Origin of the sequence: Phytoactinopolyspora halotolerans, from assembly GCF_010550675.1 — a bacterium.
Taxonomy (GTDB): domain Bacteria; phylum Actinomycetota; class Actinomycetes; order Jiangellales; family Jiangellaceae; genus Phytoactinopolyspora; species Phytoactinopolyspora halotolerans.
The window spans coordinates 434,981-492,651 of sequence record NZ_JAAGOA010000001.1 but is presented as its reverse complement, the minus strand read 5'-3'; the positions used below and the strand labels follow the sequence as shown (position 1 = coordinate 492,651).

Here is a 57,671-nt window from a genome sequence, read left to right as displayed (position 1 = left end):
TTCGGCCGCATCGACCGGCTGACCGCCGCGCCCTCCATCGACGACCACCCCGAACAGCATGGCGAGATGTTCTACATCGGCCGCCGGCACGTGATGGACGACGCCGGCGACCCCGTGGTGATCGATTGGCGGGCTGACGTCTCACGCGCCTTCTACCAAGCCACCCGGAAGGATCCGTGCGGGCTCACGCTGCGTCGCAGGTTCGGGTTCGCCGACGGTGAGCTGACGTCGTACGAAGACGAACACCTGCAGGACGCGGACGAGGCGGACAAGACCAGTCAGATCCTGACCGAAGAGATCGAACGTCCCCGCGTCGGACCGATGCGGGACATCGTCGCCACCATCCAGCCCGAGCAGGACGACGTCGTCCGCCTGGAGCTCGACCGGTCGGTGTGCGTCCAGGGAGCACCGGGCACCGGCAAGACGGCCGTCGGACTGCACCGAGCCGCTTACCTGCTGCACACCTACCGCAACCGGTTGTCCCGCAACGGCGTCCTGGTGATCGGGCCGAACCGTGCGTTCCTGCACTACATCGGCCAGGTGTTGCCGACTCTCGGCGAGGTCGACGTCCGGCAGCTGACGATCGCCGAACTGGTCGAGACGGTCCCGATCCGCGGTTCCGACGCGCCGGCGGCCGCCGCCCTCAAAGGCGACTCGCGGATGGCACAGGTGATCCACCGCGCCGTGTGGGCGAACGTCGGCGAACCCACCGAGACACTGCTTGTCCCGCGTGGCACCCGCACCTGGCGGGTTCCCGTGCATGAGGTGCGGGACGCGATCGAGGTGCTCCGGAAGCGCGGCGACGGTTACGCCACCGCGCGAGCACTGCTGCCACAGCGGCTAGCCCACCGGATCCTGCTGCGGATGGAGGCGTCGGGCGAGATCACCGACGATCGGGTCCAGAACGCGGTGGCCCGGTCGCGTCCGATGAAGACATACGTGGAGGCGTTGTGGCCGGCGCTCGACCCGGTCAAGGTCGTCATGCGGCTGCTCAGCGACCCCGAGCTGCTCGCGGTGGCCGCCGACGGCGTATTCAGCCCGGAAGAGCAGCGCCTGATCCGGTGGGCGAAAACTGCGCGCGGAGTCAAGTCGGCGCCCTGGACGGAGGCGGACGCGGTCCTCGTCGACGAGGCACGAAGCATCATCGAGCGGTTCAGCGGCGTCGGCCACGTGGTGCTCGACGAAGCCCAGGATCTCTCACCGATGCAGCTACGGGCCGTCGGCCGGCGCGCGGCCGGCTCCTCCGTGACCGTGCTCGGCGACATCGCGCAAGGCACGACGCCGTGGGCCACGCCAACCTGGTCCGATGCGTTGGAGCATCTGGGGCACCGAGACGCGCACCTGGAGGTACTGCGCAAGGGTTATCGAGTGCCGGCCGCCGTGGTGGAGTTCGCCTCCCGGCTGCTGCCGTCCGTCGCCGCCGGGGTCGAGCCTCCCGAACCGGTCCGTTCCAATCCCGGTCTGCTCGAGATCGTCTCGGCCGGGCGCGACTTCCACGATGAACTCTCGTCCCTCGTCCGCGAGGTCTCCGGCAGGGTCGGATCGGTCGGCGTGATCGTCGCGGACGACATGGCCGAGCACGTCGGACGCGCACTGCACGCGGCGGGTATCGCATTCGGACAGCTCGAGGACGATGCGCCGCTCACCCTGGTACCGGCCACGCTCGCCAAGGGTCTGGAGTACGACCACGTCATCGTCGCCGAGCCCGCCCGCATCGTCGACGCCGAGGCGCACGGTCTGCGCCGCCTGTACGTGGTGCTGACTCGAGCCGTGTCGTCACTGACCATCGTGCACGCGCAGCCGCTCCCGGAACCGCTGCGCTGACGCCGGCCGGCGAACGGCCACAACCTCGACAGCCGACCATCGACAGCAGGCAGCCGGCAGCCGATGGTCGACGCGACGCTCAGGCCGGTTCCTCGCCGTACAGGATGTCCTCCGCGTCCGCGATGTGGTACGCGTACCCCTGCTCGGCCAGGAACCGTTGCCGGTGCTGCGCGTACTCCTGATCTACCGTGTCCCGGGCCACCACCGAGTAGAAGCGCGCCGTACGGCCATCCGCCTTCGGCCGCAGCAGCCGCCCGAGCCGCTGCGCCTCCTCCTGCCGGGAACCGAACGTGCCGGACACCTGAACCGCGACACTCGCTTCCGGCAGGTCGATCGAGAAGTTGGCAACCTTGCTGACCACCAACACGTTGAGCTCGCCCGTCCGGAACGCGTCGAACAGCCGCTGCCGCTCACGCACCGTCGTCTCCCCCTTCACGACCGGGGCGCCGAGCCGTTCGGCCAGCTCGTCCAGCTGGTCGATGTACTGGCCGATGACCAGCGTGGGGTCACCCTCGTGCCGCTTCACCAGCTGCTCCACCACCCTGGTCTTGATCTCGGTGCTGGAGGCGAGCCGGTAGCGCTCGTCGGCCTCCGCGGTCGCGTAGGCGAGCCGCTCTCCGTCCGGCATCGTCACCCGCACCTCGACACAGTCAGCAGGCGCGATGTACCCCTGGTTCTCGATCTCCTTCCACGGCGCGTCGTACCGCTTCGGCCCGATCAGGGTGAAGACGTCGTCCTCCCGTCCGTCCTCGCGCACCAATGTCGCCGTCAGCCCGAGCCTCCGCCGCGCCTGCAGGTTCGCGGTCATCCGGAAGATCGGCGCGGGCAACAGATGCACCTCGTCGTAGACGATCAGACCCCAGTCGCGCGCCTCGAACAGCTCCAGATGGGTGTACGCACCCTTCCGGCGGTTGGTCATCACCTGGTACGTGGCGATGGTGATCGGACGGATCTCCTTCTTCGATCCGGAGTACTCGCCGATCTCGTCCTCGGTCAGGCTGGTGCGGCGGATCAGTTCATCGCGCCACTGCCGCGCCGCCACGGTGTTCGTCACCAGGATCAGCGTCGTCGCCTGGGCGTGGGCCATCGCGGCCGCACCGACCAGCGTCTTGCCGGCCCCGCAGGGCAGAACGACGACGCCGGAGCCTCCGTGCCAGAAACCTTCGGCGGCGTCGCGCTGATACGGCCGGAGCGACCAGCCGGTCTCGTCCAGGGCGATCTGGTGTGCTTCCCCGTCCACGTATCCGGCCAGGTCCTCCGCCGGCCAGCCCAGCTTCACCAGTACCTGTTTGAGGTTGCCGCGCTCGGACGGGTGGACCGTGACGGTGTCGTCGTCCACCCGGGCACCCACCAGCGGTTTCACCCGCTTCGAGCGCAGCACCTCCTCAAGCACGGGCCGGTCCGTGCTGTGCAGGACGAGGCCGAGCGCAGGGTGCGTCTCCAACCGGAGCCGCCCGTATCGGGCCATCGTCTCCGCGACGTCCACCAGCATCGCGTGCGGCACCGGATACCGCGAGTAGGTCATCAGAGTGTCGACCACCTGCTCGGCGTCGTGGCCGGCGGCCCGAGCGTTCCACAGGCCCAACGGGGTAAGTCGATATGTATGGACGTGCTCGGGAGCCCGCTCCAGCTCGGCGAATGGCGCGATCGCCCGTCGGCACGCTTCTGCCTGGTCATGGTCGACCTCGAGGAGCAGGGTCTTGTCGCTCTGCACGATCAGCGGTCCGTCAGTCACGTCCGCCATTGTCCTACCGAGCGGCGTCAAAACCACAATCCGCGAATGACGAGCGCCCGGCCCGGTAGCCGGCGGCGCCGCACCGACTATGTGTTGCGTGTGCCACTAATCTCTAGGTTCCGTCGGTTCGGTCCGGCAGAATGATCACACGATGTCTCCTTCCGACCGCCCGCCGCACACGTCGAGCGAACATCCCCGTTCGACGGAAGGCGAGCGGCCATCGGCGGGCTCAGGACGCGCTATCGGATACCGGCGTTTCCTGGGCCTTTCTGCTGTCGGTGCGCTGTTTCCCGGTGCCGGTCTGATCGCGGCCGGACGGCGGCGGCTCGGATGGGTCCTGCTCGGTGCGTTCCTGATCGGTGCCGGGGCCGCGGCGGTCTACCTGTACCGGGCCGGGAACACCGGCCTGGTCAAGCTCGGCACCGATACCGATCGGGTCAACGCGATCGGTTACGGCCTCATCGTGGTCGCCGCCGGGTGGCTCGTCATCGCGGCGGCCAGCTTGCGCGCGCTCGAGCCGAAAGGGTTGTCCGGGCCGCGCCGGCTGCTCGCCGCGCTCATGGTGACCATCGTCACCTCCACCGTGCTCATCCCGCTGGGGATCGGTTCGCACTACGCGTTCACCCAACGCGATTTCATCGAGAGTGTCTTTCCGGACGAAGAGCAGAACCAAGCGCAGGAGCAGGAGCACGACGGGGAGGTTCAGCATCCCGGCGGCAGCGACGCCGCGCCGGCGGGGGAAGAGCAGACCGACGACGATCCGTGGGCCGACCGGGGCAGGGTCAATGTACTGCTCCTCGGTTCCGATGCCGGAGCGGACCGCGACGGAGTGCGCACGGACACGATCATGGTCGCCAGCATCGACACGCAGAGCGGCGACACGGCGCTGTTCTCCCTCCCGCGCAACCTCCAGTACGCACCGTTCCCGGAGGGAGAACTGCGGGACGCCTACCCGAACGGATTCCACGGCGCACCCGCGTCGGAATACTGGCTCTCCTCGGTCTATCGCCACGTGCCGGATCAGTTCCCGGACTATTTCTCGGACTACGACGATCCCGGTGCCGCGGCCGTGAAACTCGTCGTCGGCGAGACACTGGGACTGGAGATCGACTATTACGCCATGGTGAACCTCGACGGGTTCCAGGCCATCGTCGACGCGCTCGGCGGCGTCGTCATCGACGTCCCGTATGACATCCCGATGGGCACGCAGGCCACGAATTGGGGCACGTGCACCCAGCCACGAGACTGGATCCGCGCGGGAGAACAGCAGCGGCTGGACGGCGACCAGGCGCTGTGGTTCGCCCGCGCCAGGTGTGGCCCGGCACCCATCAACGACGATTACGAGCGGATGCGGCGGCAGCGCTGCATGATCGGCGCGATCACTGCACAGGTCAACCCGTCGACGCTGCTCATGCGGTATCTGAACCTCGAACGCGCCGTCCGGGACAACTTCACCACTGACATCCCGCGGCAGCGGCTGGACGACTTCGCCGAGCTGGGCGAGCGCATCCAGGAGGCGGAGATCCGCAGTCTGCCGTTCACCGACGAACTCGTCGACTACACCAACCCGGACTACGAGCTCATCCGGGACTTCGTGCAAGAGTCGCTGGAGCCCTCCGGCGAGCCGTCGTCCGATTCCACCCACGAGGCCGTCACACATGGGGAGGACGACGACGGACACGGCGACGGCGCACCGGGCAGCACCGGCGACGAGCCGGACGAGAGCGACGGCGCGCAGTCCATCGACGTGGTGTGCTGAGACGCACCGGGCCACCGCGGCGTCAGGCGTCGACGGCAGCGACCCCGCTGATGCGATGGACGGCGAACGAACGGATCTCACTGCTGCGGTGGTCGAAGGCGGCGAGCCAGCCACCTTCGAGCCGTACCGGATCGACCACCCGTTCGCTGGTCGCACCATGATGGTCCACGTAGCCGATCCAGATGGTGGAGCCATCCTCCAAGGCACGACGGAGATCGGCGAGCGTCTGCGCCGAAGCGGTGCGGCCCAGCCTGCCGGGCACGACATCGGCCGGACGGACCGACGACGAGCGGTCTCCGGCCCGCAGAGCACGAACGGCCGCGCTCAGGACCGCATCCGTAGGCGTGGGGCGATCCGCCAGAGTCGGCTGCGGCGCGGGCCGCCCGAATGCCCGTCTGGGCTCGACACGAGAGACCACCACCGACCCGTCCGCGCTCTCCGGCGTCGGCGCGAATCCGAGCTGTCGCAGCCGTTCCAGCACCGTCACGCCGTCCAGCGAGGAAACGAGAACCGTCGGCGCCAGCCGCCGCAACCCCAGCGCCGACGCCTGCGGAGCGGCGACGATTTCGCTGAGCAAGGCATGGTCGTCGCTGCGGATGAACGACGACGCCGCGCCGACCCGAAGCACCCCATGTCGCCTCGCGACGTCGTCGACGAGGTACGTCAAGGGTTGCGGTACGGGAGTCCGGGAGACGGATTCCAGAAAGCGATGGATGTCATCGGCCGTGCGGCCGGCGTCCAATGCACGCCGGACGGACTCTTCGGTGAAGCGGTGCACGGTGGCACCGCCCCTGCTCTCCACATCCGAGAGCAGGTTCAGCTCGCGGGCCAGTTCGGACTGGAGCGGTCCCGGGACGACCGCGGTGAGGTCGGCCTGGAGAAGCAGGTGATCGAGTGGTTCCGGCAGCAGCCCGGCGAGCCTGGTACGGGCCTCGTCCGTGTCCTCGGCCAGCAGCGGACGCATGTGGCCGGCCAGCGCGCCCATCCCGGTGACGCCGAGAAGCTCCGCCTCGCGCATGGTCCAGCGCACGATGTCGTCCCGGAGCTGCCCACCACGCCGCGGCCGGCGCCAGCGGATCGCGGCTACGAGTCCCTCCACATCGACCGCTGCACCGGCGGGCAGGCCGGCGAGCACGTCCAGAGTGGTCCGCTTGACCTCGGGGGTGAGCGGACGATCGATCTCACCGCCCAGGGCGGGCACCGGTTTGTCACGCTCATCCCGGCTGCCGACCAGGCCGGCGGTACGGCTGGTCTCCAGCCATCCGCGCACCAAGGTCACCCACCGGTCGGCGACGCTCTCCCGCTGCCAGGCGTCATACTCCGGCGTGGGCGTCCAGGTAGCGTCCTCGCCCTCGCTGACCGCGATCAGTCCGGCTACGTACGCGACTTCGGCGACGAGGGCGGCGCCGGTCTCGTCCGTGTCCAGCAACTCCGGGAGTCGGCGCAGGTCGCGAACGGACAACCCTCCGGTCCGTAGCACCGGAGGCGGCCGCAGCGACCATGCGTCGAGCAACGTCTCCACCTGACGCACCACGTTGAACGCGCCGGCGGCCGCGGCCCGATCGACCCGATCCGGATCGCGTCCGGTCATCTCCGGCTGCGGCGGCTCGGTCCGGACCGACGGGTCGAGAACACCTCCGCGCAGATACACACCCACTTCCCGCGGGAGCACCACCGAGGTATCGTCGACAGGGATGAGCAGGCCCGCCGCGAGCAGGCGGTCGATCGGCGTCCGGGCGGTCGACCGATCGACGGCGCGTCGGGCGTCGTCGATCCGGCCCGTCGGCGGTCCCTCCGACAGCGCGCGAAGCGCCGACACCGCCTCCGGCCCGACGTCGTCGAGGAGCCCCTGCACGGTGTCCGCCGCTGCCAGGTGAGCGGCCGCCGTCTCGGCGTTGGATGCGTGGTCACCCGAGACTTGCAGGCCCAGGTCACGGACGATCGTCGCCAGCCGGGCGGGCGGAAGGCCGAGCAGCAGCTGGTGTGCCGACGGCCCGAGGCCGGCCGGATGCGGTCCGACGATCTCGGCCACCACCCGCACGAGGTGGATGGACTTCTGCGTGCCCCAGGTCAGAGCGCGCTCACGCAACGCCGCCAATGCCGAGTCCACTGCTGTCTTCGGCGCTGACAACAGCTCCCGTACCGCCTTGGGTGTCGCCGGATCCCCCAGCACGATCAACGCATCGACGACGCTCAGCGTGAACCGGTCAAGCCGGTCGAGCACGCGCACCGCCGAGGAACGGGTCGCCGCCCTGGAAGCGAGCTGGGCGATGTCGACCGGCACGGGTACAACCAGATCAGGGCGGATACGCAGCAGCGCCGCCAACTCTTCGTCAGTGCGGGCCCGGAGATCGTCAGCCAGGCTGCGTGGACCCGACCTCGTCCTGGTCATCAGATCTACAGTATGGGATTCGACGCGCGGCTGACGACTGGCACGGCAGGCACACCGGCGCCGAGCGAATCCTCAGCTGACGGAGCACAGAGCTCTGGCGTGGGAAAGGTCGGCGCCGCTACAACCGGCGCAAGCGATCCAGCACCTCACCGGTGCGGTCGGCCACCTCACGCCGGGCGCGCGCATCGGCCGCCAGCGTCTCGGGAGCGATCTTCGGCAGCGGTGTCTGCCCGGGCTTGCGCCGTGCGAGTGTGGCGGGTCGAGAAAAGCTCATGCCGCTCTCATCGGCAAACTGAGAGGTCATGTTCCCATGATCATGAATCGGCATCTAGAAAGCAATGGCCCGAACGGACGATTGGCATCGGCCATGATGTCACGGCCGAGGTTAACCATGCATGACAGCTCTGTGCGTCAATGTCACAATACGTGACCGGCACGCCGACATTTTCTGACGGTGAGTGACGCGAGCATCACCGCGCGGGCCACCGACGCCTGTTCACTCGCCGAAGCCCATCTCGCCACCCGAGACGGCGTTCGCGCGAAATGTCGCCGATGCCCGGGTGGGCCACATGGCTGTCACATCCGCCACGTACAGTGATCACATGAGCGGCGACGCGACGAGCGAGCGGAGTGGTCGGCGTAGCGAGGAACGAGCGCAGCCGCCCGCGCAGCAAGCGAGGAGCGGAGCGCGACCAGAAGACATGAGCGGAGCGCGACCAGAAGACACGAGCGTTGTCGTCGGGTTCGACCTGGATCTCACCCTCGTCGACTCCGCCGACGGCATCACGGCCTCGTTTCTGGAGGCGACGCGACAGGTCGGCGTAGCCGTCGATCCAGCCGAGTTGCGGCCGTTGATCGGCCTTCCGCTCCCGGACACCATGGCGCATTTCGTCCCGCCGGAGTCGATTCCGCGCGCGATCGAGATATATCGAGAGGTGTACCCGAATCTCGGTGTGCCGGCGTCCAAACCGCTGCCCGGTGCGTTCGAGGCAGTGGACGCCGTCACCCGTCGCGGCGGGCGGGCGATCGTCATCAGCGCCAAGATCGCCTCAGCGGTCCGGCAGGTCTTGGAACATGTCGGTATCGAGGTCGCCGACGTCGTCGGTGAACGATTCGCCGAGACGAAAGGCGACGCGCTACGCCAGTACGGCGCGGCGGCTCACGTCGGTGACCATCCCGGGGACATGATCGGTGCCCGCTCCGCCGGTGCGTGCGCCGTGGGCGTCACCACCGGTGGACACGACGCGGTCGCCTTGCGAGAAGCCGGCGCGGATGTCGTCTTCGCCGACCTGCTGGACTTCCCGTACTGGCTCGATGACTTCATCGCCGCCCAGTAATCGGCAGTCAATCGGCCGTTCTCGACGGTGCCGGAGCCGCACCGGGCAGCCGCTTCACGATTCCAGCGGAACCAACTCATACGAGAGCGTGTCAACCACGTGGTCCGGGGCCTCGCTCGACGGGCTGGGCAGCCGGACGTCGCTATGCCCGCCGCATCCGTGGTCATGACTGACCACCTTTCCGTCGAACGGGGTCCGCTCGTTCGTGCAGACGCTGAAACCCTGGCCGAGCGAACCGCTCAGCGCGACGGCGAAGCCGCACGTCCCGCACCGGCCAGGTGCCGCCTTGGCCGTCTCGGTGTGCGGGCCCGCGTCGCCCTCATACCATCGCTGTGCGGCGTCGTCCCGGCCTTCTCGGGACAGCACCCATTCCTTGCCCAGCCCGAGCTCCTCCAGCACGTCGATCACGTGCTGATCGGCGCTGGATGTGTAACCCGGGTCGAGGCGCGGATCGTCGTCGGAGACCGGCAGCAGGTCCCCCGGGCCGAGATCGTCCGGGGAGATACGGTCTTCCCACGGCACCCACGCAGGCGCGAGGACAGCGTCGGAACCGGGAAGGAGGACGCATTCGTTGACGGTCACCTGCTTGGAACGTGAGGCGCGCGTCAGCGTCACCGCCCAACGCCATCCGACGTAGCCCGGCAGCAGGCAGGCGAAGTGGTGGGTGACGACCCGGTCGCCTTCGGCCTCATGGCCGATATGATCACCGACCGCATCCTCACCACCTGTCTCGATGGCGCTCACGCGGGCGACATCGACGGCGCCGATGAGGACGGCGTCCGGCTTCGGGGAACGGTGACGACTAGCGACTCGACTCACGAGCGACAATTATCTCAGACATACGCCGTAACCGGTAACCGCGCTCCGACCAAAGATGCGATTGGATGGCCACGTGTCCGACGTCCCACCCCCGCCTCATCGGAGCACCGATGACGACGAGCATCGCCGCCGGCGACCAGGACCGGTGCCACCACCGCCCGATGCCGAACGTTCGACCCGGCCCGAGCTCGGCCGTCCCAGCACGGTCGATCCGGCCGGCTCGCGTGCCCGAAGGGTGGCCGGCACATCGGCGCGCGCGGCGAAGCGTGCGGCGTCCGGCACCGCCCGCGTCACTCGTGCGGGCGCCGGGCGGCTGCACCGTGCGGCCGAAGCCAAGGGTGCGGGCCAGACCGGGTTGTCGCGGCTGATCGAGCTCAATGCCTTCAGCGCGTTCGCCGACGGGCTGGTGATGGTCGCCCTGGCCGGAACGCTGTTCTTCTCCGTACCGTCCGACGACGCCCGCGGCAATCTCGCGCTGTACCTGGCCCTGACGATGGCTCCGTTCGCCGTGGTGGCCCCGCTGATCGGGCCGTTCCTGGACCGGTACGCGCATGGCCGGCGATGGGCGATGGGGGTCACGGCGGCGACGCGCGGCTTTCTCGCCTGGGTCGCGGCGGATGCCGTCCTGGACGAGGGGCTGTGGCTGTATCCGGCGGCGCTCGGGATCCTGGTCGGGCAGAAGGCGTACGCCGTCACCCGGGCGGCTGCCGTGCCGCGGCTGCTACCGGAGGGCATCACACTGGTCGCGGCGAATTCGCGGCTGCAACTCGCGGCGACATTCGGGACCGCCGTCGGCGCGCCGATCGGCCTCGCCCTGGCGCAGATCGGCGACGATTGGCCACTCCGGGCGGCATTCCTGGCCTACATCGGCACCACTGTCTTCGCCGTGTTGCTGACGAAGAAGGTGGATTCGGAGGCGGCCGCGGCGCGGGAGCAGCAGCTGAAGATGAAGAAGGCCGGCCGTCGGTTCCGCGTCGGCGGCAAGGTGGTGCGGGCGCTGCGCGGCAACGTCGGCCTCCGGTTCTTCTCCGGATTCTTGACGATGTTCTTCGCCTTCGCGCTGCGTGAGGAGCCGGTCGGCGGTCTGAACGGCATGGTGCTGCTCGGCGTGGTCGCCGCGGCAGCCTGGGTCGGCAGCGCCGGTGGGACGTCACTCGGCGCGCTGGCGCGCTCCCGCAGCCCGGACGCGACGATCATCACGCTTGGCATCGTGGCGACGGCGGTCGCGGTCACCACGGCGATCTGGTGGAACCTGATCACGGTGATGCTCGCCGGCCTGATGGCCGGCTTCGGGCAACAGCTCGGGCGGCTGTCGCTGGATGCGATCATTCAGCGCGACGTGCCCGACCGCACACGTTCCAACGCCTTTGCGCGCTCCGAGACGTCGCTCCAGCTCTCCTGGGTGCTGGGCGGCGGTGTGGGAATCATGTTGCCGTTGGTCCCGGCGCTGGGCATGGGGGTCACGGCGGCGTTCGTCGCGTTGACGCTGTTCTGGGCCGTGCAGGTCAAACCGCAGTCGGTACAGGAGCAGCACGGGCCGCCGTATCCTCCGCCGGCCACGCCACCGCAACCACAACCCCAACCACGCCAGGGTGACGACTGACCGCGTCTGTTCAGAGCTCGAGGTCGTCTGCCACGCGCCGCAGCACGGCCGCCACCTTGCGTGCGGACTTCTGGTCCGGATGGCGTCCACGGCGGTAACTGTTGGACAGACCGTCGAGCAGTTTGATGAGATCCTCGACGATCGTGACCATCTCGTCCGGCTTCTTCCGGACCGCTGCCGACACCGACGGTGGCGGGTCGAGCACGCGCACGGACAGCGCCTGCTCGCCACGCTTACCTGCGGCCACACCGAACTCCACCCGTTGCCCTGGCTTCAGCGCGCTCACTCCGCTCGGCAGCACCGAGGAGTGCACGAAGACGTCGCCGCCCTCGTCCTTGGAGAGAAAGCCGAAACCCTTCTCCGTGTCATACCACTTGACCTTGCCGGTTGGCACCGCAGACCTCGTTTGTCGTCGGATGTCGGACCATCACGACCCTGGTAGGGCCGACGTCATCCAGCCTATGGCCGTCGATGTGGTCGTTCCCACCAGGGCTGGAAGAACTGTGCGTGCCGTAGCGTCTTGTTCCGTGACCAAGATGGCTACAGCGGACACCACACTACCCGTCGTCCGGGCTGTCCGGTATGTGCAGCCGCTACGCGAAGGCGGTTCGTTACCGGGGCTGATCGAGACGGATGACCTGGGCACGTACGTGGTGAAATTCACCGGTGCCGGCCAGGGTACGTCTGCCCTCGTGGCGGAGATCGTCGTCGGCGAGCTCGCGCGCAGGCTGGACATCCGGGTGCCCGCGCTGGTTCTGGTCGACCTCGACGAGGCGATCGGCCGGCGCGAACCCGATCCGGACGTCCAGCAGCTGATGCTGGCGAGCACCGGTCTCAACCTGGGCGTCGACTTTCTTCCGCGGGCGCTGGGGTACGACGGCCGCGGTCGACGGCCGCCGTCCGACGTCGCCGCACCGGTTCTTTGGCTCGACGCCCTGACCGTGAACGTCGACCGCAGCTGGCGCAACCCGAACCTGCTGCTGTGGCACGGCGAGCTGTGGGCCATCGATCACGGAGCGTCACTGGTCTTCCACCACGGCTGGCCGGACGCAGAGGCGTTCGCGAAGCGCCCGTATCCGGTGGACGACCACGTTCTGGCGCCCTTCGCCGGCCAGGTCGCCGCGGCCCATGAACGGCTGGCGCCGCGCGTCACCGCGGAATTGCTGGCAGAGGTCATGGACCTGGTGCCGACCGGCTGGCTGCCGGAAGTGCCCGGCACCGCGGGTGCGGAAGCTGTCCGGGCCCGGTACGTGGACTACCTGACCTTGCGGTTGCGGAACGCATCGGCGTGGCTTCCCAGCGAGGAGTATCGGTGAACGGCCGCTATCCCTTCGAGTACGTGGTGCTGCGGGTGGTGCCGCGGCTGGAGCGAGGCGAGTTCATCAACGCCGGGGTCATCGTCTACTGCCAGCAACGGGATTATCTCGACGCGGCCGTGGAGGTCGACGCGGACCGGCTGGTCGCGCTGGATCCCGGCGCCGACGTCGACGAGATCACGGCAGCGGCGAACGCCTATGTCGCACCGTGCTGGTCCGATCTGGATGACCCCACGTCACCGGCCAGTCTCGGCGAGCGGTTCCGATGGCTGTCCGCACCGCGCAGCACCGTGATCCAGCCGGGTCCCGTCCACGCCGGCCTCACCCGGCGCCCCGCCGACGAACTCGTGCGCCTCTTCGCCCGGCTCGTTCGCTGATCGGCCGACGAGCATCGATCACTCCGACAACCCCGACCCGCGCTTCCACCCACGACAGACGACACGGTCTGCCGTTCCTTCGGCCGCTCGTCACACGACAGGACACATGGTCTGCTGGTAGTCCGGCGTCGGCTCACACAGCATGTCTCACAACCGGATCGTGTTCGTCGCCGTGTGAACGTCAGCCGGTCTACGCGGTTCGTGTGAGACGTCGTGCGGATCCTCGCCGCTTCTAGCCATGTGTGACCAGACGTGGAACACGTCGTGGTATGTCCGACTGCTCTCAGCGGCCCAAACGCCCACAGCAAGGCTCACGACCTCGCCCAGCGGCCTTGAGGCACACGACCCGACACACGGCGTCACCTCGGCGTTGCGGAGACGGCTCCCGGCCGATGCCGGGCCGCCGCCATGTGGAAGAAGACCGGTTGTGCGTATGGTCGTGCCAATGTGGGCTGGTCCTGAGCCGGTGTGCCGCGTGGGGCCTTGGGCCGGGACGACTCCCGAAGACGCGCGGGTACTGTCACAGGCGTGGACACCTTCTCGACCGCGGCCATCCGCACACGCGTGCTCGCCGCGTGGAGCGCGTCGCCGGCCCGATTCCGCGAAGACGCCAACGCGGAGGAGGAGCTGGTGCTCGGCGCGTATCGCGACCGGCTCGTCGTCGAGCTCGCGCAGAACGCCGCCGACGCGGCCACGCGCGCCGGCACGAGCGGGCGGCTGCTGTTACGGCTCGAGGGCCACACGTTGCTCGCCGCGAACACGGGAGCACCGCTCGACGCCGCCGGTGTCGAGGGCCTGTCCACGCTGCGCGCCTCGGCCAAGCCGGCCCCGGACCGCGAGTCCGGCGACGGCCGGGACCGCACCGTCGGACGGTTCGGCGTCGGATTCGCCGCCGTCCTGGCGGTCAGCGACGAGCCGACGGTGCACTCGCGCAGCGGCGGCGTCAGATGGTCCCGTGCCGAGGCGCGGGAACTCGCTTCCGCGGTGCCCGAGCTCGCCGGCGAACTCGACCGACGTGGGTCGGCCGTCCCGGTCCTCCGGTTGCCGTTTCCGGCCGCGGGGGCGGACGCTCCGGCGTTGCCCGACGGGTACGACACCGCCGTCGTCCTTCCGCTCCGCGACGAGCAGGCCGTCACCGTCACCCGCAGGCTGCTGGCCGCCGTCGACGACGCCCTGCTGCTCGTACTCCCCGCGCTGCGCGAGGTCATCGTCGACATCGACGGCGAGCGGCAAGCCCTGAACGCCAGCCCACCGCTGGCGGTCGATCCGGACGCCGGACTCTGGGAACGTCAGGTCGGTCCCCGCCGGTGGCGGCTGGCCCAGCTGAGCGGACGGGCGGACGCGTCACTGCTCGCGGACCGCCCGGTCGACGAACGTCTGCACCCGGCGTGGTCCGTCACCGTCGCGATCCCCGTCGACGAGGCACCGACGGACCCGCTCGGAATACCGCCGGCAGACGCCGGGAGCGACGCTGCGGACGTCATACACCCCGCGGCGCTTCCCGAGTCGGTGCCGAATGTCGCGCACGCGCCCACCCCCACCGATGACCGCATCGATCTTCCGGCCCTGGTGATCGCCGACTTCCCGCTGGACTCCACCCGGCGGCATGTGGCGCCAGGTCCGTACACCGACCACCTGGTCGACCAGGTGGCGGCGGCATACGCGCGGCTGACCGCATCGTTCGAGACGCCGGCGGCGCTCACCCTCGTGCCCGGGCCGTTCGGTGCCGGCGAGCTCGATGCGGCGTTGCACCGCGCCATCCAGCGATCCCTCGCCCGCACCGCGTTCGTCCCGTCCGCGCACGGACCACTGCGCCCTGTCGAGGTCGTGCTGGTGGATGGACTCGAGCGCGCCGGGAATCCGCAGGCTCTCGCTCCCTTCGTCGCCGGGCTCCCGGCGCCCGGGTGGGGACGCCGCGACGTGCTGAGCCGCCTCGGCGCCCGCACACTGCCGCTCGCGGACCTGATCGACGAGCTCAGCGCCGCACAACTGGCGCCCGAGCAATGGCGTGAACTCTATGCGGCGCTGGACGGCGCCGGTCTGGAGGCGCTCGGCGCACTGCCGGTCCCACTGGCCGACGGCAGAGTGGTGCGCGGTCCCCGCGGCGTCCTGCTCCCCGAGCAGGCGGACGCGGAGCTTCTCCGGCTCTTCGGCCTCCGGGTCGCCCACCCGGAGGCCGTCCACCCGCTGCTGCGCCGGCTCGGGGCGGTCGAGGCCGACCCGTCCGCCGTGCTGGCCGACCCGGCGGTGCGCAATGCCGTCGCGAACGCCGACGACGAATCGGCCGAGCGTTTGGCGGAGGCGGTGCTGGCGCTGGTCGCCGCGGCGGACGCATCCCATCAGGAGCTGCCGTGGCTGGCGGAGCTACCGCTGCCGGACGCGACCGGTTCGCTGGTGCCCGCGGGAGAGCTGTTCCTGCCTGGCACGGACATGGTCAACCTGCTCGACGTCGACCCCGCCGAGTACACGACCGACGCGGGCGTGCTGGAACAGCACGGTCCGGACGTTCTGAAATCCGTGGGTGTCCGCACTGGCTTCGCCGTGCTGCGGGACAGCGACGTGCCGCTCGACGACGACATCTGGCACGACCTCGACGACGAGGATCAGTGGGCCGCTACGGTCCTGGCCACCCTCCCGGAGACCGCGGTGCCACCGTTGCTGTCCGAGTTCATCGCCGTCAGGGATCTCGATCTGATACGCGCGGACGCCTGGACCACCGTCCTCGGCCGACTGGCTGAGTCCCCGGACACGCGTGCCGCCGTCGTCGACCCGGTCTTCGCCGTCCTGGCGGACGGCAGCCGGCGGGCGGTCGAGTCGTACACGGCATGGTGGCTGCGTACGCATGTGCGGCTCGACGGGTACCGTCTCGACGAGTTGTGCGCACCGGACGCCGCACCCATCACCCGGGCGTTGCTGCACCCGCTCCCACCGCGGGCCGCGTCGGCCGCGGATCACGAGTTCGTCACCGCGCTCGGTGTCGCCCGTTCGGTGCGCGACGTCGCGCTCGACACGCTTCTCGACCGGCTCGGCGACGAGTCCACGACGCTGACGTCGCATCAGCTGATGGAGATCTACGCCGAGCTCGACCTGCGTGCGTCCGAGACGTCCGTGCCCGACGCTTTCAGCGCCGCGGTATCGAAGGTCCGCGTGCCGGACGGCGTGGGCACCCGTCTGGTCGACGCCGCCGACGCCGTGGTCTGCTCCGGTCCGCACTGGCTTCAACTCGGCCTGCCCGCCGTCATCCCCGGTTCTCCGGCGCTTGCCGATCTCCTCGACGTGGACCTCGCCGAGGAGGCCTACGATGCCGTGCCGGTCGGCGACGGGGACCGGCTCGCGGTTCCGGACGTCGCCCGGGACGTCCTCGGCGAGGTGACGGACAGCTACGTCGAACACGATGAGCTCAGCGTCGCCGGGGTCCCGGTCGACTGGTGGCTGGACGGCGAGACGGTGCATGCGGCGACGCTGGACGGCTTGGCACGCGGGCTGGCCTGGGCCGCCGGAGCCTGGCACCGTCGTTGGGTGCTCGCGGAGGCGCTGGCAGAACCCGACGCTCTGCCGTCGTTGCTCGCCGACGAGGCGTTCAGCGATCGCTGAACGCCTCGTCGCCCGGGCAGACCATCGGTTCGCGTCAGCTGACCCCGAGCAGGTCCTCGATGGGCGAGATCGCGAAGTAGACGATGAAGAGCAGCATGACCACCCACATCAGCGGGTGGACGTCGCGGACCTTGCCACGGAAGAGCTTGATCAGCGCGTAGGAGACGAAACCGGCGCCGATGCCGACCGTGATCGAGTAGGTGAACGGCATCAGGATGATCGTCAGGAACGCCGGAATCGCCAGTTCCAGGTCGTCCCATGGCACGCCCCTGATCTGACTGATCATCAGGAAGCCCACCAGGACCAGGGCGGGCGCGGCCGCCTCGTTCGGCACCATCGCCACCAACGGCGACAGGAACGTCGCCAGCAGGAAACACACGCCGGTGACGATGCTGGCCAAGCCGGTGCGGGCGCCTTCGCCGACACCTGAGGCGGACTCGATGTAGGACGTGTTGCTGGACACGGCCGCCACTCCGCCTGCCATCGTCGCCACGCCGTCGACGAGCAGAATCTCATCGCTCCGTGGTGGATTCCCGGCGTCGTCGAGCAGACCACCCTCGTGTCCGACCGCGACCATCGTCCCCATCGTGTCGAAGAAGTCGGCCAGCATCAGCGTGAAGATCAACAGGAGCACGCTGACCAGGCCGACCGACTCCCACGATCCGAGCAGGCTGAACTGACCGAGCAGGGAGAAGTCCGGCACGTCGATCGGGTCGTCCGGCACCACCGGTGCGTTGAGGTTCCAGCCGCTCGGGTTGTCGGGGGTCGTGCCGAGATCCGCGACCGCCTCGACGATGACGGCGACGACCGACGTCCCGACGATCGTCCACAAGATGGCACCGCGGACGCCCCGTGTATAGAGGAAGAACAGGGCGAGAAGCCCGAGGGCGAAGACCGCGACCGGCAGCGTCGACAGGGATCCGCCGATCCCGAGTTCCACCGGCGGCGACGGCAACCCGGTTGTGGTCACGAACCCGGCATTGACGAGCCCGACGAGCGAGATGAACAGCCCGATTCCCACGCTGATCGCCGTCTTCAAAGCGCGCGGAACCGCGCTGAACACCGCCCTGCGCACTCTGAGCACCACCAGGATCACGATGATCGCGCCCTCGATCACGACCAGCCCCATCGCGTCCGCCCAGGACATCTGGCTGGCCACGCCGAAGGCCACGAAGGCGTTCAGGCCCAGGCCGGTCGCCACCGCCATCGGGAAGTTGGCGATCGCTCCCATGGCGATGGTCATGACGCCGGCCACCAGCGCGGTCGCGGCGGCGATCTTGGCCAGATCGGGCTCGCTGCCCCCACCGAGGAACTCACCGTTGACGTCCGGCACCAGGCCGATGATCAATGGGTTCAGCACGATGATGTATCCCATGGCGAAGAAGGTCACGAGACCTCCGCGCACCTCTCGCCCCATCGTCGAGCCGCGCTCGCTGATCCGGAAGAACCGGTCCAGTGCGGCATGCGTGGACCGCCATCGGGTTGCCGGCATCGTGGCTCCTCCTGTTTCCCCGGCATCCCGGTGCCGGAGGCTCGTCGTTCCGGTTCGCCGGACAAGCGTCTCAACCCACGTCCGCGGGCGATGCAGCCAGTCACCGGATACGCTCGGCAACCACCCGCGCATGGGCCGCGAGAGGGCGAAAGTCGATGATCGGTTAGGCCGCTACCGGACAATCCGGCTAACCTGTCGTTATATGGGGAACGGTCGGCGTCGACAGCAGGAGGCGCCTCACGTCCAGCCACTGGACGTCGACGGCGTACGCACCGTCGCGATCCTGACCATCTTGTGGGCGGTCGCCTTCGTTGCGCTCGCCTTCAACACCGACCGGCTCGATGAGGCCGGATACGGGTGGATGCTGTGGATGTGCCTGGCCGGGGTCGGTCTGGGCCTGCTGGGCCTGGAGTACACCCGCAAGCGCCGTGACGCGATCGCCGAGGCCGAGCTCGAGGCCCAGGAAGACGCCGACGACGAGCACGGTATCGAGGCCGACGACGGCAACACGAGCGAAGCGGGCGACGCGGAGCAAGCCGACCAGGACCGCACCGCTGCCCGGCGGACGGCGGCTGCGAAGACCGACGAGGACACGCCCGCCAGAGGGACCCGGCCAGCAGGCCGACGACGTTCGTCGCAACCGGACGCGACGCCGCCGGCATCCGCGAATCCACCTCCGGTCCCCGGATCCGAGCCGCCGTCGCGGGGTGCGGGCAGCGCGCCGAGCGGGCCCTCGACGCCGCCGCCCACGCGCCCTCCGTCCGGCTCCGGACCTGAATCGTCCCCGAACCGAGGGAGCGCAGGGGGTCTCGGCTCACCTCCGGCGTCGGCGGCACGTCCGCCGATGGGGACACCGACCGGGCCTTCAACGCCGACCGGACCCTCGCTGCCAAGCGGACCGTCGACACCCGCCGGTCCCGCGACGCCCGCCGGTCCGGCTATGCCGGCCGGACCATTGTCATCCACGTGGCCGCCGCCGCCCGCCGGACCCGCCACGCCGGCCACGCCCGCCGATCCTGCGACGACACCATCGCCGGCCGCCGGCCGTTCTTCCCGCCGTCGCCAATCCATGGGACCGGCACGGCCCGGACGCATCGATGTCGCCAAGGTGACCGACCTGCCCGTGACCGACGCGCCGGCGCGCGGGGATGCCGTGGCCGGCGATACCACCGGCCCGGCGGGCGACATCAGCCCGATGTGGTCGGAACTGCTCGACACGACGGGCAGCAACCGGCCCGTCCATGACGCCGAGGCGGACCCCGACGCGCCGTTGCTCGACGACACCACGCTGGGTGGTCGCCGGGCCAGGCGGTATGACATGCAGCAGGACATCGACGAGATCACCGAGGGCGGCGGGGGCATCTATCGGGGTCGCCGCGCACGTCGGCGCCCGGACAGCGCCTGAGGCCCTCCTCCCGCACCCAGGCGCGCTTTCTGCCATTTCGCACGCCCGCGACCACCGCATACTCGCGCATCGCACTCGCGCGTGGCGCCTCCTGCTGGATCACATCGCACAGGGTCACGCGCGGCCCACAGACCTCGACGACACGACCGGCCCGTCATGAGTGTCCCGCCGATACGCGGCTGGCAGTTAGCAAAGGTAATGAGTTATAGTAACGAACGTGCCGATAGAGAAGCCTGCCTCCTCGTCCACCTCGGGTACGCCCCTGGCGGCACAGCCGCGAACCCAGGCAAGCCTGGCCAGTTCGCTCCGGATGGCCATCGGCCGGCTGAACCGGCGGCTGCGCAACGAACGCGAGGATGACTCGCTCACCCTGAACCAGCTGTCGGCGCTCGGCGCACTGGAGCGGTTGGGCCCGACCCCGGTCGGCGAGCTCGCCGCACACGAGCGGGTGCGCCCGCCCTCGATGACCCGGATCATCTCCAACCTCGAGGAGCTGGGCCTGGTCGTCCGCGAGCCGCATCCGGTTGACCGCCGGCTCGCCGTCGTCCGTATCACCGAGGCTGGTCTCGGCAAGACCGCAGCCGACCGCAAGCGCCGCAACGCCTGGCTCGCCAACCAGCTGCGCACACTCACCCCCGAAGAACGCAAGCAACTTCGCGACGTCCTACCGATATTGGAGAAGCTGACCCGATCGTGAGATCCACCTTCCGCGCACTTCGCCATCGCGATTACCGCCTCTACTGGTCGAGCATGCTCGTCTCGAACATCGGGACGTGGATGCAGCAGATCGCCCAGCTGTGGCTCGTACTCGTGGTCCTCGAGGGTGGAGCACGGGCCACGGGCATCACGATGGGCCTCCAGTTCGTTCCGTTCTTGCTGGTGGCTCCGTTCGGCGGGCTGCTCGCGGACCGGCTGCCGAAGCGGTCGCTGCTGATCTTCACCAACGCGTTCATGGGCAGCATCGGCCTGGCGCTCGGCGTCCTCACGCTGACCGATGTCGCCCAGATCTGGCATGCCTACGTCCTGGCGTTCCTGCTCGGGGTGGGTAAGGCGCTGGACAACCCGGCGCGGCAGTCGTTCGTCTCCGAGCTGGTCGGCCAGGACGACCTGCCCAACGCCATCGCGTTGAACAGCACGTCGTTCAATGCGGCTCGACTGATCGGACCGGGTGTCGCCGGACTGCTCATCCACGCGATCGGCACCGGCTGGGTGTTCATGATCAATGGGTTGACGTTCGCGTCGCCGATCATCGCCCTGATCCTGCTGCGCTCCCGCCCAGCGGCGGGCGCGCAGCAGGGCACCGGTACCGTTCTGAGCCGGATGCTGGAGGGGGTCGGCGTCGTCCGTTCACGTCCCGATCTGCTGATGATCATGCTGGTGGCCTTCGGTCTCGGCACGTTCGGCATGAACTTCGAGATGACGATGGCGCTGATGGCCACCGAGGTCTACGACAAGGGCGCCGGAGAGTACGGTCTGCTCGGGTCGGTCCTTGCGGTCGGCACTCTGACCGGTGCGCTGATGTCCGCACGGCGCAAGTACCCGAGGCGCCGGCTGATCGTCGGCGGCGCCGCAGTCTTCGGTCTGGTCGAGATCGCGGCGGCGCTGATGCCCAGTTATGTCCTCTTCGCGATCGCGCTCGCGCCACTCGGATTCATCACGATGACGGTGCTGATCTCGGCCAACACCTACGTGCAGACAACGGTCCCGCAACAGGTTCGTGGTCGGGTACTGGCGCTCTACATGATGATCCTGATGGGCGGCAAACCGGTCGGCGCGCCCGTGGTCGGCTGGGTCGCGGACGTCTTCGGCGCTCCCTGGTCGTTCATCGGCGGAGGTGTCCTGACCATCGCCTTCGCACTGGTGGCTCTGGTGTTCATCGCACCGCGCAGCGGCATCGTGGTGCGCCCGCGGTTCCGCCCGCGCCCCGGTCTCGCCGTCATCGTCGACATGCAGAAGAAACACCGGCCCGAACTCGCCCCGCGACCGGAGGGCGGCGCAGGGCAGCAGGCGGCGTAGCGGAGCTCACCGGGGAGCGCCTACGCTCGCAAGCCCATCGACGCCAGTGAGGGGAGCGCGCACCGTGCGTCTGTTCGCCGCCATAGTCCCACCGGCCGAGGTCGTAGCCCATCTGGACCGCGCCCTGCGCCCGATCCGGGACGACGCGTTGAACTGGTCACGTGTCGCCGCCCTGCACATCACGCTCGCTTTTTACGGCGAGGTCGACGAGAACCACGCCGAGGCTCTGACAACTCGGCTGCGGCGCGCTGCACGACGCTGCCCACCGATGGAGCTCCGGCTGTCCGGTGCCGGCCGGTTCGGGCGCGCCGTGCTCTGGGTGGGCGTGCAAGGCGACACCGAACGGCTGCGAAGGCTCGCCGATTCCGCGGCCGCCGCCGGACGCAGGCTGGGGATCGGCCGCGAGTCCGGCCGGCCGTTCCGGCCACACATCACCGTGGCACGTACCCGGCACGACGACGATCTGCGGCCGTACGCCAACGGGCTCGCCGAATACCACGGCCCGACGTGGCGAGCGGATGAGCTGGTGCTGATCCGCTCCCGGCTACGGGCGGAACCGGACGGCCGCGCGCGCTATGAACGGGTCGCCGGATTCGACCTGGAAGCGCGGTGACACCCGGCTCGATCCGCCGTTTTCGGCCGACGCATACCGTCGATTCAGCGGCTGATACCTGCGAATGCAGGCAACCATCGTGAGTGCACTATTGAACCGGCGGTCATAGACTGCCGCCTGACTTCTACAACAGCGCCGAGATCACAACCGCGGCCACCATGATGGCGAGCACCGCCGCCACCACGCGCCGCGTCGTCCTCGGTCTCACATCGCCAGTCTAGTGCCCCGGGCATCTCCTCACAGCACCAGGCCAAGGCATGAGCTGCGCATTCGGGTGCACCTCCGGGAGGACGGCGCCGGAGTGCGGCGGAACGGGGCCGGGCGTCGCGGACGTCGCCGACGATCGGCGATCACCCTTCTATACCCATCGACAAGGTGAAAATGGGATAGTCACACGACGTGCGGTCTATTAAGAGATGGCCGAATGGATGATCCCGCCGACCGCGGGTCGAGGTTTAGGATCGATCTCAACGAACACGACGGGGGAGCAATAAACCTCCTCACGGAGGTTATCCGGGGTTTCGCCCGAGCCGCTGCCCGCCCGCGCGGCTCGGGCGTCTCTCCCGGCGTGTTCGTTGCGAGCTTCTCCCGCTCCGCTACGACCGGTCTCTCTGGTGAAGCGGGAGACTTCCACGTGAGAGGGCCCGGAGCCGAAGCGATTCGGTTCCGGGCCCTTCCGTCTCGAGCAGCGTGTTACGAGCCGAGCTGCTCCACGACCCAGTCGATGCACGCGGTGAGCGCCTCGACGTCACTCGGCTCCACCGCGGGGAACATGGCCACCCGCAGCTGGTTCCGACCCAGCTTCCGGTACGGCTCGACGTCGACGATCCCGTTGGCGCGCAGTGTCTTCGCTACCTCTGCCGCGTCGATCGAGTCGTCGAAGTCGACCGTCCCCACCACCAGCGACCGGGCTGCGGCGTCGGCCACATATGGCGACGTGTAGGACGTCTTCTCCGCCCAGGTGTACAGGCGCGTCGACGAGTCCGTGGTCCGCCCGACCGCGAAGTCCAGGCCCCCGTTGCCGTTCAACCAGTCCAACTGCTCGGCGAGCAGGAAGAGCGTCGCCACCGCGGGAGTGTTGTAGGTCTGGTTCTTGCGCGAGTTGTCGATCGCCGTCGGCAGATCGAGGAAGGTCGGCACGTAACGGTCGGTGGACGCGATCTCGTCCACGCGCGCCAGCGCTGCGGGCGACATCGCCGCGATCCACAGGCCGCCGTCCGAGGCCAGGTTCTTCTGCGGCGCGAAGTAGTACACGTCCGCCTGGGTGGGGTCGAGCGGTAGCCCTCCGGCGCCACTGGTGGCGTCGACCAGCACCAAGGCGTCGTCTGCGGCGCCCTCGACGCGGCGCACCGGCGCCATCACACCGGTGGAGGTCTCGTTGTGCGGCCACGCGTAGGCGTCGACGCCCTCCTCGGCCTGCGGGGAGGCCAGTGTCCCGGGCTCGACCTTGATGACGCTCGGCTCGTCCAGCCACGGAGCCGCCTTGGTCACGGCGGCGAACTTCGACGAGAACTCGCCGAACGACAAGTGCTGAGCCTTCTGCCGCACCAAGCCGAAGGCGGCCGCGTCCCAGAACGCGGTGGTGCCGCCGTTGCCGAGGATCACCTCGTATCCGTCCGGCAGGCCCAGCAACTGGGCGACGCCCTCACGCACACGCCCCACCAGGTTCTTCACCGGTGCCTGGCGGTGCGATGTGCCGAGGACCTCGCCTCCCTGGGCAGCCAGTGCGGCCAACGCCTCCGGCCGCACCTTGCTCGGCCCTGAGCCGAATCGGCCGTCGGCGGGCTTGAGATGGTCGGGAAGCTGCAATGCTGTGGTCATCCAATCCTCTCCGGTGTGTGTCCGGCTGGTGACGAGTACGTGACCACGCTGTCGCTACGCCATTGTGCCGCATCCAGTGACGTGCGGCACAATCGGGTCGGCGGAGCTGGACGTATCCAGCGCCACCGCGTCCCGCACACAGCCGCGGAGTGTCAGCTGGCGGCCCAGTCCGGATTCCAGCCGTCCACCGACTCCGGCGCGCGGCCGCCCGGGCCCGTGTAGACGGCCGACGGACGTACCAGCCTACCGGTCTTCTTCTGCTCCAGGACGTGCGCGCTCCACCCCGCCGTCCGTGCGCACGTGAACATCGAGGTGAACATCGGCGCCGGAACCTCAGCGAAATCGAGCACGATCGCCGCCCAGAACTCGACGTTGGTAGCCAGCACCCGGTCCGGTTTCCGGGCAGCCAGCTCCTCCAGGGCGGCCTTCTCGAACGCCTCGGCCACCTCGTATCGGGGCGCGCCCAGTTCGCGGGCGACGCGGCGCAGCGTACGCGCACGCGGATCCTCGGCTCGGTACACGCGGTGCCCGAATCCCATCAGGCGCTCACCGCCGTCCAGCACACGCTTGACGTATGCGCGCGCATCGCCCATCCGCTCGATCTCTTCGATCATGGCGAGCACGCGCGACGGAGCACCGCCGTGCAGCGGGCCGCTCATCGCCCCGACCGCCGCGGACAGCGAGGCGGCGGCGTCCGCGCCCGTCGACGCGACCACGCGCGCGGTGAAGGTCGAGGCATTCATCCCGTGTTCGGCAGCAGAGGTGAAGTACGCATCGACCGCCTTGACGTGCCGCGGATCCGGCTCGCCGCGCCAGCGGGTCATGAACCGCTCCACCATGGTGCCGGCCTTGTCGACCTGGCTCTCCGGGACCATCGGCCGGCCGATGCCACGGGCGGACTGGGCCACGAAGGACAGCGCCATGGCCGTCACCCGCGCCAGTTGATTGCGCGCGTCCTCCTCCGTGGTGTCGAGCAGCGGGTTCAAGCCCCAGACGGGCGCCAGCATGGCCAGGCCGCTCTGCACATCGACCCGTACGTCGCCGGAGTGCACCGGGATGGGGTACGGCTCGTCGGGCGGCAGGCCCGGCTCGAAACCTCCGTCCACCAGCAGGCCCCAGACCTTCTCGAACGGGACCCGCCCGACGAGGTCATCGATATCGACCCCCCGGTACCGGAGCGCGCTACCTTCCTTGTCCGGTTCAGCGATGTGGGTCTCGAACGCGATGACGCCCTCTAAGCCATGCTGGACCTCAGACATACACACTCCTTCGTGTCTGGCCCATGACGCAGAGTGCGCACGGGACGAAAAGCCGAAAGACAGAGATGTCTATCATGCGCATGCGATAGTGACGTGTTACAAGTTCTGATGTACTGAATGTGTGGTTTCCCACAGTTCACGCCGCACGCAACAACTCACCGCAAATCTTCCTGTGGCCCGTGCCGGCTTCCGGCCGCACGAGCAGGAATGGAACAGTAGACCTGTGAAGAACTCGCTGGCCCGCATGCGACGGCGGTACACCTCGACCCGGCTACTCGAGACCGATGTGGCCGCCGAACCGTTCACCCAGTTCCGTGCGTGGCTGCGCGACGCGGTCAGCGTCGGCCTCCCCGAGCCCAACGCCATGGTCCTGGCCACGTCCACTCCGGACGGCATCCCCAGCAGCCGGCACGTCTTGCTGAAGGAACTCGACGGTGAGGGTTTCGTCTTCTTCACCAACCACGGGTCGCAGAAAGCGGCCGAGATCGCGCAGAATCCGCACGTGTCGCTGTGTTTTCCGTGGTTTCCGATGGAGCGGCAGGTGGTGGTGGGCGGCACCGCGACAGCCATCTCCCGGGAGGAGAGCCTCGCCTACTGGGTGACCCGTCCTCGTGACTCGCAGATCGGCGCATGGGCAAGCCGTCAGTCGAGCGTCATCAGCTCGCGAGACGAGTTGGAGTCCGAGGCGGCGTCGGTGGCCGAGCGATTCGCGGAGGAGGTTCCACTGCCGGAGTTCTGGGGCGGCTTCCGCGTCGTGCCGCGGATGCTCGAGTTCTGGCAGGGCGGCGTGGGACGGCTCCACGATCGACTGCGGTATCGGCGAGTCGACGGAGCATGGGTGCTGGAGCGGCTAGCGCCGTAGCGGCTCGGCCGGCGGCTCGCGCGCTCCGCGGCGGCGGCGCTCCCGGCCCGGACATGGAACGGCCCGTGGGCCACTTCCGTACACGATGCACGGCTCAGGCGGACAAGTCCTGAGAGCCCACGGGCCGGGTGACTGCTCGAGATTTGCCAGCCGACCGGCCGGCGAACCAGGTTGTCACTAGGTCCTGCGACGAGCAGGCGGCTAGCGAGCAGCCACCTCACGAGTCCAATAGCTATTCATCTGCTGGACCACCTCCTTTCCCGTGTACTCACGAGGCTAGACGCCGACGGTGGTCGGGAGCAACGGTTTTTCCGCGGGCGAAATTCGCCGATCGACGCGCAGCCGCGTGCGTCTTACACCGGAGAGGTCCCGCGCGCTATGCGTCGACCGTGATCCACGTGGCGTAGGCACGCCCCACAACCTGGCCGTCCTCGGCGTAGACCGTCGTCGCCGTCCACGTCTTTCGCCCCTCGGCACCCAACATCTGGCCCATGACCACGCACTCTGCACCGACATCGGGTGTCGCGCGCACCTCAGCCGTCAGCCGTCCGAGCACCATCGGACGTCCCTCGATTGGCGCACTCCAACCGCCCGGGCAGTCGAGCGCCGCCCACACGAACCGTGCCGGTACGGCGCCGGACTCGTCCGTCACATCCGCGGAGGGAACCCACACGCACGCGGTACGGCCGTCCCCCAAGCGCCCGGGAAACAACCGCATCCCGTCTCCGGGCGCCCGGCTCGGTCCACAGACAAAGCACTCCGGAAACGGGTGCGCCCGCAATCCCGGGTACTCGGCCGCGGCCGCGCTCGCGTCGGACTGGCTGACCGCCGGCACGGCCGAGAGCGGCGCGTCGTCGCCCGGGACGGCCTCAGCCACCAGCTCACCGTCGTGCAACAGACGCACGCCGCCGTCGTCGGCCGGCGCGACGTCAAGCGTGACATCAAGCGGCGGCGGACGGCGCAGGGTCACGGTCACCACGGCGGCGTCGACGTGCTCGGCGAGAGACCCGGAAACGTAGCCACCGTTGCCGGACGACGAAGGCCCCCGGAACCGCGAGGCGATGGTCAGTGTCATAACGACGACGGTACCGGCTACGGTCTAGACCATGACACTGATCGCTGGCGCCACCCTGGTCACGCCCGAGGGCACCGTGGACAGCGGCTGGCTCGACGTCGTCGACGGCCGGATCGCCGCGTTGGGCGCCGGACCGCCGCCGCGCGCCGCGGATCATACGGTCACCGGATGGGTTGTACCCGGATTCGTCGACATTCACAGCCACGGTGGCGGCGGCGCGACAGTCGTCGGTGCCGAGCCGGAGAGCGTCCGGACCTTCGCCACGACCCATCGCCGGCACGGTACGACGACCCTGATGGCCAGCCTGGTCACCGGACTGCCGGACGAACTCGAGCATGATGTGCGCGCGCTCGCGGAACTGGTGGACGACGGTTTGATCGCCGGCGTCCATCTGGAAGGACCGTGGATCTCGGCCGAACGCAAGGGTGCGCACAGCGCCCACAAACTCGCCGACCCGTCGCCGGATGTCGTGGACCGGCTGCTCAAGGCGGGCCGGGGCCGGATCCGGATGGTCACGCTCGCGCCCGAACGTGACCACGGCCTTGACGCGATCCGCCGGATCGTCGACGCCGGAGCGATCGCCGCCGCCGGCCACACCGACGCCTCCTACGAGGTGATCGGCTCCGCCGTGGACGCCGGTGTCACCGTGGCGACACACCTGTTCAACGCGATGGCGCCGGTCCACCACCGCGACCCCGGCCCCATCGTGGCGCTGCTGGAGGACGAGCGCGTCACCTGCGAGCTCATCCTCGACGGGATCCACCTGCATCCGGCCATCGCGGCCCTCGCCGCCGGGTCAGCCGGCCGCGGTCGCGTCGCCCTGGTCACCGACGCCATGGCGGCGACCGACGTCGGCGACGGCGACTACGTGCTGGGCGACCGGGAAGTCCGCGTCACTGACGGCGTGGCTCGGCTGATCGATGGAGGCTCGATCGCGGGCAGCACGCTGACTATGGACGCCGCCTTTCGCTACGCCGTGCGGCAGGTCGGCCTCTCCGTGGAGGACGCTGCGTACGCGGCCGCGACCAAGCCGGCGCAACTGCTCGGGCTCGGCGATCGCACTGGGGCGCTCATCGAGGGCTACGACGCGGACCTCGTCCTGCTCGACGAGGATCTCACCGTCCAGGCCGTCATGTCCCACGGCACCTGGCTCCACACCACGCCCTAAATGATCATGTGAAGTGGGTTTTCTCGTGCCGCAACAGGTCTGCAGGCATGGTGGTGCACGAAGAAACCTACTTCACATGATCATTTAGGGCCGCGGCGTGTCCGGGTGGCGGTTAGGTGTCGGCCCAGGCTCGGACGACGTGTGCCGCCGCCTCCTCCGCGGTCCAGCCGTACGCCTCGGCTCGACGGCGCAGCCGCTTCCGGTCGCGCTTGCTCAGCACGACGTTGAGGGTGACCGTCTCCTCGTCCGGCTTGTTCTTCGCCCGTTTGCGTGTCTTCCTCGCCGCCTTGGCCACCGCCGCCGGCTCCACCGCGAGCGAAGAGAGGTGCGGTGCCGCCGGCAGCACCGTGCCGTCCCGGCGACGGGTGAGCGCCGGCCGGGGCGCGGGCATCGAGCCACTCATCAACGCGCCGCCTTTCCGAGCGAGCTTCCCGCGGCGGAGCGCGCCGCCGCGATGGTGTCGTGCAGGTACCGGACAAAGATCCGGGACACTTCGCGCGCCCCGGGAGACGGCCACCGTTGTACCGGCAGACACGCCCCCTGGGCCTGCATGATGGCGGAACGCTCCGGCAACACGGGGTCGAACACCAGCCCACGGTAGGCGTCGCTGAGCTCATCCAGCCGGTACCGGTGCTCGGCGGAACGCGATCGGTACCGGTTGACCACGATGCCGGCCGGCCGCAGCCGGAGATTGAACCCCTGCCGGACCACATCGACCGCCGCGAGCGCCTGCTGCGCACCGGTCACCGCGAACATGGTCGGCTCGGTCACCACGACCGCCACGTCGCTGGCCGCGAGAGCGTTCGTCGTCAGATGGGCCATGCTCGGCGGACAGTCGATCAGTACCAGATCGGCGTCGGTCAGACCGGAGAGCGCGAGCCGCAGCAGATGCTCGCCGCCGCCACCGTCGACCGGGTGGTTACGCCGCTCCAGCGCCGGCTCACTGGCCAGCACCCGCAGCCCGTCCCCCCAGCCACTGGCGACCAACGCGTCACGTAGCTTGCCACGGTAACCGTCGGCCAGGACATCGTTCGCGGTCACCTTGATCTCGCCCGCATCCAGCGCGAGCGTCGCATTACCCTGCGGATCGACATCCAGTACGACCGTGCTCAGCCCTTCCGCGCGGGCAGCGCCCGCCAGTCCGAGCGTGACGGAGGTCTTGCCCACCCCGCCCTTGACGCTGACCATACTGACGACCCGCACAGCGACGAGTCTGCCACGAAAGACCGGCCCGCCAGCATTCTCAGGCGAGATACAGTTGATGCTGAGTTGGGATCAGCGAATCTGTCGGATTCGCGTTGACGAATCCGGGTTGTCACAAGCAAGGAGAGCGGGCCGGTGAGCGACCTCATCGACACCACCGAGATGTACCTCAAGACGATCTTCGAGCTTGAGGAGGAGGGAGTGGTGCCCCTTCGTGCCAGAATCGCCGAACGGCTCCACCAGTCCGGCCCGACGGTCAGCCAGACCGTGGCCCGGATGGAGCGTGACGGATTACTCCATGTCGATGAGGATCGGCACCTGGAGCTCACGGACAAGGGCCGGCTGCTCGCCACCAGGGTCATGCGCAAGCACCGGCTGGTGGAGCGGCTACTGGTGGACGTCATCGGCTTGGACTGGGAACTCGTGCACAACGAGGCGTGCCGCTGGGAGCACGTGGTCTCCGAAGCAGTCGAACGGCGTCTGGTCAAGCTGCTTCACGAGCCCGCGTCCGACCCGTACGGCAATCCGATTCCAGGGCTGTCCGAGCTCGACACCGATGTCGAGGTGGAGGACTTCCGGGCCGGTGTGTCCACACTGCGGCACGCGAGTACGGCGGACGGCGTCGACGTGACCATCCGGCACATCGGCGAGCCTTTGCAGGTCGACGAGAAGCTCCTGGCGACGCTGCGCCGAGCCGAGGTGACCCCGGGTTCGGCCGTCCGCGCCGCCACAACCGACGCCGGTGTGGAACTGCACGGCAGCGAGACGGTGGAACTCACCACCGGCGACGCCAGCCACATCTTCGTCAGCACGTCCTGACCACAGCGACGTCGACGCGGAACGCAGCAGTCGCGAGATGGACAGCGGCTCGGATGATCTGATGCACAGCTGGACGGCGGTGGCCGGCCCGACGGAGGCGGCCACCGCCGTCGGGCGCGACCTGGTATCGCGCTGGTCCGAGCCGCACCGGCATTATCACGGTCTGCGCCACCTGCGGGCGGTCCTGGCGGCCATCGACATGCTCGCCGACGAGGCCCGCACACCGGACGACGTCCGACTGGCCGCATGGTTCCATGACGCCGTCTACGACGGCCGTCCCGGCGACGACGAGCACGCCAGCGCCGCACTGGCCGAGCGCCATCTGAGCACACTCGCGCTCGCCCGGCCCCGGATCGACGAGGTGGTGCGGCTCGTGCTGGTGACGATCGACCACGATCCCGCGCCGACGGACGCCAACGGAGCTGTGCTCTGCGATGCGGACCTGTCCGTCCTGGCCGGCACACCGGAGGAGTACCGCGAGTACACCGACGCCGTCCGTCGCGACTACAGCCACGTCGCGGATCCGGATTTCCGCGCCGGGCGGGCCGCCGTCGTGGATCGCCTACTCGGCCGAGACCGGCTCTTTCACACCGCTGCGGGGCACGCTCGGTGGGAAGAGGCCGCACGTCGCAACCTCGGCGCCGAACTCACCCGGTTGTGTTCCCCGCACCCACCCACGTGAGGCCTGCCGCTGAATTCCACAGCGTCCAGGCGCAGGACAGCGACAGCGACAGCGCTGGGGTCTCAGCCGTCGGTGAGCGACAGTGCGCGTCGCAAGCGTTGCTCGACCGGCGCGAACACCGCCAGCAGCACGACCATCACCGCAGCGGGTGCGATCAGCCAGAACGGACGCCACGCCCACCATTCGGCCGTCGGTTCCGGTTCGGGGGCGAATCCCGCGGCTTCGACCGCCAGGAACACCAGGAGAAACGCCGTCATGTGCCACAAGAAGACGGTGAGCAGGACACCGCCGGCCCCGATCACCACCCGCCACGGCACCGGCCGCCGCAGCCAGCGGTTGAGCGAGGGCGCCGACAACGTCGCCGCGCCCAACTGCGCCACCGCCAGTGCGCCGATGACGGCCGTGGTCGGAAGCATGTGACTGATGTGCTCGCTCGGGATCGCCACCATCGACAACGGGTAGACGTCGAGCCTGGTGCTGAAGACGAGCAACAGCAACCCCCCGGCCAGGCAGGCCCACCGCCGCCACACGGCGTCCAGGGCGCCATCCCGCCACAGGTAACCCAGCTGATGGACGAAGAGCCAGACTAGAGCCGTGTTGAGCGCGCCGAGCCAACCCTGGTCCACGCCGAACCGCCCCAGGTCCACGGCCGCCACCGCCACGCCGAGCAGCACGGCCACCACCGGACCGTGCCGACGATGCAGAGTCGCCGTCACCGGCACCAGCATCGTCACACCCACGTAGGCGCCCAGGAACCACAAGGGTGTGAAGACGATCGGCATCACCGCGAGCGCACCGTCGTAATCGTCCAGCATCAGCCAGGCGGCCACGTCCGCCACCACCCAGACGACCACGAACAGCAGCGTGGGCAGCAGGAGCCGGCTCAGTCGCTTGCGCAGGAAGAGCCGGGCGGCGGCGCCGAGCGGCCGGCGGTTCTCGGCGGGCGTGGTTCTGTTCCGAACCGAGTCCCAACCGGTCAGGTTGGCGAAGCCGCCGATGATGAAGAACAGCGGCATGACCTGGAAGACCCAGGTCAACAGCCACCCTCCGGGTACATCCTCGACCGGGTTGGGGTTGGTGAGGGTTCCGTCGTCGCGGTGTGTGACGGACAGCGCCCAATGCCAGACCACGACGACGCCGATCGCCGCGACCCGGAAGAAGTCGACGGCCCGGTCCCGCGACTCCGGCGTCGATGCGGCCCGCTCGTCGAGTTCGGCGAGCATCGTACGCATCCGCCCGGGGCCGCTCATACCCTAGTCTCTCCCTCGGCGCTCAGGAGCGGCCACGCGTGCCCTTGCGTCGGCGCAGGCCGGAGGCGTTCAGGCGGGCGACCAGTTCACGCCCGCTGATCGGTGTGGCACCGGCCCGGACCGCCGCGTCGTACAGCTCCTCCGGCAGGTCATAGTGGTCGCCGTCGAAGCTGCGGACGGAAAGCCCGAGTTCGGCGGCGAACGCGTGCAACTCGTCGTACGACTCGTCGGAGACCAGGTGCGACCAGAGCGTGCCGTGATTCGGCCAGACGGGCGGGTCGACGAGGATCACAGCGCCGACGCTACCGCGTCGTCGATCAGCATCCGCCACGACCGCACCAGCGCGCTGTCGACGTAGGCCTTCCACGAGCCGCCGGGCCGGGCGGCCGAGCCGATGTGGAACTTCCGCACACCGGCCCGCGCCAGCCACGGCACGTGGTCCGGCCGCAGCCCGCCGCCGGCCATCATCAGCTCTGCCACCTTAGGATCGTCCGACGCACGCCGACACAGCTCGTCCAGCCCGTCCGAAACCCCACGTGCAGACCCTGCGGTCAGCACCGTGTCGACGCCCGGCAAGCCGCGGACGGTGCTCCAGGCCAGATCGTGATCGAGCGCATGATCGATGGCGCGGTGGAACGTCCACGGTGCGTCGCTGAGCTCCTCGACCAGGGCCAGGGTCGCATCGACGTCGACCTCCACGGCCGGGTTGAGAAAGCCCAGCACGAACCCGTCCGCGCCGGCCGCGTAGAGCTGGTGAGCCGCGCCCATCAGGCGGGACAGCTCCGAACCGCTCGTCGCGAAGCCGCCGTTGGCCCGCAGCATGACCCGCAGCGGCAGGTCACACTCGTGCTTGAGGTCGCGGATGGTGCGCACGGCGGGCGTCAGGCCGTCCGCATCCATGTCCGTGACCACCTCCAGCCGGTCGGCCCCGCCTTCCACGGCGCCGGAGGCGTCGCCGGGACCGAGCGCGATGACTTCTAGGAGTGGCCGCATGGAAGAACAGTGTGCCACCCGGCGCCGGCGGTCTCGGACGCATCCGTGCCGGCCTCGCCCGCCCCGTCGCCTCGGCCCGCCCGTCGCCTCGGCGCGCGCGTGGCCCGCCCGCCCGTGCCCGGACACCGGAGAACCTGGCACTATCGAAAGGTGTGGCCGCACCGTGGATGCCCCGCGGCCGACGCGACGAGAGGGAGAGCGTGGACGTGACCATCGACGACGCGCTGTTCGCCGCGCGAGCGCTGGTGCTGCGTGACTTGAACGCGCGCAAGACCGACTCGCCGAACGCCGTCGACGTGCTGGACCAGGTCGTCGTCGAGCGGCGATGGTGGGTCGAGCAGTGGCCGGACGGTGCGGATTTCGTCGCCGGCCTGATAGCCCAGGACGTGCAGGAACGGATGCTCGACGGCGGCCTCGGACGCTGGCCGCGGTGCACCGCGTGTGACGACACGTCCGTTCACGAGTTGCGGATCGAACCCGAACTCGGACCGGACCCACATTGGGTCTGCGAGAAGGCCGGCATGACGGTCGCTGCTCTCGGTTCGCTCTGAGCCTGGGAATATCTCTGCGTACGGCATACGTTGAACAACGGCATCCCGAAGATCCCATGATCGTCAACCGTTCGGTCGCACCGTGCCCGGCCCGACGGTTGGTGGTCACCTCACCGTGTCGATGGAAGGCAGGCAGTGGAGGCCGAACTCCGACGTGGTCCCGTCACGTTCGCACCCAAGGATCCGGCCCGTAGCGGTCATCTGGTCTTTCACACCGAGGACGGCGCTGAAACCCTGGCCGAGCTCTCCCTCGCCGAGGCCGTGCCGGCGCTCTGCCAGGATCGCCTACCCGAGGCTCATCCGGCCGTGAGATTCTGGCGAACGGCGACCATAACCGCGCTCGAGCTGGTCGGCCGGCGACACATCGAGCCGGCGGCGGACGCCGGACACCACTCGTCGTCCTGGCGGCTCAGCCGATCCGAGGGCGACGTCACAGCCCGGATCGAAGCGCTGGAAGCGCAGGCGCCGGAGGGTGTGACGCATATCCGCGCCTACCTGGACGCGGTCGCCGACTATCTGGCGCTTCCCGACATGGACGCCGGCGTCAGGATCTCACTGCGGATCGAGCTGCCCGGCGGGCTGGAGTCTCTGGACGCCGCGCCCGCAGACGGCCGGTTCGTCGTCGCCGTACAGGTGCACTGTCTGGCCGACGAGGCCGTCGTCGTCGACGCGGCCGACCTCTGGGCGAGGCCGGACCGATTCGGACCGGGATCGCGTGCGGACGCCATGCTCTCGGTCCGTCGGGCGGCACAGGCCTGCCCGCCGTTGGAACGCCTGCTCCGGCAGCAGGTCCCGGACCGTCTCCCGCTGGACGACGACGAGGTCACCGATCTGCTGGGTGGCGGCGTCGAACGGCTCGCGGCGATCGGCGTGGGGGTGCGATGGCCGGAGGAGCTGTCCGGCCGGTTGAGCGTCGCCGCCGTGATCCCGACGTCAGGCCCGCTCACGCGGAGGCGCAGGCAGCGCACGAGCGACGACGAGCCGACGTTCGACAGCACCGAACTGCTGCACATGAGGTGGCGGATCTCCCTCGACCACGACGCCGGCGATGACGGCAGCGACGGCGAGCTCACCCGCTCCGAGCTGGACGAACTGGCCCGGACCCGGGGGCCGATCGCGCGGGTACGCGATCGCTGGGTGCTCGTCGATCCGCGGCTGGCCAGGAAGGCCGGCGACACCGAGCCCAAGGCGGTCGGTGCGCTCGACGCTCTCGGAGCGGCGCTGACGGGTACAGCCGAGATCGACGACGAGCTGGTCAGCGTGGTGCCCACCGGGTGGCTGCGGCAGTTGCGGGAACGGATCGCCGATCCGGAGGCGGCACATGAACGCATCGATGCGCCGGCCGCGCTCGCCGCCGATCTCCGTGACTACCAGTTGCGCGGATTGCGCTGGCTGCACCGGATGACCGCGCTCGGGCTGGGCGCCTGCCTCGCCGACGACATGGGTCTCGGCAAGACGATCACCCTGATCGCCCTGCACCTGCATCGGCAGAGCGACGAGTCGACGGCCGGTCCGACGCTGGTCGTCTGTCCGGCATCGCTCCTGGGCAACTGGGAGCGCGAGATCGAGCGGTTCGCGCCGGGCATTCCGGTACGCCGGTACCACGGCGCGGACCGCGATCTGGACACCGTCCTGCGTCAGGCCGATGGCGGCTTCGTCGTCACCACGTATGGCACGATGCGCGCCGATGTGTTCCACCATGCCGACGACGGTAGGGACGACGACAGCACCGATGCCGGCGACGAGCCGGTGCTGGGCGAGCAGCCGGCGCCGGACGAGCAGCCGGCGCCGCGAACTGATCCGGGTGCCGATGCCGTGCCCAGCGTCCCCACCCTGGCGACGGCCCCCTGGGGGATGGTCGTGGTGGACGAAGCCCAACACGTGAAGAACGCGCGCTCCAAAACCGCACGCGCGCTGCGCACGATCTCCGCCCCAGCACGTGTGGCCCTGACCGGCACGCCGGTGGAGAACAACCTCTCCGAGCTGTGGGCGATCCTGGACTGGACGAACCCAGGCCTGCTGGGCTCCCTCGGTGGATTCCGGGCGCGGTGGGCCGAGCCGATCGAGTCCGGCCGGGAACCACAGGCCACCGAGACCGCGCGCCGGCTCTCCCGCCTCGTGGCTCCGTTCCTGCTCCGTAGGCGCAAGTCCGACCCGGGCATCGCACCCGAGTTGCCACCCAAGACGCAGACCGACCGGCCGGTGGCTCTGACTACCGAGCAGGAGCGCCTGTACCGGTCGGTCGCGCAGGAGACGATGGAGAAGATCAGGGCCAGCAGCGGCATGGCTCGACGGGGCCTGATCCTGGCATTGCTGACCGCGCTGAAGCAGGTATGCAACCACCCGGCGCAGTACCTGAAGGAACCGCTCGGTGCGCCCGGACGATCCGGAAAGCTCACCCTGCTCGACGAGCTGGTGACCACGATCACCGCCGAGAACGACGCCGTATTGATCTTCACCCAGTACGTCGGAATGGCACGGCTGATCGAGGAACACTTCGTCGCGCGCGGCACGCCCATCCAGGTGCTGCACGGCGGAACCCCGGTGGACCAGCGGGAACGGATGGTCCGCCGGTTCCAGGAGAGCGAGCCAGGTGAAGCGCCGGTGTTCGTGTTGTCGCTGAAAGCGGCGGGGACGGGCCTGAACCTGACCCGCGCCGGGCATGTCGTCCACTACGACCGCTGGTGGAACCCGGCGGTGGAGGAGCAGGCCACCGACCGCGCCTACCGGATCGGGCAGACCCGTCCGGTGCAGGTACACCGGCTGATCGCCGAGGGAACCGTCGAGGACCGGATCGCCGCCATGTTGCGGACCAAGCGCGAGCTCGCCGATGCCGTACTCGGGTCCGGCGAGGCCGCGCTGAGCGAGCTGTCCGATGCCGAGCTCGCCGACCTCATCGCGCTGGACCCGCGACGATGAGATGCGACTTCAGTGCGCTATCGCCCACCTTTCTCGTATCCCATCCATAGGAGCAACGCCCGATGAGTGAGTTGGCCAAGGGTTTTCCGGCGTTCGCACCGCGGAAGCGCCGGACACGTCGTGCGCAGACGTGGTGGGGCAACGCCTGGATCGACGCGCTGGAGGAGTCGTCGCTCGACGGTGACGCACTGCGGCGCGGCCGTGCCTGGGCACACGGCGGGCACGTCGGGACCATCGCCGTCAGCCCGGGCCGAATCTCCGCCACGGTCTACGGCGACGACCACACGCCGTACGAGACGCTGGTCGCACTCGACCAGCTCAGCGACGCCGATTGGGATCGGCTGCTCGACCAGATCGCGGCCAAGGCCGGCCACGTCGCGGCGCTGCTCGAACGCGATATGCCGGAAGAGCTGGTCGACACCGCGGACGACGCCGGCGTGCGCCTGCTGCCAGGCATGGACGACCTGGAACCGCGGTGTACGTGCGACGACTGGGGTCACCCGTGCACACACGCCGCAGCACTGTGCTACCAGGCGTCGTGGCTGCTGGACACGGACCCGTTCCTGCTCCTGTTGATGCGTGGCTGTGGCGAGGAGGACCTGCTGGCCGACCTCCAGCGCAGAAACGCCGATCCGGCATCGATGGCGGATGCTCCCCGGCTCGATCCGGCGGCCATCGACCGCATCGTGTCCGACGCCGCGTCGCGCGCGACGGAGCTACTGACGCAGGCGTCCGCCGTCAGCAGAATCCGCTGAACTTAGTTTACAATCGATTGCATCTGCTTGCTCGTTATGGAATTGTCTTGCGTGATCATTTGGAGAACGCGCCTCAGGAGGGCACCATGACAACCATGGCGGTGATGCCTCGTGCCACGGATGACTGGACGGTCGACGACCTCGCCCAGCTTCCCGAAGACGACGGTCTGCGCTACGAACTCATCGACGGGACGCTGATCGTGAGCCCCGCGCCCAGACCGATCCATCAGAGAGCCTGCGCCAGGCTCTCGTTCTTGCTTCAGGCGTCCTGTCCGCCAGACCTCGAGGTCTTCTTCGCGCCTTTGGATTGGCAGCCGGACAACCGCAATTCACTCGAACCCGATCTACTCGTCGTCGCCGGTGAGGACGTAGGGGAAGAGAACATCTCCGCTCCGCTGAAGCTTGCCGTGGAGATTCTCTCGCCGAGCAGCCGCTTGCGCGACACCACCTTGAAGTACGCCAAGTACGCCGAGGGCGGCGTGGAGTCGTACTGGATCGTGGACCCTGGCGTGCCATCGATCGTGGCATACGATCTTCGCGACGGCACATACGTCCAGGCCGCAAGTGGTACCGGCTCCGACGACGTGTTACTCAAGCGCCCCCACCCAGTGACGGTCACGCCATCCGATCTCGTCACCCGCTGACGAGTGGGTGAGCGCGGCGGTTGCCACGCTCACCATGCACCCAGCATCGCTGTTATCGACTGGCCCTTATCGATGGGCTCGGAAGAAGGTGCGGATGTCGCCGGTCAGGAGATCGGGCGTCTCGAAGGCGGCGAAGTGTCCGCCGCGGTCGAACTCGGACCAGTGCACCACCGTGTTCATCGGATCGACCAGGTGGCGGATGCTGTTGTCCGCGGCGAAGACGGCGACGCCGCTCGGTGGAAGCGTCGGCATCTGCGCATGGTCGCCGTGCCCACCTTCCTCGCTTTCCTCGCCTTCCCCGCCCTCCGCGCCGCCGGAAGCCGCCGACGACTCCATGAACGCCCGGAACGCCTGCATGCCCTCGTAGGTCGCGTGCGCCGCGGACGCGCCCGTGCCGGTGAACCAGTAGATGCTGACGTTGGTCAGTAGCCGGTCACGGTCCACGGCGTCGTCCGGAAGCTCGGCGGCCGGATCGGTCCACTCGCGGAACTTCTCGACGATCCACGCCAGCTGCTGCACCGGCGAATCGTTCAAGCCATAGGCGATGGTCTGCGGTCTGGTGCTTTGCAGCTGCAGGTAGCCGAGGCCGTCCTTCTGGAACTGGTTGAACCGCTCGGCGCGGATCTTCTCGTCGGCGGAGAGGCCGTCCAGCTCGATCGGAGGCCCGAACGGGTACGGCACCGGACCGTTGACGTGCGTGGCCACCACCCGCTCCGGCTCCAGCATGGCCAGCATGCCGGTCACGCCGGCGCCCACGTCTCCGCCCTGGGCGGCGTAACGCTCGTATCCCAGCCGACGCATAACCTCAGCGAAGGCCTGCGCCACCCGGAACAGGTTGCCCCAGCCGGTCTCACGCACCGGCGTCGAGAACCCGTATCCCGGGATGGACGGAATCACCACGTGGAAGGCAGCAGCAGGGTCGCCGCCGTGCGAGCGCGGGTCGGTGAGCGGGCCGATCATCTCGGTGAACTCGACGACGGAGCTCGGCCAGCCGTGGGTGAGGATGAGGGGCAGCGCGTCCGGTTCGGGTGACCGAACATGCAGGAAGTGGATGTCCTGCCCGTCGACGGTGGTCACGAACTGGGGGAGTTCGTTGAGCGCGGCTTCCTGCGCGCGCCAGTCGAACTCGGTACGCCAGTACTCGGCCAGCTGCTTCAGGTAACCGGCCGGAACCCCGCGTTCCCAGCCGACTCCGGTGACCTCGGATGGCCACCGGGTGCGAGCCAGGCGATCGTTCAGATCGTCGACGTCGGCCTGCGGGATCTCGATGCGGAACGGACGGATGGCAGTGGTGTTCGTCATGCCCACCACGTTCGCAGCAATTGTGGCCAGTTACGGGACGCAATTGCTGGCACACTGAAACTCATGATGGAGACGTCGGCGCGACTCTTGCGCCTCCTCTCACTGCTGCAGATGCGCCGGGAATGGGCCAGCGCCGATCTCGCCGAGCGCCTCGGTGTCGCGGTCCGCACCGTCCGCCGAGACGTCGAGCGACTACGCGGCATCGGATACCCGATCGACGCGACACCCGGCGTCGCCGGAGGTTACCGGCTCGGTCCCGGCGCCTCGATGCCTCCGCTGCTCCTGGACGACGAAGAAGCCGTGGCGGTCGCCGTCGGGCTCCGTACGGCCGCCGGCGGGTCCATCACCGGCATCGAGGAGACGTCGGTCCGCGCGCTCGCCAAGCTCCAGCAAGTCCTGCCGAGCCGGCTGCGCCGCCGCGTCGAGACACTTCAGGCCTACACCGTTCCCGTGACCGCGGGCGGCGGCCCCACGACTGACCCGGATGTGCTCACGGCCATCGCCGCCGCCTGCCGCGACCACGAGCAGCTCCGGTTCGACTACCGTGATCACGACGGCACGGAGACCATCCGCAGGGTGGAGCCGCATCGCTTGGTGCACCGAGGCCGCCGCTGGTACCTGCTGGCCTGGGACGTCGAGCGTGGCGATTGGCGCACCTTCCGCGCCGACCGGATCACTCCGCGCATCCCGACCGGCCCCCGGTTCGTCCCACGCGAAATGCCAGACGCCGACGTGGCCGACCTCGTCTCCCGCGGCATCGACACAGCAACATGGGTGTACCGGGCCCGAATCCGCCTGCACGCGCCGGCGGACCACGCCCAGAGCCGCCTACCCGCCGCCGTCACGGTCGAACCGGTCGACGACGAGACCTGCATCATCACCGCCGGCTCTGACAACTGGCAGATGCTCGCGGTCTACCTCTCCATGCTCGATGCCGACTTCGACGTCCTGGATCCACCCGAATTCGCCGATCACCTCCGCCAGATCGCCGCCCGCCTTCTCCGCGCCGCGGACGCCACCGGGAAAGCCGGCGAGTCCGCGCCCACCTGACAGCTTCTCCAGGGCTCGAGGCACGCCTAGGCGACCAGCCGGGACAGGTGGGAGGCAGATGTGGAGTGAGACAAATGAGACGGAAGAGGCGGGGCGGGAAGTGGGAAGGGAGAGGTGGGGAGGGAGAGATTCCCGTCCAGACACCTATGACCCAGCCCACTCCACCCGGGGGTAGGCGCGGGCGTCGGCCTGTGAGGAGCTCTGCGACGAGCTGGCCGCGGGCGAGGACGGGAGTCTCTCCCTCCCCACCGGCCAACCGCGCCACAAAACGACGGTGCCCCAGCCTCTCGGCCAGGGCACCGTCGTCGTGCGTATCGAACGAAGAAGCGTGGACTAGAAGTCCATGCCGCCCATACCACCGGTCGGGTCTCCGCCAGCCGGAGCAGCCTGCTTCTCCGGCTTGTCGGCGACGACCGCCTCAGTGGTGAGGAACAGACCGGCGATCGACGCGGCGTTCTGCAGCGCCGAACGGGTCACCTTGGCCGGGTCGATGACGCCGGCGTCCACCAGGTTCTCGTACTCACCGGTCGCAGCGTTCAGGCCGTGGCCGTCGGGCAGACCCTTGACCTTCTCGACCACAACGCCGCCCTCGAGGCCGGAGTTGACCGCGATCTGCTTGAGCGGAGCCTCGACGGCGAGCTTGACGATGTTGGCGCCGGTCGCCTCGTCACCCTCCAGCTCCAGCTTCTCGAACGCCTTCACCGCGGCCTGCAGCAGCGCGACGCCACCACCGGCGACGATGCCCTCCTCGACGGCCGCCTTCGCGTTCCGAACGGCGTCCTCGATGCGGTGCTTGCGCTCCTTGAGCTCGACCTCGGTGGCGGCACCGGCCTTGATGACCGCAACGCCACCGGCCAGCTTGGCCAGCCGCTCCTGCAGCTTCTCCCGGTCGTAGTCGCTGTCCGAGTTCTCGATCTCGGTGCGGATCTGGCTGACCCGGCCGGCGATCTGGTCGGCGTCGCCGGCACCCTCGACGATCGTGGTCTCGTCCTTGGTGACGACCACCTTGCGGGCCTGACCCAGCAGGTCGATGGTGGCGTTCTCCAGCTTGAGGCCGACGGTCTCGCTGATGACCTGGCCACCGGTCAGGATCGCGATGTCCTGGAGCATGGCCTTGCGGCGGTCACCGAAGCCAGGCGCCTTGACGGCGACGGACTTGAAGGTGCCGCGGATCTTGTTGACGACCAGCGTGGCCAGCGCCTCGCCCTCGACGTCCTCGGAGATGATCAGCAGCGGCTTGTTGCTCTGCATGACCTTCTCCAGCAGCGGGAGCAGGTCCTTGACGTTCGAGATCTTGGATTCGACGAGCAGGATGTACGCGTCCTCGAGGACGGCCTCCTGGCGCTCGGGGTCGGTCACGAAGTAACCCGAGGTGTAGCCCTTGTCGAAGCGCATACCCTCGGTGAGCTCCAGCTCGAGCCCGAAGGTGTTGCTCTCCTCGACGGTGATGACACCTTCCTTGCCGACCTTGTCCATGGCCTCGGCGATCAGCTCACCGATCTGAGCGTCACCGGCGGAGATAGACGCGGTGGCCGCGATCTGGTCCTTGGTCTCGATCTCCTTGGCCGAGGCGAGCAGCTGCTCGGAGACGGCCTCGACCGCCTGCTCGATGCCGCGCTTCAGCGCGATCGGGCTGGCGCTGGCGGCCACGTTCCGCAGACCCTCACGGACAAGCGCCTGGGCGAGCACCGTGGCCGTGGTGGTGCCGTCACCGGCCACGTCGTCGGTCTTCTTCGCGACCTCCTTGACGAGCTCGGCCCCGATCTTCTCCCAGGGGTCTTCGAGCTCGATCTCCTTCGCGATGGACACACCGTCGTTGGTGATGGTCGGCGCGCCCCACTTCTTCTCGAGCACGACGTTGCGGCCCTTGGGGCCGAGCGTAACCCTGACGGCATCGGCAAGTGCGTTCATGCCGCGCTCAAGGCCACGCCGTGCCTCCTCATCGAAGGCAATCATCTTTGGCATGGGGTTGGTCCTCCCGGTTGCGGGTGGATGGCCCGGTACGACGCCCGCGACGGACGGCCACGGACAGCCCGGCTCCCTTCACCGAACCTCCGAGGCCTCGCCGACCCGGCTTCCTGTCACTCTCACCTTAAGAGTGCTAATGCCGTTTTTAGCACTCTCAACCCGAGAGTGCAAGCTGCCCGCTGAGCGGCCCTCCGAACCGCCTGACTCCGCGCGCCCGGTGATTTCAAAGGCATAAAAGCTGCCCCCGGGGCCATCGCGATCGTGGTCGGAATGCGTACTCTCGTCGGGTGAGGATTACCGCGCTGAGGCCGACCACACCTCGAAGACAACTCTCCCGGTGGGGAGCCGCATGGCGGCTCAGCCTCGTCGTATTAGGCCTGGCGGCGCTGATGCACGGAACGCTGCGCGACTCGGACGATTTTTTCCCCTTCGGCTCCATGGCCCAGTACGCGAGCGCGCACGATCTCAACGGGACGACCCGCTCGACCTACATCCTGGCAGACACCGAGGGCGGGGAACGGGGCGTGCGAGTGCCGCTGAATGCCACCGGCACCGGCATCGGACGTGCCGAGGTGGAGGGCCAACTCGGCGACTTCCTCGAAGATCCGTCGCTGATGCAGATCATCGCGGATGCCTACCGCGAGATCCATCCCGACCGGGACCAATACACGCGTCTGTACCTGATGCGCGACGTCTACCAATTACGGGACGGCTACGTCGTGGGCGAGCCGGAGACGACGCTGCTCGCCGAGTGGGAGGTTGAACGGTGACCCGGCAGTCCGACCCGGAGCAGGAGAACGCTCGCACAACAGAGACGGCCGCGACAGGCTCGATCGGGGCGAGCGACCCCGCGGCCGGCCCCGGTACATCGTCGTCGAATGGGGACGGCTCCGCGTACGCCGGCACGTCCGGCTTCGGCGGCACGGTCTCCCGAGCGGGTTCCGCTGTCCGCCGATGGTGGTTACCGGAGATCCCGTTCGCCCGGGTGGCGATCATGCGCGCGGTGATCTATCTCTTCCTGCTGTACGACATCTTCTATCTGCGCAACGATGTCATCCCGCACGGCCATTCACCCGAGCTCTACGAACCGTTGTGGATCGGCCGGGTACTTCCGCTTCCCGAACCCTCGGTGGGCCTGGCACAGACGTTGCAGGTGCTGATCGTCGTCGGTTCACTCGTCGCCGCCACCGGGCGGCTGCCGCGGTTGGCCGGCTGGACGGTGGCGATCTGCTACTTCGAGTGGCTGATCCTGAGCATGTCCTTCGGCAAGGTCGACCATGACCATCTGGCCCTGATCATCGCGGTGTTCGCACTGCCCACCATCGGCCGGGCCCGGCTCACCGACGACGGCGCCAGCCCGGCTGCCGGATGGGCGTTCCGGTGCATCCAGGTCTCGGTGATCTTCACCTACTTCGGCTCCGCGCTGGCCAAGTGGGTGCGCAACGGCGCACCGTTCGCCTGGGCCAACGGCGCTGTGCTCACCTGGGCGTTCATCCGCCGCGCGACCGACCTGGCCCGCTGGTCCCTGGACTATCCGTGGTTGCTGCGGATCGCGCAATGGGTGATGCTGACCGCCGAGTTCCTCTCCCCGATCGTGCTGTTCGTGAAGGGCAAGCTCCTCTACCTGGGCGCCGGCTTCTTCCTCACCTTTCACCTGGTGACCTACTTGACGCTGGGCATCCATTTCCTGCCGACGGTGGTCTGCTGGCTCGCCTTCTTCCCGACCGAGAAGCTGTTGCCCGACCGCTTCCGGCGTGCATCCGCGCCGCAACCAGCTGAGGCCACCGCCTGACCCGTCGGCATGTCCCGCGGAGCGTGGCCAGCGGCGCCCGGTCCGCGGGGGCGCTAGCGTCGTCGCGTACAGAGCTGCCGTTCAGCCCTGCAACCCGTTTCGGCACCGTCTCCGTGGACGGGGTGAGAAGGTCATCCCATAGCGGCGCAAGGAGGCGGGTGTGCTGAAGATAGATGAGGCCTCGTATCGGGAGTTCGTCGTCGCACGACGGCGATCCCTGCTGCGGACCGCCTTCCTGCTGTGCGGCGACTGGCATCTGGCCGAGGATTTGGTGCAGGACGCGTTGGCCAAGCTGTACGTGGCCTGGCGGCGGGTGAAGCGGCGTGACGACGTCGACGCATATGCACGCAAGGTGCTCGTCAACGCCTACATCGACAACCGCCGACGGCCGTGGCGGCGCGAGCATGCCGCCGACGTGACGGACAGCGTTGCCGGTGGCACCATGCCCGAGCGCCTCACCGGCGCGTCCGCAGGCGCGCCGGGGCGCTATTCGTCCAACGATCCTGCCGAGCTCAGCGATCCGGCGATGCGCCGGCGGTTGCTGGATGTCCTCGCCGAGGTTCCACCGCGCCAGCGTGCCGTTCTGGTCCTCCGGTTCTGGGAAGACCTCTCGGTCGATCAGGTAGCCGACCTGCTCAATTGCAGCGCCGGCACCGTCAAGAGCCAGACGTCTCGCGGGCTGGACCGGCTGCGCGAGCTCCTAGGCACCACGTCGCTCGCCGAGATGAAGGAGCAACTGTGAACGACAGAAACCTTCGCGCCCTGTTCGAGGACGCACTCACCGATGAACCGGACGGTCATGCCCCCGTCGACGACGACATCGCGCGCGGCCGGGCGTTGCGAACGCGCCGGATCCGCCGCCGGACCGGCGGGATCGGCGTCGGGGCGGCCGCGCTGGTCGCAGCGACGCTGGCGGTGCCGGCGTCGCCACTCTCGTTGACCAACGACGACGGCGGCAACCCCACACAACCGGCCACGACGCCGCCTGAAGGGCTATCGGACTCCGCGACCGACCGCGAGGCTCTCCAGCGCGAAATGGGGGAAGCCGTGAAGGACGCCTTAGCCGATGACGTTCAGATCAATGAACAGTACGGCATCAACTTCGAGAACTTCGGGTACCCCAGCGTCAGTCTCGAGCTCCAGCGTGGTGACGATGCGGACCGTACGGTCGTGATGGACATCTCGCTGGCGCCGGCGCGGCCGGACCTCGATCAGTTCCAACCGTGCAGCGACCCACCGTCAGATGCCTGGCAAGATGCCGAGAACTGCGAAGAAGGCCAAGACGAGGATGGCCGCTGGAGAATCATGAAGACCGGAAGCACAGACTATCGAGACGTGACCATCGTCGAGGACGATGCGACATCAGTCATCGTGGAATGGAACGATAACAGCGACGCTGGTGAATCCCCATACGGGATACTGTCCGAGGAGCAGGCCGCTGCGATCGCCGATGCAGTGTTCGCGGTGGGCAATCAACACGACACTGCTGAACTCATGGCTGGATTCGACCTGGTGGGAACGCTCGAAGCCTGGCCGGACATGCGTGCCGCACTGGAACAGGCGCTGGATCTCGGCCCACTGACACCGGTGGCCCCGGACGACGCGCCCGACGGCGCTGCCTACGACCCAGAGGCCGGTGCCACCGCCTATGTCGACGAGCAATGGCAGACTGGAACCATCGCCGCCCGCTACGCCACTGAGGGCGGTCTCACGGTGGACGTGGCGCTCTGGCAGGTGGCCCGACTATACGATGACGCGTGCGGCTCCGGCCTGAGCGAATGTGGCGGAATGCCGGGCTACAATGATCTCAACGAAGCTGACGGTGGCGAACTGGTCAAAGGCGGACGCATGTTCACTCCCGTCTCCGGCCTCGACATCACGCTGGATACAGGGCGAGCACCCGAAGACGGCTCCAATGACGAGGCGTCCAACGAGCTAAACGAAAAGCACACGCTCGCCGTAGACGAGCTCTCCAAGCTGATCCGGTTTCAGGGCGGATACCGCAACCAATCAGACGACAGTGATCACCTTTATGAATAGGGACAGCTCGACATCTTAGCCCGTGATCGTGTGCGGGGTTGGGTCGCTGCGGCGTCCCAACCCCGCACACGTTTTGTGCGTATCGGGTCACTGTGTGCCTGGCGAGGGATCCGGGAGGCGCTTGATGTCGAACATGGACCGGAGGGCACGACGGGCGGCGTGCGGGCCGCACATGCCGTGGTGTCGAACAGGTATGCAGCGACCATGCCCGGGCTTGCGACGGCGTCAGTCCGTCCAGGTGCGGCCAGTGGTGCTCTCCCGTACGATCAGCTCCGGATTCATGGTGATGGTGCGGTGCACATGCGGCACCCTGGTGATCTCCTCGAATAAGAGCTTCGCGGCCGCTCGGCCCATGTCGACACCCGGCTGCCCGATGGTGGAGATCGGAATCACGTGGTCCGCGGCGAAATGGTTGTTGTCGTACCCGATGACGGCGATGTCGCCCGGTACCTCGATCCCGGAGTAGATCATGGTCTGGATGGCGCCGGACGCCAGCGCGTCGGCGGCGGAGACCAGCCCGTCCGGCCGCTCGTCGGGTGGGCGATTCGCGATGCCACGACCGACGGCGAGACCGGCGGCGACGGTGAGCCGATCCGTCTCCAACAGCTCTAAGGTCACCCGCCCCTGTTCCTCCTCGACAGCCCGCCGGGCACCGGTGAGCCTGGAGGCGACGGCGGACAGCGACAGCGGTCCGCCGGCGAACAGCAAGCGCTGCCGGCCCAACTCGATGAGGTGGCGGGTGGCGGTGTATCCGCCGAGCTCCTCATCGACGACGACGCCGCAGCTCTCCCCGTCGACCCCTGGCCAGTTCACATGGACAACCGGCATCTGCCGACGCCGGATCTGCTCGGCCCGGGTCAGCGGCGCATCCAGCGGCGCGAGCAGGATGCCCGACACCCGGGATTCCTCGAACAACTCCAGGTAACTGTCCTGCTTCGCCAGGTCGACGTCACTGTTGGCCAGGAGCAGCCGCACGCCGGACTCGTCCGCCAGCTCCTCGACTCCGCGCGCGATGTCGACGAAGTACGAGTTGGCGAGGTCGACGATGACGAAGCCGATGGTGTTCGCGTGCCCCACGGCGAGCGACCGGGCCACCTGGTTGGGCACGAAGCCCAGCTCGTCGATCGCGTCCTGGACCTTCCGGAGCGTGCGCTCCGCCACGACGCCAGGGTTGTTGATGACGTTGGAGACCGTTCCCAGGGACACCCCGGCACGCCGCGCCACGTCTGCCATGACCGGCGCTCGACGCTTGTTCACCGACGGGGCCGTCTCCCCCGTCGAGCGGCGCGATGGTGTGTCTGTCGACATGGTGCCAGAACCATACCTAACGTCGGGGCTTGCGGTGAGGCAGCTATGAGTCTACTTTTGAAGCGCTTCAAAAATACGTCGTGCGTCACATTCAAGGAGGAATGATGAGATCTTCCAGCATGACCCGCAGCGGCGCGGTGGCCGCCGCCCTCGGCCTCGGCTTGGTGACCACTGCGGCCTGTGGCGGCGGAGGCGACGACGGCGACGGTGCCGGCGCCTCGGACCTGAGCATGCTGATCCATGTCGAGAACAACGAGATCCCCGGCACGCTGACCACACTCTCCGAGAATCAGTGCGCCACGGAGAATGAGGCCGCACCGCTTTCCGTTGAGACCGTGCCGCAGACCAACCTCGACCAGCAACTCCAGCTGCTCGCCGGCCAAGGCGGCCTGCCCACCCTGTATGCGGCCGGCAACGCCCCCGATCTGACCAAGACGCTCGCCGACTCCGGCCACGTGCTCGATTTCCAGGAGGCGCTCACCGAGCTCGACGTCATCGAGCACATCGAACCGGCCGCCATCTCCACCATCGAAGGGCTCTACGGCGGGTTCAATGTACTGCCGTTCGAGTACAACATCGAGGGCATCTGGTACAACGAGGCTCTCTTCGACCAGCACGGCGTCGACGTCCCGCAGACCTGGGACGAGCTGGTCGCCGCCGCGCAGACGTTCGCCGACGCCGGCATCACACCGTTCTCCGCCAGCGGCGACCAGGGGTGGCCCATCACCCGGCTCATCGGCAACTACCTCTTCCGGAGCCTCGGTCCGGATGCTCTGCAGCGCGTCGCCGACGGCGAGGCCTCGCTCACCGACCCCGAATACGTCGAAGCCGCCCAGGCAGTCGCCGACCTCGGCGCCGCCGGATTCTTCGGACAGGGCGTCGGCTCGATCGACATGGACACCTCCACCAACGAGTTCCTCAACGGCAACGCCGCCATGTACTACATGGGCAGCTGGGCGCTGAGCGATTTCAACGACGACGAGCGCAACGACATCGGCGTCGAGAACATCGGCTTCATGCCGTTCCCGGACGTCCAAGGTGGGGCCGGCGACCGCACCCAGCTCGCCGCCAACGTCGGCCTGCCGGTCACCATGAACGCGCAAGCCTACGGCGACGCCACCGGCGCCTGGCTGGCCTGCATCACGGAGAACTACGGGAGCGCCGCCCTGGACGAGTACAACCGGGTCTCCGGTTTCGCCGTCAACGACCCCGTCGACGACGTGCCGCAGCTTACCCAGGAGGTGCAGGAACAGGTCAGCTCCACCGACCAGACCGTGCTCTGGTTCGAGGCGCTCTTCTCGACAGAGGCGACCAACACCAGCCAGCGCAACGCCGCACCGCTGGTGACCGGCAGCATCTCGGCCGAAGAGTTCATGAGCATGGTCCAGGCGGATCTGGACTGACCCGCCCTGGCAGGAGCGGGCCGCACGCACGCCCGCCAGGCCCAAGGCCCGCCCGCCGCCGCTGAAGAGGGAAGACAGATGGAACAGGTACTCGGCGACCGCAAGTCCGTCGCCATCCTCGTCGGACCAGCGCTGATCGTCTACTCGCTGGTGATGCTGGTTCCGGTGTTCTGGTCGCTCGGATACACGCTGTTCGAAGGCAACGCGGTCACCGGATTCCGTTACGTCGGCTTCGCCAACTTCGCCGACCTGATCGGTGATTCCAAGGTGCACGACGCGCTGTGGTTCACCATCCGCTACGCGCTGGTGATCACCGTCGGCCAGGTGCTCCTCGGATACGGCCTGGCGCTGTTGTACGTGTTCGTATTGCGACGCTACTCCAGCCTGGTGCGGACCCTGGTGTTCTTCCCCATCGTCCTGCCCACCGTGGCGGTCGCCTTGCTGTTCCAGCAGCTGTTCGCGGTCGCGCCGCAGAACGGCGTGGTGAACTCGCTGATCAACGTCTTCGGCGCCGATTCGATCGACTGGTTCGGCGACGGCGGCACCGCGTTCATCGTGATCGCGATCATGGACATCTGGCGGTCGATGGGCTTCTACGGGGTCCTGCTCTACGCGGGACTGGTGGAGATCCCGGAGGACGTGCTGGAGTCGGCCCGCATCGACGGCTCCGGCGGCTGGCGGATGCTGCGGCACATCGTGCTGCCGTTGTCCCTGCCGGTGCTGGTCTCCGCGATCATCTTCAGCATCAACGGGACGCTCAAGGTGTTCGACAGCATCCTGGCGCTCACCAACGGCGGGCCCGGCACATCGACCAGCCCGCTGACCATCTACATGTTCCAGACCTCGTTCACCTACGGCGAGTACGGCTACGGCAGCTCGGTGGCGCTGCTGCTGACCATCATCTGCCTCATGGTCACCGTGGTGATCTTCCGCGCCTCGCGTCGCGATCTGACGAAGGGATGACCGAGATGACCTCGACAGATCTCAGCACGTCGCAGGCGCCCAGCGGGCTGGCGACCCGGCCGGCCTCCCGGCGTCAGACGCGCACCCGCCGGCTACGCCGGTGGCGACGGCTCCCCGGGCATCTGCTCGTCGCACTGCTGTTGGTGGTGGTGACCTATCCGCTGGTGTGGCTGCTGCTCGGTTCGTTCAAGACCCAGACCGAGTTCCTCGAAGAGTCCGTGTTCTCACTGCCGTCGCAATTCAACTTCGACAACTACGTCGAAGCATGGACTACCGGCAACTTCTCCCAGTACGTGCTGAACAGCATCATCGCGGTCGGCCCGTCGCTGTTTCTGATGATGTTGCTCGGCACCGCGGCCGGCTTCGCGCTGGAGGTGTTGGTATGGAAGGGCCGTGCCGGCGTCCTGCTCCTCTTCCTCGCCGGGATCATGGTGCCGATGCAGATGATCCTGCTTCCGCTGTTCACCATCTACTTCCAGACCGGGCTGACCGGGACCCTGTGGCCGCTCGTCATCACCTACACGGCTACCGGTCTGCCATTGACCGTCTTCCTGATGGCGACCTACTTCCGGGCGGTGCCCCGGGAAGTGTTCGAGGCATCCACCCTGGACGGCGCCGGGTTGGTGCGCGCCTTCTTCCAGATCGGCCTGCCGATGATGCGCAATGCGATCTTCACGGTGGGGCTCGTCCAGTTCTTCTTCTTCTGGAACGACCTGCTGATCGCCCTGACGTTCACCAACTCGGGCGAGCTGCGGACGCTCCAGGTGGGCCTGCTGAACTTCAGCGGCCAGTTCGGGACCACACAGTACGGGCCGCTGTTCGCGGCGATCTGCCTGAACGTCTTCGGGATGCTCGTGCTGTATCTGGTCCTGAACAAACAAGTCCAGAAGGGTCTGACGGCGGGAGCCGTGAAAGGGTGACAGTGACAGCAGGACCGATCATCAGCCGCGATATCCGTTTTGAACACCTGGTGCGGGCGCTTGGCGTAGGAACCGCACAACCACGGCTCTCCTGGCAGGTGACCGCCCCGCCCCCGTGGCGACAGGACGGCTACGAGATCGAGCTGCGCCGTGCCGGACAGGTCGAGTCCTCCGGACGGGTGCACTCAGCCGAGCAGATTCTGGTGCCATGGCCCGGCCGTCCGTTGGTGTCCCGGGAGATCGTCGACGCCCGCGTCCGCGTGTTCGGCACGGACGGCTCCGCCTCACCGTGGAGCGGCTGGTCCAGTGTCGAAGCCGGGCTGCTGGACCCTGGCGACTGGTCCGCCTCACCCGTCGGCGCGTCCTGGCCGGAGACACCGGACACCGACCGCCGACCCTACCTGGTCCGGCACGAATTCGAGCTGCCGTGCCAGACCGACGACGTGACGCGGGCGCGGCTGTACGTCACCGCACACGGTGTGTTCGAGGCGGAGATCAACGGCCGCCGTGTCGGGGACGACGCGCTCGCACCAGGCTGGACCACCTACCACCGCCGGCTGCGCTATTACACCTACGACGTCACGTCGCTGCTGCGGACCGGGGCGAACGCCATCGGCGCGTGGCTGGCCGACGGCTGGTACCGGGGACGCTTGGGGTTCAACGGTGGCTACCGCGACCTGTACGGTACCGACTTGTCCCTGTTGGCGCAGCTGGAGATCACGCTGGCCGACGGAACACGCCAGGTGGTGGCTACGGACGACAGCTGGCAGGCGTCGACGGGCCCGATCGTGCTCAGCGGCCTCTACGACGGCGAGGCGTACGACGCGCGTGACGAACAGCCCGGCTGGTCGGAGCCCGGGTTCGACGACTCGGCATGGTCGGCCGTCGTGGAGAACAAGCGTGACCCGGCCACGCTTGTCGCACCGGAACAGCCGCCGGTGCGGTGCACTCAGGAGATCGCGCCCGTGGAATGCCGCCGCACCGAAGACGGAACGCTACTGCTGGATTTCGGTCAGAACCTGGTCGGCCGGCTGCGCATCACCGTCGACGGGGCGGCGGGACAAGTGGTGACGCTGCGGCATGCCGAGGTGTTGCAGGACGGGCGGCTCTACACCCGTCCGCTACGGCTGGCGGCATCGGTGGACACGCTCGTCCTCGACGGATCGGGTCCACGGACGTGGGAACCTCGGTTCACATTGCACGGATTCCGCTACGCGGAGATCGAAGGCTGGCCGGGAGAGCTCCGCGAAGGCGACGTCGTCGCCCGGGTGTACCACACAGACATGGTCCGCACGGGCTGGTTCGAGTGTTCGAACCCGCTGCTCAACCGGCTACACGACAACGTGGTGTGGAGCATGCGCGGCAACTTCGTGGACATCCCGACCGACTGCCCGCAACGCGACGAGCGGCTGGGCTGGACCGGGGACATCCAGGTGTTCGCTCCGACGGCATCGTTCCTGTACGACTGCGCGGGCATGCTCGCCTCGTGGCTGACCGATCTCGCTCACGAACAGCTCGACGACGGCACCGTGCCGTGGTTCGTCCCGACCATCCCGGGTGGGCCGAACTGGACACCGATCCGGCCTGGCGCGGTGTGGGGCGACGCCGCCGTGCTCACACCGTGGACGCTCTACCGGCGTTATGCGGATGCGTCGGTGTTGCGTCGGCAGTACGACAGCGCGACAGCATGGGTCGACCTGGTGGTGCGTATCGCCGGGCCGAGCCGGCTGTGGAACACCGGGTTCCAGCTGGGCGACTGGCTCGACCCGGCCGCCCCGCCCGATGCCCCGGCCGCCGCCCGGACGGACAGGTACCTGGTGGCCACCGCCTACCTGGCGTGGACCGCGCGGCATCTGGCACACACCGCCGAGGTGCTGGGCAAGCACGCCGACGCCACGCGCTACGCCACGATCGCGGACGAGGTGAAGACGGCCTTCGTCGCCGAGTACGTGGCTGGGGATGGTCGCATGCGCAGCGATGCGCCGACCGCGTACGCGCTGGGCATCGTCTTCGAACTGCTCGACGGCGACACCCGCGAGGCCGCCGGGGACCGTCTGGCGGAGCTGGTGCAGGAGTCGGGACACCGCATCGCCACGGGTTTCGCCGGCACACCACTGGTCTGCGACGCGCTCACCCTCACCGGCCACGTGGACACCGCCTACCGGCTGCTCTTGGCGGAAGAGTGTCCGTCGTGGCTGTACATGGTGCGGCAGGGGGGCACCACCATCTGGGAACGCTGGGACAGCATGCTCGAAGACGGCACAGTCAACCCCGGTGAGATGACATCGTTCAATCATTACGCGCTAGGTGCCGTCGCCGACTGGATGCATCGGCGAATCGGGGGGATCGAACCGATCGAACCCGGATACCGGCGGGTGCGGTTCGCGCCGCTTCCGGGCGGGGGCCTGACCTTCGCCGAAGGGCGATACGAGTCCGGGTACGGAACCATCGCCGCGCGGTGGCGGCTCGACGGTGACACGCTCCGGCTCACGGTACGGCTGCCGACCGGGACGACAGGCGTCGTCGAGCTTCCCGGGCGAAAGCCCATCGACGTCGGCCCAGGTGAGCACACGTTCACCGGCAGCCCTGCGTGAGGGAGGGGGCTATTCCGCGAGCTCGGCCGCGGTGAGCACGACGACGGCGGCCGTCCAGGACAGCGGGGCCAGCTGCGCGGGCGTACCGTCGGCGAGCACCTTCTCCGGGAGGGTGCCTCGGGCCGTGCGGTGCTCATCGAGCCATGTCAGCGTCTCCCGCGCCGCCTGCTCGTCACCCGTCGCGGCCATCGTCAGGCCATACATCGCCGTGTGCGGAGTCCAGCTGACGCCGTCGTCGCGCCAGCCCGCGCCCGGCGAGATCCCACCGGCGGGACGGTGCATCCGCTCGACGGCGGTGTGCCACGCCGCAAGCACCTCGGGCTCGGCTGTGTTCGAGATCGGCGGGAGGAGGAAGGCGAGCGACGCGTCTGGTTCCGAACCACCCGGATACCGCGGGTAGCCGTCGGGCCCGAACGTCGTGTGGATCGCGTCGCGGAGCCGGTCCGCACCGGCCGCGGCCCGGGCACGGGCGGCTTCGTTCCCTGACCACCCGTAGAGGTCGACGGCGGACTCCAGCCCGGCCAGCAGCGGCCCGACGGTGCCCAGCGTCAGCTCATCCTCGTCCAGCTCCCAGAAGTCCGACGACGGGGGTGGCAGCGAACGCTCGTTGTCGATCAGTCCGAGAATGGCTTCGGCCGACGCATCGATCATCGGGCGCACAGCGTCCAGGAACTCCGCCCGTCGGTGCTCGGGCATCTCGTGCGCGACCTGCGCGGACGCCCAAAGCATCCAGCCTGTGCCGTCCAGCTGTATGCCGCGGTCGTCCGGGACGCCGCCGGAGCCGTCGTTGAGGTAGCGAGCGTGGAACAGCCCGTCGTCGCCCTGCACCCGCTGCAGGTAGAGCAACACATCCGTCGCGTCGGCCGTGTGACCGACGCTGGCCAGGGCGGCGGCCACCATCGCCGCGTCCCGCGGCCAGACATGTCGCCAGCCCGGCGACAGCCCGGCCGGGGCGGCACCGTTGTCGAACGTCAGCGTGTTGAGGTCGAGCAGAGCCGTTTCGAGGAGATCGGCGTACTCGGGCCCGATGTCCGGCACCTCGGCGGCCTCCAGCCAGGAGCGTTGCTCCGCTGCCAGCTGTTCGGCGTCGGCGGCATCCGCCAGCACCCGGGTTCCCGGCACGAAAGCGGCGTCCGATCCGGCATCGAGCGGCACCCGCTCGCCACCCGTGGTAATCCCCACCGCTTCGACGTTCAGCGGGATATCGGCGTCTCCCCCGCGGGTCATGGCGACGATCACCGCGACCACCGCCACGATCCCCGCGGCGCCGCCGAGGTACGCCAATGCCTTTGCCGGTGCCGACCGTCGTCCAGCCGAGCCGACTTCGCGGCTTCGGAGCATCCGCTACTCCCGTGGCCCCAGAGGCGGCAGCCGACGGATGCCGAACCGCTTCTTCAGCGCGCGTCGGGCGGCATGGACGCCGCTCATGCCGTGCACGCCGGGCGCAGGCGGCGTCGCAGAGGAACACAGATACACACCGGGCACCGGGGTGGCCCACGGATCCCAGCGCAGCGTCGGCCGGGCCAGCAACTGCCAGGTGGTCAACGCGCCCGCGGCGAAATCGCCTCCGATGTAGTTCGCGTTGTGGTGTGACATCTCCGCCGCCGGGATGGTGCGCCGTTCCACGACGACGTCGCCGAAGCCGGGTGCGAACCGTTCGATCTGCGCCTGGACGGCGTCACCGAGGTCGACCGTCGAACCGGCCGGAGCGTGCGTGTATGTCCACAACGGCCGCAGCCCGTTCACCTCACGCGCCGGATCGGTCAGCACGGGGTCCGAGACGAGCACCAGTGGCCGCTCGGCGTGCTTGCCGGCCGCCACGGCGCCCTCGGCGCGCACCATCTCCGCCCGATCGCCGCAGACATGCACGGTGCTGGCGCGCCCGACCTCCGGATGTGTCCACGGCACCGGTCCGGAGAGGACGAAGTCCACCTTGCAGACGCCGTCGCCGTAGCGATACCGCTCCAGCGCACGGCGGTAACGCACGGGCAGCCGATCATCCATGATCCGCAGCAGCGCCCGTGGCGTGGTGTCGAACAGGTACGTCCGGGCTTCCGGGAGCTCGTCGAACGATGTGATCTCCGAACTGGTCGTCACCAGCGCGCCGTGCGCCTTGAGGTCATCGACCATCGCGTCCGTGATCGCTTGGCTTCCGCCGACCGGGAGCGCCCAGCCGGGCGTGTGCGCGAGTGCGGCCAGCATCATGGCCGTGCCGGCCACGGGAAGGCTGGGCAACGGCGAGATGGAGTGCGCGCCCACGCCCGTCAGCAGCGCCGGAGCCCGATCTTCGGTCCATCGCAGGTCCCACAACCGGGTGCCCTGCTCCAGGACGGCCAGTCCGAACTGGACCGCGGAGAGCGGGTCGCGCGGCAGCGAGCGCCGGTCGCCGACGGCGGCATCGACCACCCCCGGCACGTGCGACACCAGCGGCCCCAGCAGTCGCCGCCAGGCAGGGCCGTCGGCGCCGAGACCGTCCACGGTGCGGTCGAGATCTCGGTAGGCGATACCCGCGCGCCCGCCGTCGAGCGGCTGCGCGTAGGAGACCTCGGGGTATCGAAGCTCGACACCTCGGGCGCGCAGATCGAACGCGCGGAAGAACGGAGAGGCCGCGGCCAGCGGATGCACGGCCGAGCACACGTCGTGGATCAGCCCCGGGGCCAAGCCGAGATCGAGGGTTCGTGCCCCACCGCCAAGAGTCGGTTGGGCCTCGAACACCTGGACGTCCAGGCCCGCGCGGGCCATGATGACCGTGGCCGCCAGGCCGTTGGGCCCGGACCCCACGACTACGGCATCACAACGCTCGGATGCGCTCACCCGCGCTCACTCCCGCGCCGGCCACCCGTCATGTGTTCGCCTTCCGTTCACATCTGCGACACCGCCATCGTATGCGCCCCCGCACGAGCTGCGGACAACCGGGCGACGCCTCGGGACCACCGACGACCGCGCGAGTCGAACCGGCGCGCATGGCCGTCCGATTTATCCGAATTTTGTGCTAATTGTCGCTTCTATACAGTTACTTTCCGCAGTCCAGCGGCGTCAGGCGTCACGGCCGCGAGCACGTTAAGCTCTGACTCATGCATCGGAAGGCGCGGCGCGGCCGCCGCAGGGCCCCTAAGCGTAGCCCCTTCGCCGTGATTGCGGGAGGGCTCGGCGAGCTCATGCTGACGGGGGGCGCCATCGTGCTGCTCTTCGTCGTCTACACCCTATGGGGTACAGGCATTCAGACGGCGGCGGCCCAAAACGATCTTCGCAACCAATTCGAGCTTCAGCTTGACGAGATCGACCAAGAGACGGACGAACCGGAGTCGGTCTACGAGGGCCTTGAACTCGGCGACGCCTACGGCATTCTCCGCATCCCCCGGTTCGGGGAGAACTGGGAACGGATCATCGTCCAGGGTGTCGAGGACGAAGACCTGAAGAACGGCCCCGGTCACTACCTGGACAGCGCCGACCCCGGCGAGCTCGGCAACTTCTCCATCGCCGCACACCGCTCCGGTCACGGTGAGCCGTTCGCCAAGTTCCCGGAGTTACATGAAGGCGACATCATCGAGGTCGAGACGGCCACGGGTGTCTACCAATACCAGCTCTATGACGCGCCCAACGGCGACCCGGACGGCAACCGGATCGAGATCCAGGACACCTGGGTGGTCAATCCCGTGCCAGGGGAGCCCAGGAGCACCGAGCCGGACGAAGCCTTGATCACGCTGACCACGTGCTGGCCGCGCTGGGGCTCATCACACCGCATGTACGCTACCGGCATACTGATCAACGCCGAGGAGCGATAGACGCGACATGTACGCATGGGTATGGCGACACCTGCCCGGCCCATGGCCGGTCCGGCTGTTCATCTTCCTCGTCCTGGTCCTCGCGATCGTGGCGGCGCTGTTCTTCTGGGTGTTCCCCTGGGTGGAGGACACGTTCGACATCAACCGCGTCACCGTCGGCTGACGCCCCTCGCCGACACGCCGGCGAAATGATCATGTGAAGTGGGGTTTGGGGGGGCGGGGACACCGAGGGGCCGAGGGGAGGGGGGGGGAACACCCCCGAA

General features: G+C 68.6%; 49 protein-coding genes (1 of these 49 cut by a window edge). 30 read left to right on the top strand and 19 right to left on the bottom strand.

The window, feature by feature from the left end; genetic code table 11:
* Positions 1–1,824, top strand: partial view of a HelD family protein gene (locus tag G1H10_RS02190; protein ID WP_216852811.1) — the 3' portion only. The gene continues 204 nt to the left of window position 1, outside the view; only the last 1,824 of its 2,028 coding nucleotides appear in the window; its start codon lies beyond the left edge, outside the window; its stop codon occupies positions 1,822–1,824.
* A gap of 79 nt (positions 1,825–1,903) precedes the next feature.
* Here the strand turns inward: G1H10_RS02190 and G1H10_RS02185 are convergent, their stop codons facing one another.
* On the bottom strand, positions 1,904–3,568 hold the full coding sequence (locus tag G1H10_RS02185) for a DNA repair helicase XPB (RefSeq protein WP_163731912.1): 1,665 nt from the start codon (positions 3,566–3,568) through the stop codon (positions 1,904–1,906).
* A gap of 142 nt (positions 3,569–3,710) precedes the next feature.
* Here G1H10_RS02185 and G1H10_RS02180 point away from each other — a divergent pair, with 142 nt between their 5' ends.
* Positions 3,711–5,318, top strand: coding sequence for an LCP family protein (locus tag G1H10_RS02180; protein WP_163731909.1), 1,608 nt, complete (start codon positions 3,711–3,713; stop codon positions 5,316–5,318).
* Positions 5,319–5,340: 22 nt separating this feature from the next.
* Here G1H10_RS02180 and G1H10_RS02175 read toward each other — a convergent pair whose 3' ends face one another.
* Both G1H10_RS02175 and G1H10_RS02170 read right to left on the bottom strand, forming a co-directional pair.
* Entirely contained in the window at positions 5,341–7,710 is a 2,370-nt protein-coding gene (locus G1H10_RS02175) for a helicase C-terminal domain-containing protein (protein ID WP_163731906.1), read from the bottom strand.
* A gap of 118 nt (positions 7,711–7,828) precedes the next feature.
* Positions 7,829–8,014, bottom strand: a complete 186-nt coding sequence (locus tag G1H10_RS02170; RefSeq protein ID WP_163731903.1) for a hypothetical protein — start codon at positions 8,012–8,014, stop codon at positions 7,829–7,831.
* Between the two features lie 397 nt (positions 8,015–8,411).
* Here G1H10_RS02170 and G1H10_RS02165 point away from each other — a divergent pair, with 397 nt between their 5' ends.
* Positions 8,412–9,047 (top strand): HAD family hydrolase, encoded by a 636-nt coding sequence (locus G1H10_RS02165; protein ID WP_163731901.1) that lies wholly within the window; start codon positions 8,412–8,414, stop codon positions 9,045–9,047.
* 54 nt (positions 9,048–9,101) lie between these two features.
* Here G1H10_RS02165 and G1H10_RS02160 read toward each other — a convergent pair whose 3' ends face one another.
* A complete protein-coding gene (locus G1H10_RS02160; RefSeq protein ID WP_163731897.1) occupies positions 9,102–9,866 on the bottom strand; it encodes a DUF3027 domain-containing protein in 765 nt (254 codons plus the stop codon).
* A gap of 145 nt (positions 9,867–10,011) precedes the next feature.
* On the opposite strand from G1H10_RS02160, the gene G1H10_RS02155 reads away from it, so the two are divergent.
* Positions 10,012–11,469: an MFS transporter gene (locus tag G1H10_RS02155; protein ID WP_216852809.1), complete on the top strand. Its 1,458-nt coding sequence runs from the start codon at positions 10,012–10,014 to the stop codon at positions 11,467–11,469.
* 10 nt (positions 11,470–11,479) lie between these two features.
* Here the strand turns inward: G1H10_RS02155 and G1H10_RS34920 are convergent, their stop codons facing one another.
* Entirely contained in the window at positions 11,480–11,863 is a 384-nt protein-coding gene (locus G1H10_RS34920) for a cold-shock protein (protein WP_163731891.1), read from the bottom strand.
* Positions 11,864–12,005: 142 nt separating this feature from the next.
* On the opposite strand from G1H10_RS34920, the gene G1H10_RS02145 reads away from it, so the two are divergent.
* The 3 genes from G1H10_RS02145 (at position 12,006) to G1H10_RS02135 (ending at position 16,756) form a co-directional block, all read left to right on the top strand.
* Entirely contained in the window at positions 12,006–12,785 is a 780-nt protein-coding gene (locus G1H10_RS02145) for a HipA family kinase (RefSeq protein ID WP_163732151.1), read from the top strand.
* Positions 12,782–13,162, top strand: coding sequence for a DUF3037 domain-containing protein (locus tag G1H10_RS02140; protein ID WP_163731888.1), 381 nt, complete (start codon positions 12,782–12,784; stop codon positions 13,160–13,162). The genes G1H10_RS02145 and G1H10_RS02140 overlap by 4 nt, the downstream gene beginning before the upstream one ends.
* A 528-nt stretch (positions 13,163–13,690) precedes the next feature.
* Positions 13,691–16,756: a sacsin N-terminal ATP-binding-like domain-containing protein gene (locus tag G1H10_RS02135; RefSeq protein ID WP_216852807.1), complete on the top strand. Its 3,066-nt coding sequence runs from the start codon at positions 13,691–13,693 to the stop codon at positions 16,754–16,756.
* A 34-nt stretch (positions 16,757–16,790) separates the two neighbouring features.
* On the opposite strand, the gene G1H10_RS02130 is transcribed toward G1H10_RS02135, so the two are convergent.
* Positions 16,791–18,248: an NCS2 family permease gene (locus G1H10_RS02130; RefSeq protein ID WP_163731887.1), complete on the bottom strand. Its 1,458-nt coding sequence runs from the start codon at positions 18,246–18,248 to the stop codon at positions 16,791–16,793.
* Between the two features lie 202 nt (positions 18,249–18,450).
* Here G1H10_RS02130 and G1H10_RS32215 point away from each other — a divergent pair, with 202 nt between their 5' ends.
* The 4 genes from G1H10_RS32215 to thpR all read left to right on the top strand — a co-directional run bounded on the left by G1H10_RS32215 (position 18,451) and on the right by thpR (position 22,282).
* Positions 18,451–19,653 carry a DUF2530 domain-containing protein gene (locus G1H10_RS32215; RefSeq protein WP_216852806.1) on the top strand — a complete coding sequence of 401 codons (1,203 nt, stop codon included), beginning with the start codon at positions 18,451–18,453 and terminating at the stop codon, positions 19,651–19,653.
* Positions 19,654–19,870: 217 nt separating this feature from the next.
* Positions 19,871–20,350, top strand: coding sequence for a MarR family winged helix-turn-helix transcriptional regulator (locus G1H10_RS02120; protein WP_216852805.1), 480 nt, complete (start codon positions 19,871–19,873; stop codon positions 20,348–20,350).
* On the top strand, positions 20,347–21,669 hold the full coding sequence (locus tag G1H10_RS02115; protein ID WP_163731884.1) for an MFS transporter: 1,323 nt from the start codon (positions 20,347–20,349) through the stop codon (positions 21,667–21,669). The genes G1H10_RS02120 and G1H10_RS02115 overlap by 4 nt, the downstream gene beginning before the upstream one ends.
* A 64-nt stretch (positions 21,670–21,733) precedes the next feature.
* Complete coding sequence (gene thpR, locus G1H10_RS02110) at positions 21,734–22,282, top strand: RNA 2',3'-cyclic phosphodiesterase (protein WP_163731881.1); 549 nt, start codon at positions 21,734–21,736, stop codon at positions 22,280–22,282.
* Between the two features lie 693 nt (positions 22,283–22,975).
* Here thpR and serC read toward each other — a convergent pair.
* Both serC and G1H10_RS02100 read right to left on the bottom strand, forming a co-directional pair.
* Entirely contained in the window at positions 22,976–24,103 is a 1,128-nt protein-coding gene (gene serC / locus G1H10_RS02105) for a phosphoserine transaminase (RefSeq protein ID WP_163731878.1), read from the bottom strand.
* Between the two features lie 152 nt (positions 24,104–24,255).
* Complete coding sequence (locus G1H10_RS02100) at positions 24,256–25,362, bottom strand: citrate synthase 2 (protein ID WP_163731875.1); 1,107 nt, start codon at positions 25,360–25,362, stop codon at positions 24,256–24,258.
* 223 nt (positions 25,363–25,585) lie between these two features.
* On the opposite strand from G1H10_RS02100, the gene pdxH reads away from it, so the two are divergent.
* Positions 25,586–26,224: a pyridoxamine 5'-phosphate oxidase gene (gene pdxH / locus G1H10_RS02095; RefSeq protein ID WP_216852804.1), complete on the top strand. Its 639-nt coding sequence runs from the start codon at positions 25,586–25,588 to the stop codon at positions 26,222–26,224.
* Between the two features lie 376 nt (positions 26,225–26,600).
* Here the strand turns inward: pdxH and G1H10_RS02090 are convergent, their stop codons facing one another.
* The gene (locus G1H10_RS02090; protein ID WP_163731872.1) at positions 26,601–27,299 is read right to left on the bottom strand and encodes a hypothetical protein; all 699 of its coding nucleotides are present in this window, start codon (positions 27,297–27,299) and stop codon (positions 26,601–26,603) included.
* Positions 27,300–27,330: 31 nt separating this feature from the next.
* Here G1H10_RS02090 and nagA point away from each other — a divergent pair, with 31 nt between their 5' ends.
* A complete protein-coding gene (nagA, locus tag G1H10_RS02085) occupies positions 27,331–28,467 on the top strand; it encodes an N-acetylglucosamine-6-phosphate deacetylase (protein ID WP_163731869.1) in 1,137 nt (378 codons plus the stop codon).
* A gap of 112 nt (positions 28,468–28,579) precedes the next feature.
* On the opposite strand, the gene G1H10_RS02080 is transcribed toward nagA, so the two are convergent.
* Together G1H10_RS02080 and G1H10_RS02075 are read right to left on the bottom strand one after the other, a co-directional pair.
* Positions 28,580–28,858 (bottom strand): hypothetical protein, encoded by a 279-nt coding sequence (locus G1H10_RS02080; protein WP_163731866.1) that lies wholly within the window; start codon positions 28,856–28,858, stop codon positions 28,580–28,582.
* 11 nt (positions 28,859–28,869) lie between these two features.
* Entirely contained in the window at positions 28,870–29,670 is an 801-nt protein-coding gene (locus G1H10_RS02075; protein WP_216852803.1) for a ParA family protein, read from the bottom strand.
* Positions 29,671–29,805: 135 nt separating this feature from the next.
* On the opposite strand from G1H10_RS02075, the gene G1H10_RS02070 reads away from it, so the two are divergent.
* The gene (locus tag G1H10_RS02070) at positions 29,806–30,489 is read left to right on the top strand and encodes an iron-dependent transcriptional repressor DtxR (protein WP_163731864.1); all 684 of its coding nucleotides are present in this window, start codon (positions 29,806–29,808) and stop codon (positions 30,487–30,489) included.
* 61 nt (positions 30,490–30,550) lie between these two features.
* Entirely contained in the window at positions 30,551–31,171 is a 621-nt protein-coding gene (locus tag G1H10_RS02065; RefSeq protein ID WP_163731861.1) for an HD domain-containing protein, read from the top strand.
* Between the two features lie 62 nt (positions 31,172–31,233).
* On the opposite strand, the gene G1H10_RS02060 is transcribed toward G1H10_RS02065, so the two are convergent.
* The 3 genes from G1H10_RS02060 to G1H10_RS02050 are packed head-to-tail and all read right to left on the bottom strand — an operon-like array spanning position 31,234 to position 33,414.
* On the bottom strand, positions 31,234–32,421 hold the full coding sequence (locus G1H10_RS02060) for an acyltransferase family protein (protein ID WP_163731859.1): 1,188 nt from the start codon (positions 32,419–32,421) through the stop codon (positions 31,234–31,236).
* Between the two features lie 22 nt (positions 32,422–32,443).
* A complete protein-coding gene (locus tag G1H10_RS02055) occupies positions 32,444–32,713 on the bottom strand; it encodes a DUF4031 domain-containing protein (protein ID WP_163731856.1) in 270 nt (89 codons plus the stop codon).
* Entirely contained in the window at positions 32,710–33,414 is a 705-nt protein-coding gene (locus G1H10_RS02050; RefSeq protein ID WP_163731853.1) for a copper homeostasis protein CutC, read from the bottom strand. Before G1H10_RS02050 ends, G1H10_RS02055 begins: the two co-directional genes overlap by 4 nt.
* 206 nt (positions 33,415–33,620) lie before the next feature.
* Here G1H10_RS02050 and G1H10_RS02045 point away from each other — a divergent pair, with 206 nt between their 5' ends.
* The 4 genes from G1H10_RS02045 (at position 33,621) to G1H10_RS02030 (ending at position 38,283) form a co-directional block, all read left to right on the top strand.
* Complete coding sequence (locus tag G1H10_RS02045) at positions 33,621–33,965, top strand: DUF8819 family protein (RefSeq protein WP_216852802.1); 345 nt, start codon at positions 33,621–33,623, stop codon at positions 33,963–33,965.
* Between the two features lie 135 nt (positions 33,966–34,100).
* Positions 34,101–36,884, top strand: coding sequence for a DEAD/DEAH box helicase (locus tag G1H10_RS02040; RefSeq protein ID WP_163731848.1), 2,784 nt, complete (start codon positions 34,101–34,103; stop codon positions 36,882–36,884).
* A 62-nt stretch (positions 36,885–36,946) separates the two neighbouring features.
* Entirely contained in the window at positions 36,947–37,639 is a 693-nt protein-coding gene (locus G1H10_RS02035; RefSeq protein WP_163731845.1) for an SWIM zinc finger family protein, read from the top strand.
* Positions 37,640–37,734: 95 nt separating this feature from the next.
* Complete coding sequence (locus G1H10_RS02030; protein ID WP_216852801.1) at positions 37,735–38,283, top strand: Uma2 family endonuclease; 549 nt, start codon at positions 37,735–37,737, stop codon at positions 38,281–38,283.
* Positions 38,284–38,349: 66 nt separating this feature from the next.
* On the opposite strand, the gene G1H10_RS02025 is transcribed toward G1H10_RS02030, so the two are convergent.
* Positions 38,350–39,585, bottom strand: a complete 1,236-nt coding sequence (locus G1H10_RS02025; protein WP_163731840.1) for an epoxide hydrolase family protein — start codon at positions 39,583–39,585, stop codon at positions 38,350–38,352.
* Positions 39,586–39,648: 63 nt separating this feature from the next.
* Here G1H10_RS02025 and G1H10_RS02020 point away from each other — a divergent pair, with 63 nt between their 5' ends.
* Positions 39,649–40,635: a helix-turn-helix transcriptional regulator gene (locus G1H10_RS02020; protein ID WP_163731838.1), complete on the top strand. Its 987-nt coding sequence runs from the start codon at positions 39,649–39,651 to the stop codon at positions 40,633–40,635.
* A gap of 333 nt (positions 40,636–40,968) precedes the next feature.
* Here G1H10_RS02020 and groL read toward each other — a convergent pair whose 3' ends face one another.
* Complete coding sequence (groL, locus tag G1H10_RS02015) at positions 40,969–42,600, bottom strand: chaperonin GroEL (RefSeq protein WP_163731835.1); 1,632 nt, start codon at positions 42,598–42,600, stop codon at positions 40,969–40,971.
* Between the two features lie 290 nt (positions 42,601–42,890).
* Between groL and G1H10_RS02010 the strand changes: the two genes are divergently transcribed.
* From G1H10_RS02010 to G1H10_RS01995, 4 genes are all read left to right on the top strand, one after another.
* Positions 42,891–43,373 (top strand): hypothetical protein, encoded by a 483-nt coding sequence (locus tag G1H10_RS02010; RefSeq protein WP_163731832.1) that lies wholly within the window; start codon positions 42,891–42,893, stop codon positions 43,371–43,373.
* The gene (locus G1H10_RS02005) at positions 43,370–44,395 is read left to right on the top strand and encodes an HTTM domain-containing protein (protein WP_216852800.1); all 1,026 of its coding nucleotides are present in this window, start codon (positions 43,370–43,372) and stop codon (positions 44,393–44,395) included. The genes G1H10_RS02010 and G1H10_RS02005 overlap by 4 nt, the downstream gene beginning before the upstream one ends.
* 160 nt (positions 44,396–44,555) lie before the next feature.
* On the top strand, positions 44,556–45,137 hold the full coding sequence (locus G1H10_RS02000; protein ID WP_163731830.1) for a SigE family RNA polymerase sigma factor: 582 nt from the start codon (positions 44,556–44,558) through the stop codon (positions 45,135–45,137).
* Positions 45,134–46,435 carry a hypothetical protein gene (locus G1H10_RS01995; protein WP_163731827.1) on the top strand — a complete coding sequence of 434 codons (1,302 nt, stop codon included), beginning with the start codon at positions 45,134–45,136 and terminating at the stop codon, positions 46,433–46,435. The genes G1H10_RS02000 and G1H10_RS01995 overlap by 4 nt, the downstream gene beginning before the upstream one ends.
* 225 nt (positions 46,436–46,660) lie before the next feature.
* Here the strand turns inward: G1H10_RS01995 and G1H10_RS01990 are convergent, their stop codons facing one another.
* Positions 46,661–47,743, bottom strand: coding sequence for a LacI family DNA-binding transcriptional regulator (locus G1H10_RS01990; protein WP_163731824.1), 1,083 nt, complete (start codon positions 47,741–47,743; stop codon positions 46,661–46,663).
* A gap of 104 nt (positions 47,744–47,847) precedes the next feature.
* Between G1H10_RS01990 and G1H10_RS01985 the strand changes: the two genes are divergently transcribed.
* From G1H10_RS01985 to G1H10_RS01970, 4 genes are all read left to right on the top strand, one after another.
* On the top strand, positions 47,848–49,146 hold the full coding sequence (locus G1H10_RS01985; RefSeq protein ID WP_163731821.1) for an ABC transporter substrate-binding protein: 1,299 nt from the start codon (positions 47,848–47,850) through the stop codon (positions 49,144–49,146).
* A gap of 78 nt (positions 49,147–49,224) precedes the next feature.
* On the top strand, positions 49,225–50,109 hold the full coding sequence (locus G1H10_RS01980; protein ID WP_163731818.1) for a carbohydrate ABC transporter permease: 885 nt from the start codon (positions 49,225–49,227) through the stop codon (positions 50,107–50,109).
* A gap of 5 nt (positions 50,110–50,114) precedes the next feature.
* Positions 50,115–51,029, top strand: a complete 915-nt coding sequence (locus G1H10_RS01975; RefSeq protein ID WP_163731816.1) for a carbohydrate ABC transporter permease — start codon at positions 50,115–50,117, stop codon at positions 51,027–51,029.
* Positions 51,026–53,623, top strand: coding sequence for a family 78 glycoside hydrolase catalytic domain (locus G1H10_RS01970; protein ID WP_216852799.1), 2,598 nt, complete (start codon positions 51,026–51,028; stop codon positions 53,621–53,623). The genes G1H10_RS01975 and G1H10_RS01970 overlap by 4 nt, the downstream gene beginning before the upstream one ends.
* A gap of 9 nt (positions 53,624–53,632) precedes the next feature.
* Here the strand turns inward: G1H10_RS01970 and G1H10_RS01965 are convergent, their stop codons facing one another.
* Together G1H10_RS01965 and G1H10_RS01960 are read right to left on the bottom strand one after the other, a co-directional pair.
* Positions 53,633–54,964, bottom strand: a complete 1,332-nt coding sequence (locus G1H10_RS01965; protein WP_163731813.1) for a glycoside hydrolase family 15 protein — start codon at positions 54,962–54,964, stop codon at positions 53,633–53,635.
* A gap of 3 nt (positions 54,965–54,967) precedes the next feature.
* On the bottom strand, positions 54,968–56,437 hold the full coding sequence (locus G1H10_RS01960) for a phytoene desaturase family protein (protein ID WP_216852798.1): 1,470 nt from the start codon (positions 56,435–56,437) through the stop codon (positions 54,968–54,970).
* Positions 56,438–56,754: 317 nt separating this feature from the next.
* Between G1H10_RS01960 and G1H10_RS01955 the strand changes: the two genes are divergently transcribed.
* Together G1H10_RS01955 and G1H10_RS32125 are read left to right on the top strand one after the other, a co-directional pair.
* Positions 56,755–57,408, top strand: coding sequence for a class E sortase (locus G1H10_RS01955; protein ID WP_163731811.1), 654 nt, complete (start codon positions 56,755–56,757; stop codon positions 57,406–57,408).
* A gap of 7 nt (positions 57,409–57,415) precedes the next feature.
* Positions 57,416–57,571, top strand: coding sequence for a hypothetical protein (locus tag G1H10_RS32125; RefSeq protein ID WP_174263958.1), 156 nt, complete (start codon positions 57,416–57,418; stop codon positions 57,569–57,571).
* Positions 57,572–57,671 lie beyond the last annotated feature (100 nt).

Excerpts from the sequence above, each read along its gene's own strand:
- G1H10_RS02065 (WP_163731861.1), top strand. The coding sequence starts at position 30,551 with ATGCACAGCTGGACGGCGGTGGCCGGCCCGACGGAGGCGGCCACCGCC.
- nagA (WP_163731869.1), top strand. The coding sequence starts at position 27,331 with ATGACACTGATCGCTGGCGCCACCCTGGTCACGCCCGAGGGCACCGTG.
- G1H10_RS01990 (WP_163731824.1), bottom strand. The coding sequence starts at position 47,743 with ATGTCGACAGACACACCATCGCGCCGCTCGACGGGGGAGACGGCCCCG.
- G1H10_RS01985 (WP_163731821.1), top strand. The coding sequence starts at position 47,848 with ATGAGATCTTCCAGCATGACCCGCAGCGGCGCGGTGGCCGCCGCCCTC.
- G1H10_RS02170 (WP_163731903.1), bottom strand. The coding sequence starts at position 8,014 with ATGACCTCTCAGTTTGCCGATGAGAGCGGCATGAGCTTTTCTCGACCC.
- G1H10_RS02145 (WP_163732151.1), top strand. The coding sequence starts at position 12,006 with ATGGCTACAGCGGACACCACACTACCCGTCGTCCGGGCTGTCCGGTAT.
- G1H10_RS32125 (WP_174263958.1), top strand. The coding sequence starts at position 57,416 with ATGTACGCATGGGTATGGCGACACCTGCCCGGCCCATGGCCGGTCCGG.
- G1H10_RS01975 (WP_163731816.1), top strand. The coding sequence starts at position 50,115 with ATGACCTCGACAGATCTCAGCACGTCGCAGGCGCCCAGCGGGCTGGCG.
- G1H10_RS02030 (WP_216852801.1), top strand. The coding sequence starts at position 37,735 with ATGGCGGTGATGCCTCGTGCCACGGATGACTGGACGGTCGACGACCTC.
- G1H10_RS02025 (WP_163731840.1), bottom strand. The coding sequence starts at position 39,585 with ATGACGAACACCACTGCCATCCGTCCGTTCCGCATCGAGATCCCGCAG.
- G1H10_RS02090 (WP_163731872.1), bottom strand. The coding sequence starts at position 27,299 with ATGACACTGACCATCGCCTCGCGGTTCCGGGGGCCTTCGTCGTCCGGC.
- serC (WP_163731878.1), bottom strand. The coding sequence starts at position 24,103 with ATGACCACAGCATTGCAGCTTCCCGACCATCTCAAGCCCGCCGACGGC.
- G1H10_RS02175 (WP_163731906.1), bottom strand. The coding sequence starts at position 7,710 with ATGACCAGGACGAGGTCGGGTCCACGCAGCCTGGCTGACGATCTCCGG.
- G1H10_RS02050 (WP_163731853.1), bottom strand. The coding sequence starts at position 33,414 with ATGCGGCCACTCCTAGAAGTCATCGCGCTCGGTCCCGGCGACGCCTCC.
- G1H10_RS32215 (WP_216852806.1), top strand. The coding sequence starts at position 18,451 with ATGGGGAACGGTCGGCGTCGACAGCAGGAGGCGCCTCACGTCCAGCCA.
- G1H10_RS02185 (WP_163731912.1), bottom strand. The coding sequence starts at position 3,568 with ATGGCGGACGTGACTGACGGACCGCTGATCGTGCAGAGCGACAAGACC.
- G1H10_RS01980 (WP_163731818.1), top strand. The coding sequence starts at position 49,225 with ATGGAACAGGTACTCGGCGACCGCAAGTCCGTCGCCATCCTCGTCGGA.
- G1H10_RS01965 (WP_163731813.1), bottom strand. The coding sequence starts at position 54,964 with ATGCTCCGAAGCCGCGAAGTCGGCTCGGCTGGACGACGGTCGGCACCG.
- G1H10_RS02035 (WP_163731845.1), top strand. The coding sequence starts at position 36,947 with ATGAGTGAGTTGGCCAAGGGTTTTCCGGCGTTCGCACCGCGGAAGCGC.
- G1H10_RS02130 (WP_163731887.1), bottom strand. The coding sequence starts at position 18,248 with ATGCCGGCAACCCGATGGCGGTCCACGCATGCCGCACTGGACCGGTTC.
- G1H10_RS02020 (WP_163731838.1), top strand. The coding sequence starts at position 39,649 with ATGATGGAGACGTCGGCGCGACTCTTGCGCCTCCTCTCACTGCTGCAG.
- G1H10_RS02180 (WP_163731909.1), top strand. The coding sequence starts at position 3,711 with ATGTCTCCTTCCGACCGCCCGCCGCACACGTCGAGCGAACATCCCCGT.
- G1H10_RS02060 (WP_163731859.1), bottom strand. The coding sequence starts at position 32,421 with ATGAGCGGCCCCGGGCGGATGCGTACGATGCTCGCCGAACTCGACGAG.
- G1H10_RS02100 (WP_163731875.1), bottom strand. The coding sequence starts at position 25,362 with ATGTCTGAGGTCCAGCATGGCTTAGAGGGCGTCATCGCGTTCGAGACC.
- G1H10_RS02165 (WP_163731901.1), top strand. The coding sequence starts at position 8,412 with ATGAGCGGAGCGCGACCAGAAGACACGAGCGTTGTCGTCGGGTTCGAC.
- groL (WP_163731835.1), bottom strand. The coding sequence starts at position 42,600 with ATGCCAAAGATGATTGCCTTCGATGAGGAGGCACGGCGTGGCCTTGAG.
- G1H10_RS02080 (WP_163731866.1), bottom strand. The coding sequence starts at position 28,858 with ATGCCCGCGCCCCGGCCGGCGCTCACCCGTCGCCGGGACGGCACGGTG.